Genomic DNA, 57,671 nt, shown 5'->3' on the forward strand with positions numbered 1-57,671 from the left:
CAGAATTTGATCACCCATCAGATCCTCAAGCGGCACATTCGTTTCATAGTCATTATCCGCATGAAGCATGACATACTTCCCTTGAGGCTGTATGTTCAACAAGCTCAGAAAGTCTCGGAAACGTACCCCCTCCCATACCGTGTCCAGCTTGGTCCATCTGGTTACGCAATGAATATCGCAGACGATCTGCGTTTGCGGCAATGCAATTAAGTCCTCGTAGCTGAACTCCTTTTCCTCCGCTACCTCACCAAATACACGCAGGGTCCACTTGGACATATCGTACTCAGGGACTTCACCTTCATGTAAAATAGGGAAACGTTCCGTAACCACTTGTCCAGCCGGAACTCTGCCCCCAAACTGCGTTTCCATTTGAGGAACCTGCATCCGTTTAATTCGATCAGCCTTGGTATCTTTATTCATCTATACAATCTCCTATCGGGGGTTTAAATAATTGAGCTCATCCCTTCAATCCTTAACCATCATATCATAGATCGTCCTACATTCGGAACCCGAGCCATTCTATTGGAATATCTGGCTGTTAACGTTATTTGCATTTTCCAGCAACCTTATCAACAAATGAACCGTCTTAAGAAATAACTGCCAGATCGTCAATAACTATATATGAAATGAAAGGGATGATCACAATGAAGAAAATAATTACTCTAATTTCAGCCGCTTTGCTGCTAAGTACAGTATCAACGGGCTCCGTATTTGCGTTTACGGATTTGGATGCAACTGAGAAGGAACCCATCATGATGCTTAAGGAAAAAGGGATCGTAGACGGAGTGGATAGCACTCATTTTGCCCCTCGCAGACCAATCAGCTATGCCCAAAGTGTGAGCTTACTTGTTAAAGGCCTGAACCTGAATCTCGATACGATGCGATTTATTAAAAAACCGGAGGCTTCCGATTACTTCACGAACGTGCCTAACGATGCCTGGTATGCGGAAGCCTTTATTATTGCCCATTTGAATGGACTTAACATTCCGAAGAATGTGGACCCGAGCGCTACGATTACCCGTGAGCAGTATGCCGATCTGCTCATTCATGCTATGGACAAAAAAGGCACATTTCCTGTTATTTTGATGTATATCGGTTTTGCTGATGAAGATCAGATCGATAAAGCTTATATAAACAGCATGCAGCTTCTGTATTTGCACAAGATTGCCAAAACTGAAGAGAAGCGTATGGCCTACCCTAAACGGGAAATGACCCGCGGCGAAGCCGCAGTCTGGGTGAGTCATACCATCCAGTTTCTTAAAGCTCACTCTGTTAACCTGACGAATCCGCAGCAAGATGAAGTTACCGTAGCTGTGGATTCGATTAACGCAGATTTGAACAAAATAACGCTGTCACGCGGCATCACACCCAATCCGGGCTACGGTATCAAGATAGAGGGCATCCGGTTTCAGACCGATGGTACTGCGCAGATCCAATACAGCCTGACCGAGCCTCAGCCGGGAATGATGTACCCGCAGGTCGTTACGGAGTCGAAGGCAGAAACCTTCTTATCCTCCAAGTACAAACCGATTGCAGTTAATGTAACCGGGGCTGCAGCGGAATCCAGTGTCTCTTCGAGTCCAAATCCATCCATAATTGTGCCTACAGAACAATAGTCACAGCCCTTCACCGATAGCTAATTATAAATGGCAGCGAACCAAATAAAAAAACAAAAAGAAGTCAACTCAGATAACGAGTTGGCTTCTTTTTGTGAAAGCATATCCTGAATAAGCTGCTTTGAAAGCTTCTGATACGAATTATTTCTGCTCTATATAAGATGAACCAAACATCCGGACAGCAGGGAGGCGCTGCGAAAGCAGACCCTTCTTCCAATCGCTGTTGCGGCCAGATTCTTTGTATTCTTGGCCCTATAGGGGTAAGAATCCGTCTGCAAAAGCGAACACTTCGTTTCTCCAGAAAGGACCACTTTCTCCACTTGGACTGTATGTTTCTTTGGTTCATCTAATATAGTTCCTTCTGTCTTAGGACAGTATTCTAATCGGAGAACCGGACAAAAACGCTTTTATATTTTCCACAGTGTCCTGATAAAAGGTTTGGTAATTGGCTTGGGACACATACCCGAGATGTGGTGTGGTTAGTACATTGGTAAGACGACGAATGACATCATCTTTCGGCAAAGGCTCTACCTCGAATACATCCAGACCCGCTCCTGCTATCCGTTTGTTCTGAAGAGCTTCGACAAGAGCTGCTTGATCCACTATCGGTGCGCGCGAAGTATTAATCAGATACGACGTCGGGCGCATTAGCTTGAGCTCCTTGGCTCCAAGCAGCCCTCTCGTCCGTTCGCTTAGCACAAGATGAATCGAGACGATATCACTGTTTTTCAGCAGCTCCTCTTTGGAGGCAGCAAAACCTACCCCTACTTCATCAGCACGCTCTTTGGTTAAATTCTGGCTCCATGCAGTCACATCCATCCCAAAGGCCTGACCAATTCGAGCTACCCGACTGCCCAGTTTGCCAAGACCCAGCAGTCCCAGCTTTTTCCCTTGGAGATCCATTCCAATCGTACTCTGCCAAGCACCATTCGTCTGAATCGCATTGTGCTCCTGCACAATATTGCGGGCAAGCCCCAGAATTAACGCCCAAGTAAGCTCTGTGGTAGGATCGCCGCTGCTAGAAGTGCCGCAAACGACAACACCATGAGACACAGCAGCTGCCAGATCTATGGAAGCATTGCGCATACCTGTCGTGATAAGCAGCTTCAAGCGAGGTAAACGCGCGAATAACGGCGCCTTAAATGGAGTACGTTCACGCATAGCTACAATGATGTCATAATCTTGGATCGCAGCGACCAATTCATCCTCTTGATCAAAATGCTGTTGAAAAACTTGGACTTCTACCTTATCCGAAATCGTCGACCAATCCGCAATATGCATGGCAACATTCTGATAATCATCAAGAATCGCGCATCGAAGTTTCATGATTACCTCCCGAGAGTTAATGAAGAAAATGAGTTACACCTAATTATAAGCTAATCATCAGCCTTCAGCTAGCTTCAAGATATCCTTAACCTCCAAAACGGATCGCTCATAGTCTGTATTCACCGTATGAATCATGGCTATCCCGAGTTCCCTCAACGTGATTAGATGATTGGGGAACAGGCGCTTAAGAGGAGGATACAACCACGACAGCCAGGAATAAGAAGGATGCGCATTCTTGAGGCCCTTGGTCGGATGTATATAGCCTGGTCGGAACATGTAAGCTTTTTTAAACGGCAGCTGCAGCAGATGATTTTCCGTTTTACCTTTCACTCTGGCCCACATACTTCTTCCTTGCTCTGAGCTGTCAGTCCCCGTTCCAGTTACATAGCAAAAGGTCATATCGGGATTCAGTCGGGAAAGCATTTCCGCCACATGCATCGTAAGTTGATACGTCACTCGCTCGTAATCTGCTTCTTTCATTCCAACTGAGGAAACACCCAGACAAAAAAAGCAGGCATTATAGTTTTGTAATTGGGCCTCGACAGGCGTCAGGTCATAAAAATCATGATGCACGATTTCTGTTAGCTTAGGATGAGTTAAGCCACATGGCTTCCGATTTATAACTAATACCTGCTCGACATCCGGATGCAAAAGGCATTCATGAAGTACACCTTCCCCCACCATGCCGGTAACCCCCGTAATAATAACCCGTATTTTCTGTTTCGGTTTATACACTTGAGATGGTTTGTTGTGTAACGTGCTGACGTTCGATGGCATATGACAATCCTGCTTTCTACAGACTTTAATGGATATTGAGATCATGGTCGTTCATCTCTGATAGATCTCGATAAAGGTTTACATATAATATACCAGAATATAAAGGTTGTGTTTCCCACTTACAGGCTTCGAGGAAAAGCTTTTCTTATAGGAGATCCTTAAGTGCTTCATTTAAAGAAGAATCGGCATAATCTGTAGAAATACTAAGCTGCTCCCATCTCTCCGTCTCGGCGAGCTTGCCCTGATCAATCATTTTTGCCAAATATACGGCATCACTGCCCAGCAGAAGCCTAAGTGGCGGATTCTCCTCATTTACGATAGTAATGATCGCCTGAGCTCCTTTGGCCGGATCTCCTTGCTCTGTACCCGTTTTCACGCGAATATATTCCTGTAATTTACCTACGGTGTCCAAATAGTCCTCGCCGGCTTCAACATGGCTCATCGAGGAGCCTGCCCAGTCCGTACGGAAGCCACCCGGTTCGATGAGCGTCACTTTTATCCCAAGTGGAGTCACTTCTTTATACAGAACCTCCGAAAATCCCTCAACTGCCCACTTCGCCGCCTGATAGGCACCAAGCCCCGGAGAGCCTCCGCGTCCGCCGATAGAGGAAATCTGTACGATATGCCCCGATTTTTGCTTTCGCAGAACAGGCAATGCGGCTTTTGTTACGTTAATAACTCCCCATAGGTTAGTATCAATCTGGGCGTGAAAGTCTTCCAGAGAAGTTTCCTCGATCGAAGACATATTGCCATACCCAGCATTGTTAACCAACACATCAAGCCTTCCAAATGCATCAATCGCAGCTTGTATAGCTGCTTCAGCTTGCTCTGGGCTAGTAACATCCAGAGTTACAGCACGAACCTGGTCACCATAACGCTCCACAAGATCGGCTAGCTGCTCGGTCCTCCGGGCTGTTGCTATCAATTGATCTCCATGCGCCAAAACGGCTTCGGCAATACTGCGTCCAAGTCCACGAGAGCTTCCTGTAATCAACCATACTTTCGACATATGAATCATTCCTACTTTCGTTAGGGGATTAGTTTTAAATAAACGATCATTCGTTCTTTTATATATAAAAAAAAGAAATAACTACGCTTGGATGGCGTCCCAACTCATTTGAGTTATTTCTTTGAGTTTTTCCTGATTGAATACCAAGGTACCTTTAAAATGCTCTTTAGCCAATTGTGTGACAGGGTAGTAACAATAAATGAGCAGCAGATGGGCATCCACCTTCTTTAGGATATGCTGCTCCTGACCTCTTTCAACAAAATCAAGAATAGGCTTAAAGTACCCGATGCTCTCATCCAGACATAATCTTTCAATAAAGGGAGAGTTCGTGAACTGCTCCAAAAACAGAAAATAATCTTTATTATCAAGAACGAAGTCCTTCAGGTTGCTCATAAACAACTCAAATCCTGCTTGAATCGGGGTCATTTCGTTAATTCCATCGAGCATTTTCAAGCTCATTTTCTCTTTAACGTTCAGATACAGCTTTTTCAGCATATCCTCCTTATTTTCAAAATATACGTAAATCGTTGATGGTGATACATTCGCTCGTTTGGCGATCTTGGACATCGATATGTCTGAAAAACCAATTTCGTTCAGAAGCTGAATGGTTGCCTGAAAAATCGCTTCGTTTTTATTATCATCTTTATGTCTCATGTCTGTATAATAAACGATCATTCGATTATTGTCAAACGATAAACAGCCCGATCATCGGTTCGTATCCCGACTCCCGTGGCTGTTATTTAACACCTAACTACCTGCGACGGTTTGCTTACATCAATATCCTAGTACCAGCTCGTAAAAACAGAAGATGTGCCATAGGCAAGCGGGACAGCCGCTCCCAGCATCAACAGCGGTCCCCACCAGGTAAACATGGAAATCCCCGCAAATAAGCTGATGAGCAGCAGCGCCGGCAGCACCAGAATCGGGGTCACTGCTTGAAGTGCTTGATGTTTGTTCGCATCCTGTATGTCAAACAGCTTCAGAAATGAAGCATTCAGCTCCTCTTTGCAGAATCGCTTTCTCCAGTAGGCCAACATACAAGCAGCCACGATCCAGATCACAATCTTGAGTGTTCCCGGTAAAAAAAACAAGGCGGCACCCATCACAACCGCGAACTGTATGGTAAATCTCCACTGCGTACCGCTGCGAAAATACGATTTGGCCAAAAAATCGGACAATCCGCTGGCAGCGCCTGCACCACGGAACAATCGTTGTGATCTTCCAAACAATATCGGATACTTGCGGGTCGGTCTGATCCTTCGCTTCACTACCCGGATCAGCATCAGCGATACAATCCTCATTCTTGAATCGCTCTCTCTGGCAATATCAGCAAAAAATGCGCCTTTTTGTGCAAGCCTTACTCGGCTCAGAAACACAAACAGCACCAATAGCACCAGCATCCCGATCCAGCTGTACATAGGCAAATCGCTTACATGCGCGACAATACCCTCATATAAAAAGAATGCTCCTATGAACAATACAATTCGCAATAACCAAAGAACGATCCCGTACAGATGAAGCGCAAGCAGTTGACGGGCCAGTCCAAGAGTAATTTTTAACAGATAGGTCAGAACAAACAGGTTCGCAATTGCCGCAACCGTAAAGGAGAAGTTCTGGTATAACAAAGGAAGCAGCAAAGCAACCAGCAATAAAGTAGTCACACCTTGCAGAACCAAGGAATATCTGAAGCCAAGAACCATCAGATGACGGAACCAGCTTTGATTTTGCCTTAGAAAGAGCTGATCTCCCTCCTCAACAAAATAACGAATCGTTCCTAACCAGGCAAATACATAAAATACCGCAGCAACCATCGGTAACGTAAACAAATCAAACCAAGTTGGAGGCGTGTGCAGCCAAGCCCAATAATGATATCCTGCCACAAGCATCAAAGGAATCACAACATACAACACTACCATCCAGTCCACGGCAAGCCGCAGCGCCTTATATTGATAGCTCCAATCGGACCCTACTCTTCGAACAAAAAGTCGCCAGCTGCTCGTCAATGTGCCGCGCCCCCCCATCATAGCAAGGAGTGAAAGCAATCGAATAAGGGCGCATCCGGCAATCCGGATTGCCGCTGAATATCCTGCAGCGTTCCGTTAGCCACTAGTCTGCCACCCGATAAAAGCACAAATGAAGTACAAATCCGTTCAGCCGTGTCCAGCACATGCGTGCTCATCAGGATGCCAGCTCCGCGCTGTCGTTCGTCATCCAGCATGCCGAGGAAATCCTTGATTGCCTTTGGATCCAATCCAATAAAAGGCTCGTCCACTATGTAGACATCCGGCTTGTTCAGGAAGCCAAGGATGAGCATGATTTTTTGCTGCATGCCTTTGGAGAATTTGCCTGGCAGGTGATGCTTTTCATCCAACAGCCTGAAGCGGCGCAGCAAATCATCCGCTCTTTCCAGAAATACGTCACGATCCAGCTCATATACAGCGGCTGCAAACTCCATATGCTCCCAGAGTGTGAGCTCGTCATATAGTATGGGATGCTCGGGTATATAGGCATAGCTTTTCTTTTCACCCATAAAGGTGATTTCTCCTTTAAAATCCTTGAGCAGGCCCAGGATACTCTTTATCGTCGTACTTTTGCCTGCTCCGTTTGGACCTAACAGACCGACAAGCTCACCTTGCCGCACATCAAATTGAATTTGCTTGATCACGTCGGATTGACCTTCGTAGCCTGCCTGCTCAATATGCACTTTCAACACTGCTAATCGTTCTACGACCACTTGCTTTCACTGTCCCTTCCTGCATCTTCTAAAATTATAATGCACATTTCCAAATAAATCATCTTTTGCAATAGTAATGAAGATAAATTACTTAGAACTTACGGAAGACAACGAAATCTATTACCGAAAAAATTTCGTTTTCAACTCAAAAGTGTCAGACGATTTGCGTGATAACAAGATTTGCTGAAACAGGCGTTGCTCCTCCTGCGAGTGGAGTGATAGTAAGTGCCGTGGTATTGACGGCTGGATTTCGTACCGTAATCAGTGAATTAATGACTGTCACTTGCACAAGAGCCATGCCTACAATCTGAGAAGTACCTGTTGCTCGCCCGACCACCGTATACGCTAGTTCAGTACCATTGAGAGTTAACACGAGCTGGCCGGCTTCGGTCACGCTCACCTGAAACATGACCTGATAAGTGCCGATCGCGGACAAGTTAAAAGTACTGGTTCCAGTCCGGGCAATAGCAGTTCCACTCGTCGGTCCATCTTGTGGAAAACTTACGTCCGCACCAGGAACAACGGTTGCTGCATTATCAGGAGGCATCAATGCTTAAAAATCGGCAATGCTTAATACTTTCAGATCTGTAGCTGCACGGCAGCACGAAAAATGGGAGTCGCTTACATATACTCTCTGAGACATCATGATCACAACCTTTACGTTTTATTCTATATAGTTATAAAATGCAGTTTAAGATTATCGGAGACATGCATTAGTACTTGGATATTGGCATATTTTTCTTCAGAAATGTCGTATCTCTAAACACGCTGAACAACCCTTGATTAAATCAAGGGTTGTTCATTGAAAATTCAATAGTGGATATTATTTGGGCTCCACACTGATCAACCGTTTAAATTCCGCCTTCGTTCTTGGAGGGATAACGCCCTTACGGACAGATTCAGGAAGTGCTTGCCACAGCTCCAGCAGCAGTGGCAGTTCCAGACTAAGCGACTGTATCCGCTCCTCGTGCTGGAACAGCTCATGCGGTGTGCCTTGCATGACGCATTGGCCATGATCCATGACAAGGATCCAATCGGCCCATGAATAGGCCAGATTCATATCATGCGTCGCCATCACGATCGTAATACCGTTATCATGTATGCGATCCAACTCTTCAACCAGCTGCTGCTCAGATAAACGATCCAGATAAGCGGTAGGTTCGTCCAGCAGCAGCAGCTCGGGCTCAAGCACAAGCACTCCGGCAAGAGCCACACGTTTTTTTTGACCCAAACTTAAATGGTGAATGGGTTTATCCGCCAAATGCTCAAGACCCATTACGGTCAGCATATAGCGGGTTCGTCGCGTTATTTCCTGCTCAGCCATTCCGGCATTGCGCAATCCATAGGAAATATCCTCGAACGGTGTGCTCAAAATCAGCTGCTGCTCGGGATCTTGAAAAACAAGGCCGATTTGCTGCCGCAGCTTTTTCAGAGCCTCTGGACGATATGATAGCGGAGAATCATGCCACCTCATTTCTCCTGCCGCAGGTCGGTGTATACCGATCGCTTGCAGGAAAAAAGTTGATTTACCGGAACCATTATGTCCGCATATCGCTGTTTTCTTACGCATGGGTATACACATATTTAGTCCCTGAAGGGCTTCAGTATCCGTACCTGGATAACTATATTTTACATCTCGCGCTTCTAAGATCGATTTCATAACTGTTACCTCCAACGAATCCATAGCTCTAAGCCTAATAAGAGAACAACCCCGATCCGGCTTTCCCATTGGTAACGGGATGCAACGGGATGAGCCGTATAAGGTGCCATCCGTATTTCGTCTGTGAAACCTCTCGCTATCAAACCATGGGACAGTGCTTTATATCTCTGCATGGTCTTGCCAAACAAACGAACGATCAATATTGCCGTATCGTTAAGCCTGCCGCGGAACCCGGACTGACCCCCTCGCGCTTTTTGTGCCGTATACATGTGCTGCGCCGTTTCTGTCAGCACAAATAGAAACCGATACATGATCAGCATAATTTCCAATACCAATGCGGGCATTCGCAGCTTCTTCATCACCTGAAACAGCTCAGACATAGGCGTTGTCAGCATCACAAAGGTAAGACAGGATATACAGGCAAAGACTCTGGCAAATAAATAGCCCGCTTGATGCAAGCCTGCTTCCGATATATACAATGTCCAATTCAATATTGTGAAAAGAACATGATTCGTACTTATCACCGCAATCGAATCTCTAGACTGCATACTGATCTCGACCATAATTGCCGGAAGGCTGGTCACATAAAACAATCCGGGAATCCCTATTAGGAGGATATAGGATTGTAAAGGGATTCGGGCATAGAGTACCGTCCACACGAGCATCCAGCCTGCAAGACAGAGCTGTACAACCGGCTGAGACAAGTATGAACCTATGAACAATACGGCAGCGAAACCGCACTTCCACATGGGAGACACGGATCGCAGCCTGTTCTTATAGGATAACGTATCAATCAGCTTGATCATTGCTTATTCGGCTTTACCGATTTACCCTTGAACCAGCCAATCGCATACCCTATGAAGCCTGCCCCGATGGCAGCCTGAAGAGCAAACAGCATGCTTTCCGTTTCTGGTGGTGGCTCAACAAGTGACGAGAACCACGGCTTGTAGCCAGGGTGAAGCTCAGTGATGATTTTTTCGGCTGCATCGTCCGCACCGCCAAATTCACCATTGACCAGAATCAGCGGGAGAACCGCTAACAGCACTACAGCTGTCAGCATAAGTATATTTTTCGTGCGGCTTGTCACGGCTGTTTCACTCCTTTCATTTTACGCTGCAGAATGGACAGCTCCTCTGAGCTATAAGCCTGCAGCCAGTTCCATATCAATACGGTAAGAAGTCCTTCACTGATAGCCAGCGGAATTTGGGTGATGGCAAACACACCGCCGAATTTAACAAACGAAGCCAGAAATCCGCCATTTTCCGCAGGAAAAGCCACCGCCAATTGAATCGACGTGACCACATAGGTGGACAAATCGGCTAAGGCTGCAGCCGAGAATATAGCCAGCTTTTGCTTGCCGGTTGTTTTCATCAGCCATTTATAAATGACGTATCCTACCATAGGTCCAGCCACCGCCATAGAAAATGCATTCGCACCCAATGTCGTCAAGCCACCGTGTGCCAGCAATAATGCTTGAAACAACAATACGATAGATCCGAGTACACTCATCGGCAGCGGCCCGAACATTACTGCACCCAAGCCTGTCCCCGTTGGATGCGAACTGCTTCCCGTCACCGATGGGATCTTGAGGGCCGACAACACGAAGGTAAAGGCGCCCGCCAGACCGAGCATAATTTTCAGCTCCGGTGTTTCCTTGTTTATTTTGATCAAGGCGCGTAATCCGAGTATGAAGAAGGGGATGAACACCACCCACCAAAACACGGCCCAACCTAACGGAAGGAATCCCTCCATAATGTGCATCGCATAGGCTGATTGAGGCTCGTTAATTAAAAAATACAGGGTAAATGCCACAACCACTAGTAAAGCTCGAAACATCTTTTTTGATTTCATTGTGTGAATCCTCACTTTCTTATAATAAGCAAACATAAAAAAACCAATCCTTTAGAATTGGTCATGGGTACATCACAATATAAAACAGGATCCAGTTGGATCACCGTTTCAACGTCCGTACACCACTCCTTTCCGCGAAGGCTTTCGGGTGAATAAATTAGGTAGGTCTCCTGGCTCTCGGATCTTCATTTTCTTTCGTCTTCCCCGATTCATAACCGAGTGACCTGCATGAAAGAAAACTCCCCGAATACAGTGGCGGGACCGCTCGGGATTTGCACCCGATTCCCTGTTACCCCTTATTTTCTAATGGGCACCTAATTCATGTATGCAATTGATTTGCTGTTAAGTACCCTATATTCGATATCCATTATGATTATCCTGTTCGGTAGCATAAATTTTCTAAAAGATAACACCATTCACCATTCATTCGGCGCACGCTATACAAATAAAGACCGACGGATATTACCGCCGATCTTCAGAATCGCTGTATGGGAGTCACGTACCATTTGGACATGGACGTTATGACGACCTCATTCCGCTTCCTAATTATTGCTCACCCGCAGAAATCGCGGCAAGTCGCTCCTTAATCCGTTCCGTGCAAACACCGCCATGATATGTAATGACCGTCTCAATATCATAATCGAGCAGCTTGCCGACCGAACTTAGCGCCTGTTCCATATCTGGTGTAAACGCTTTGTTAGGTGGCATTAGCACACCGTCATTCGAAGTCAACGCATCGCCAGCTATTAAGGTTTTACTCGGCTTATGATAAAGACTAATATGATCCGGTGTATGACCCGGTGTAAAAATCACCTGTATCCCCCCGCAATAAGGCAGCTCGTCACCGTCCTGAAGAGTAACGTCAACCTTGGAGGGCGGAACAAGGATACCTCTTTTTATAATCGGGGTTTCTCCTAATATATACGGCTTGGTCAGCTCATGTGCAAAAACCTCGATCCGTCCCTCTGAAGCAGAGAGCAAATCTGGCAGACTGCCAATGTGATCCAAGTCCTGATGAGTGATGATGATTTTTGTAAGCTTGTCAAAAGAAACTGCTTCCTGAGCAAGCGTGTTCCGAATCACTTCCAGCTGACCCGGGATTCCTGTATCTACTAGAATTCCATCGTTCTCGTCCCATAGTAATGCAGCATGAACGACAAACATATGTTCACCTGCTTTCATTGCCAACTCCACAGCTTTAATTCCTGATCCTGCTGTCATTTCCTACACCTCCATCATAGAATTTGGTTGAACAGTTTCTCCAAGGGGGTGCGATAATCACTTATACACTGTTTCCTTGGTGATTATTTAATGTTAACCTAAACTAGATACGCAGGCAATGTGTTGTCGTTTACACTAGCAGCATCTATCACTATGATTACGTAATGTTTTCTTTAATTTACGATAAATCCGCCCTTTCTTCGCACGATTGCCGAATATAGTGTAAGATGTAAGAAGATCATCAGATCTGAAAATGGATAGTCTAGGGGATGCAGATATGGCAAAAGATGAAATATTTTTAACACCAGAAGGTCTTCGTAATTTGGAGCTCGAACTTGAGGATTTAAAAACCGTTAAGCGTAAAGAATTAGCCGAGCGTATTAAATTAGCTATCAGCTATGGCGATCTAAAGGAAAACAGTGAATATCATTCTGCGAAAAACGACCAGTCGTTTATGGAAACCAGAATTATTACCATTGAAAGAATGCTTAAGAAAGCCAAAGTAGCTGACAATGTGGACATATCCTCCGTACATGTAGGTTCCATCGTTATTCTGAATGACGTAGAATTCTCAGAAAAAGTAGAGTATAAAATCGTAGGTCCTTCCGAGGCTGATGTTGCAGAAAATAAAATTTCTTACGAAAGTCCTCTTGGAGGTTCTCTCATGGGTAAAAAGGTTGGCGATATCATTAGTGTCAATGCACCTGTGGGCGTCATTCAATACGAGCTGCTGGAAATTAGGGCTAACTAAATACAAGTGAATAGCAATAACCACAAGGGCAGCGTTTCATTAGCTGGCCTTTTCATTTTCACTTAACCTTCTGATAACGGTTATTTTCCCAACTCATTTTTAGTATGCGATAACTTTCAAAAATTCAGCTGCTTACCATTCGTTGTATGCTATAATGACACAGGAAATCATAGCAAAAACGGATTAGGAGGAGCACCCGATGAAGCTGTTTCAAGTGAAATCAAACCCTTGGGGGATTGATCGAATGGCGCTTTTTCTTAAAGATAACTTTATAAGTATAAGCTGTCCGGGAATCGGGGACTTGGAACATCTCAGCGCACCTGAGCAGCAACTGGTCCTGGCATGTGAAACACCCGATTCGAATGTAACCGATCAACTTAACGAAATTAGCTGTTTTGTACAAATGATGCAGGATGGCGATTATGTACTTGTAGCCCATGATCAAGAGGTCTATCTCGGGGATGTAGGCGATTATTACTATGTTGAGCAGCACGACAGTATCAAAGAAGGGATGTGCCATAGAAGAGGCGTTACCTGGTTGAACCGGATACCCCGAAGCGAGTTGAATAAAGAAGTTCAAGCGTTGTTAAATCATAGGGAAGCTATTTCACCCTATGAGCAAGCTATAGGGACAGCCGGGTTAGACAGGTGGCTGCCGAATCATTTGAGAATGGCGGAGAATACTAATGCTAATGTGCCTGTACAAAGGATTAGCGTTGATGAGGATACGCTTGAGCAAGCCCTTGGCGTGTTGAAGGAAGCACTCTGCTGCGACGATCCCGAACGCAGGGAAAGAGCGGCAATTGCTATACTGCAGTATGCAGGAGGACAAAACGGAAGCGGGCAATAATCCTATTTTCATTTATTTCCGAAATTTCTCACCTTAACGCATCAAGCCAGAGATGCTATACTCATACAGGAGAATCTACTGTGCGCTGCCTATTATACATATAAATAGATAGGGCAGACGCGGAAACTTACGGACAGGAAGAGGTACACACCATGAGTTCAGCATTAAATCAAGCTTCAGTGTCACCCAAGAAGGGGCGATTTCCTTTAGCTCTCTTATGTCTGACTGCAGGAGCTTTCGCCATTGGCATGACCGAATTTATCATTATGGGTCTTCTCCCTAATGTCGCCAATGATCTGGGAGTTACCATCCCTCAGGCTGGGCAGCTTATTACAAGCTACGCGCTTGGAGTCGCATTCGGTGCTCCTCTGCTCACAGTCTTTACCCATAAGGTACCCCAAAAGAAATTGCTCATTCTACTCATGTGCATTTTCATTATTGGTAACGCCTTGTCTGTCGTGGCTCCGGCGTACTATCTGCTTATAGCCGCTCGGGTTATGACGGCATTTGCCCATGGTACTTTTTTGGGAGTCGGATCCATTATCGCCGCTCGTCTTGTTCCGCCCGAGAAGCGGGCTGGAGCCGTATCCATGGTGCTAGCCGGGTTGACGATTGCCAATATTATTGGTGTCCCGTTCGGAACCTTTATTGGCCAGCAATTGGGCTGGAGAGCTTCATTCGGCGCCATTACCATTATGGGGATCATCTCCTTGATTGGCATAATCAAATTCATTCCCGTCATACGCCAGGAACATTTACCAAGTCTTGCTAAGGAGTTCCGCAGTCTAATGAATCCCCAGGTACTGCTGGTGCTGTTGACGGGCGCGCTCGGATGTGCAAGCTTGTTTTCCGTATTCACCTATATCACGCCTATGCTGGAAACAATCAGCGGCTTTGCCGAGCATAGTGTAACCTGGATTTTGGTTTTATTCGGTTGTGGAGTAACGATTGGCAATATGCTTGGCGGCAGGCTTGCCGACTGGAAGCTCATGCCTACTTTAATGATTAACTTTGCTGTGCTGGCCGTCATTTTATCGCTATTGACCGTTACGCTATGGAATCCCGTGCTAGCCGTCATTACCATCTTTCTCTGGGGAATCGCGGCGTTCGGTATTATGCCCGGCATCCAGATTCGAATTATGAATCTGGCTCATGAAGCCCCACTGCTGGCTACAACCTCAAGTCATTCTGCCTTGAATTTAGGCAATGCGAGCGGAGCCTATCTAGGTGGCGTGATGATAACGTATATGGGTCTCAATTCCGTACCGTGGCTCGCGGCCGCCCTTGCCGCCCTTGCTTTTATAGGTGTCATCCTCAGCTTCAGTCTGGAAAAGCGGAAACAACAATTGGTTTCGGTTCAATAACAGCCCTCCTGTTCCACAGCGAAGACCCTACGATGCATGCATCGTAGGGTCTTATATGACGTGGGAAGCGATTGTGTCCGTTCAATTGTAAATAAGCGTTGTATTCATTTCACTTCTCGGTTTTCAGTTAACCACAGGATACTCAAGTTTCCAATTGCTAGGGAATTTGACCGGAAAACAATCGAAACCATCTCGATCGTTTCATCCTTTTAAGAGAGCTCATGGTAAATCAACTGCCTTTCGGATTGACATAGAATCATGTTTCTTCCGTTCGAAGTTTGACTTTTTATTACCACTTCCCACTACTTTTCATTACCCTGATTATCTGGATGTGAAACACTTCGAATCCGATATATTAATCTTTACGCCTTTTCCTCATAGCCGGGCTGATTGACGATGTGAGTAACCTCATCCGTTGTAGATTTCAGCAATGCAGTCGCTTCCTCGGACGTGATTTTGCCGTCATTTAAACTCTTGTTGATCGGCGCTTCCACAAGGCTCACGAGTTTACTCGTAAAATTCGCGGATTCGTTCGTTTGCTGCATGGCTACGTCAGCCAGAGACTTCCCATCATGCAGCTCCTCTTGCAAATCACTATTATCGATATCCAATATAGAGGATGCCAGAATAATGATTTGATTCAGCTTTAAGTCAGCCCGTTCAGCTGCGGGAATTGACGTATCAACCGTTCCTGCTACCCATGCATCCTCGATGTCATCATCAGCAAACACTTGCTGAGTGAACGAACTGCCAAATCCTCCAACCAGTAATGCCGCCGCTACTGTTCCTGCCATAACACTTTGCTTCCATCTGCTCATGGCTCTCTCCACCTTGTCTATATAGTGTCAACCGAGAAAGGAATTGCCTATTCCTTATGCATTAAGAATAAAATTCCAACCTGAATAGTAAATGAAATCCAGCTGATTTTCAGCTATATTTTTCCTTAAATTAACATTAAAATTCAATTCGCAAGGGATAACGGTCTAATTTATTGGACGATTTCCAGTCAACAAAAAATGACAGTCGGGAACATGAATCATGTTCTCAACTGTCATTATGTAAATGCGTATAAATGCTAGCGAATAGATGTATATGGATGCTTTAGCTGATCATGCCAGCTGTATATCACCATGCTCATCTATTTGCTATTATGCCCCAGCTACCTCGAGTGTTTCTCCCGGGGCTACAACCTTGCCCTTCAGTCCGCGTGTACCCAATAAGGATACGAATGCTTCGGCATCCTGCCTAATAGCAGGGAATGAATTATAATGTATCGGAACGACCAGCTTCGCGTTATACCATTCTGCAGCCTGTAAAGCATCCTCAGGTCCCATCGTATAGTGGTCGCCAATCGGAACCAAAGCGACATCGATCTGATTACGGTCGCCGATCAGCTTCATATCGCCGAACAATGCGGTATCTCCGGCATGCAGTATCGTTAAGCCTTCCGCATAGATCAAATATCCGCCAGGAGTTCCCCCGTACAAAATCTGTTTATTTTCTTCATCAACGATACCCGATGTATGAAATGCCTGGACCATCTTCGCTTTTGCAAATCCCAGATCGACGGTTCCACCCATGTTCATTCCTATCGTTTTTACACCCTTCCAGGACATGTAGGCTGCCAGCTCCACGTTTGCCACAACAGAACAATCATTGGCTTTTGCAATCGGCTCGGCATCCAATATATGATCGATATGGGAATGCGTCAGAAGAACCGCATCGACCTTAATATCCTCTGGCTTGGCAGTCGCCAACGGATTGCCGCTGAGAAAAGGATCGATAATTAAAGACTTTCCGTTGGTAATGATCTGAATGGCAGAATGTCCATGGTAAATGATTTGCATCGGATCTCGACTCCTCTTGATTTCGATTTGATTGGCTAAATCGGACTTGGATCACGTCATTCGCGCCCTGTATATCATTACCAGTTTGCTTCCACCAATCCATCTTAATTGTGACATAAAAAAGCAGCAATTTGCAACATTGCTTGCAATTCTATCGTTGTCCGTTTCGAATTCCCACCTATTCCTTCCTACTGATCTGATACTGTGCTTTATCCATCCATTCCTGGTTGAAGGTAACGCCCCAACCCGGTCCGTCAGGAATTGCTACCTTTCCGTCCTTAACCTCCAAAAACGTTTCATAAAAGCCCTTTGCCCAACCTGGCTCTTCAATACTGAACTCAACATACGGGCCCCCATTTGGCAGGGCTCCAATCAAATGGAGCGTAAATACGGTAACCATCGACAAATTAGCGGCGTGCGGCGTGCAAGGAATTCCTGCAGCCTCTGCCATTTTGGCAACCTGGAGTGTACGGCTAATTCCACCCGCGTAACAAATATCCGGCTGCACAATATCCACAGCTTTCATGGCGATCATCCGTCTGAATTGTGCTAAATCGGTGTCCTGTTCACCGCCGGACACTGGGATCGTTAAAGCGGCAGCAACCTCCGCGGTCCATTCCAATTCCGGATACGGGCATGGCTCTTCGAAGTGCCCATAGTTATATTGCTCCAGCATGCGACCGACCTCAATAGCCCGTTTCGGTGTGAACCCGCTGTTGGCATCGGCATGGATGATCGTTTTGTCACCCAAAGCTTTCCGAATAGTTGGGATCATGGCTTCAGTGCGTCCCGGCCAGTGATCAACGTCGTTACCGAAGTTTTCCCCGATACGGATTTTGAATGCTTCGTATCCATGCTTGTCCTGAAGCCGCAGAAGCCGCCCCGCCTCTTCCTCGGGAGTAATGCTGCGCTTCATGCTCGATCCATATACCGGAAGCAGCCGCGGCTTGCCTCCCAACAGCTCGCAGACGCTTTTCTCTTCCCGCTTGCCGCGCAAATCCCACAGAGCCGTATCCAGGCCTCCGACCGCCCGGCAAATATAGGAACCTGGAAATTTATGCTCGCCTGTAACGACGCGGTCTACCAAACCATCAATGTCATTGGCATCCGATCCCAGCGCATAGGGAGCGACCTGCCGATGCAGCACCATTGCCGAGATGTCAGCTTGATATGGAGCGAACTGACCGTATCCCTCCAATCCGTCCTCAGTCCGTACACGGACTATCCCGATATGCTGTGTGGAAAAGCTTTCTATGCTTTTGATTTTCAAAGTGTTTGCCTCCCATTTTAGATAATAAATGAATGGTTGATGATGGATGGATGAGTCCATAAACTATGATCTTTGATTGATCATGAATGAAAGATTAGCTTACGAAGTGACGATTTCAATCGCTAAAGGCTCGATAAATTCCTGATACCGCTCCTTCACTTGACCGCTCAGTACATCACCTTCATGCACGTAAATCCGCTGCTGTATGCTTAAACTATCGCCACCCTGCAGAGTCTTCCCTCCGGAGAAATGAAAGTTGGCCGATGTAAAGGCCCCCGAATCCCTCACAAACCATTGTGATGCGTACGCTTCATTATCTGGGTGTACAAACATCGTGATTCCTGCATCGATGAGCGATTTGCTGGGAATGCCGTTGTCCCAGTCCACATTAACCAGCTTGCCGCTGTAATCGACCCATTCCGTCACTGTTCCAAAAATGCCTTTTTCCTTGGTATTTCCGCTAGCAGCCGTTAACAATCCGGTATGGAAGCCGTTAATTTGCTCATTGACCCGAATGAACGGGAAGCCTCCTTCTTTGGTGCTGCCGAAAACCACTTCTCCGTTTACCGCATGAAGCGAAGTATGAATATCCAGATATCTGGACTCCCTAGGTAAATTATAAATGCGGACACTTCGCGTCTCCTGCAGAAGAAGCCCGCCGTCTTCATCCAGCCAATCTACAATCGATGTAATTTGTCCAAAAACAGGACCTCCAAACAGCGCCAAAAACTTGCGGTGGGTTTGCCGTCCTTCTCGGCGGAATTCATGGTACGCCTTATGTCCGTTGACATCATCATGTCCCCACCACAAACCGTGGTGATGCAGATGATCATCCGGCGCATCCTGAATCAACGTATGGCCTTTCGGTCCTATCAGTGGGTAATAGTAAGGCTTAGGTACAAAAGGGGAGTACATATAACGGGTAGCCAGCTTGCCTTCAATGCTCACTACTACCCTTGCATTCTCCTCTTGATGATCGACAAAAACCCCATTGGTGTTCCGCCATGGATTATATATCCGGTCCTCGGCAACAGAGATTTGCCTTGCTTTTTTAGTAAAGACCAATCTTAATTCTGACGTAAGTCTGTCTGCTGACCATTCCTTGATCAAGACATACAGCGCATGCTCCGTGCCAGTACGCTCCGGTGTCGCGGACATGGATTGACTATTTAATTGACACGGAAATTCCAACCCTGAAGCTTCCTCCTGCAACAAAATATCCATTTCCCCAGACCACTCTTTGAGCTGTTGATACGTTGAAGCATCAAGCTCCAAGCGGGTTACTGAGGGGAGCAGCCTATTGGCATTAGGCATCAGCCTGACTTTGAAATCAATCGACATTATGATAATCAGCCTCCGTTTACTTGTATAGGTTACGCTTTGGGCGCACAGCTATGACCTTTGTTTCCCTGATCCATGCTTACTGACTTCCGCTAACAAATGCAATATCTTTTGCAACTTGCGGGCGAAACAGCTCCCAGCTAAATGGGGTGTCCCCCAGATGCATTAATGGCTGCTCCTTATAACGGGATTTAGTGGCATCGATCAGATCTTCCCAATGCTTCGCAGCGTAAGGTTCTTCTAGCCAATGCTGTGCGTTCCTGCGATCATTCTCTTTACCGGTTTTCTCATATAAGGCATAACAGACACCTGCTCTCAGCTTGGCTGCAAAATAAAGACTGAGGTGCGCCCATGCCTCAACGTCAGCTGTTTCTGAATTCAGTCCGGGTGTCGAATCGGCAATTACAGACAGTGCCTGCAGCCCTTGTCGGGCATCCGCCTCCAACGTATCAGCCAATTGCAGTGGTGTGACCAAGCCTTCCATTGATTGGTCGTTCAGCCAACGATCCGCATAATCGCGCAGCGATAAGTACGCAGGATCAAAGGTCTTACTTTCCAGTAGATCCTTCAAGGAAATAAACGCCTCTCCCGAATTGTACTCATCCCGATTAGTCGCAATAAAGCCTTCTGCATATAAAGTGAAATCCCACGTAAACGAGAAAAAGGAACCAAGTGCCATCGGCATTTTACAAACGGATGAAAAGGCTCCAAGCAAGTGCTTGCCTGCCGATTCCCCATAACGTTGACTGATCGCGTTCTGAAATACCGTATCCGGTGTGGAAGGATCGTATAACAATCGGCCCCAAAGCATGTAATACAGCCAATGCTTCTCGAAAGCGTAGGTCCAGCTCATTTGCGGACTGTCCTCCACATGGGAATAATCCTTTGCGGGTATAAAGCATTCCGACCCCACATAATAACCACCTACATAGTCGTGAATATTTTCTGCCAAATGCTCCCTGATAAAATCAGGCTGCGCCCAGCGAAGCGTGAAAAAGTCTTCATTGCGGATCATCCACGTAATTTTGTAGTTGGTCGGCGGTGGGTTCCAGTAGCCCTCCATGCCCTTGGAGCCACCATGTGTCAGCAGCAGCTTCGAGGACGAGTAAGCGTGAGACCAGTTGAACTTGACCTCAACCCAGACCGGCTCAGGCAAAAATCCATTTTGCTCAATCGAGGTTCTTGTTATTAGAGGGTCTACGGAAAACGGCGCACGGTGAATAAATTTCACAGGTCTGCTGGCGTTTTTCATGCCTTCATAATAAACTTCCTCAATCCACGTTTGCCTCGCCTCGGGAGCCATGTCGTCCATTCTTTCTCCGAGAGAGATGCCAAGTCCTGCCAAATCGGGATACTCGTCAATCATCTGGGTAACGCTTTCACGTGTATACTGTTTAATCTGCTCGGTTGAATAAGCATCACCATAATAAAATTGCAGATCATCCACAGCAAGCGGATCATAATGCTCTTTAAACGCTTCTGATACAAAAATATTCCAGTTAATCATATACGTCTCAATGCCGCGCTCCTTGGCCATCCGAAACAATGAGGACCAATACTGCTTCCACTCCGCTAATTCCTCATCGGAAAAAGGAGTTGCCTTCGGATAATGAACCGACCTGATCATATATGGAAATGGGTGAAGGTTCCACAGGGTTAGCACATTGTAGCGGTTCTGTGCCATCATATCGAGAAAGCTTTGCCAAAAGCCGAGATCGCGAACAGTCTCATGCTGTAAATCAAAGCATTCATTCATCCTGTAGCTGGACCAGGGAAGATTAAATTTAAGTGCTCGAAATGCCAATCTGGGATTCGTGATACATTCAGGAATAAGGGATAGTTCAACATGATCACGAAGCTGTTCGGCAAGCTCCAATACGCCATACATCGCACCTGACTCATCACGAGCCAGGACAGCAAGTGCTTGCTTGCCTTGATGCAGGTAACGGCGTATTTCGAAACCTTCCGCAAGCACGGACGCATCCACTGCCAAACCGAGCAGAACAGCTTCTTCCTCCGAGCTGGTGATGGCAATATGTATAGGTCCCGGCTGATTCAGCTCTCCGGTTTCATAGATTTCCCCTACTGCCTGAATTGCTTCCTTTAACTTACCGACAGCAAAGCTTACTTGAGGCGAGGATGTTCGAAACGCTATGGTGATGGCCATTTGATGATATCTCCCTTCAATCATGTTGTGGTTAAACGGCTATATAAGATGAACCAAACATTCGTACAGCAGGGAGGAGCTGCGAAAGCAGACCCTTCTTCCAATCACTATTGCAGCCAGATTCTTTGTATTCTTGGCCCTATAGGGGTAAGAATCCGTCAGCAAAGGTGAACACTTCGTTTCTCCAGAAGGATCCGCTTTCTCCGCTTGGGCTGTATGTTTCTTTGGTTCATCTTATATAGGTTTCAAAAATTTCACAGGAATATTCGGTGGCATAAGCCTGGTCAGGCTGCAGCTCGCGATAAGTACCGTGCTCCAATGAGTGATCAAAATTGGCAAACGCATCATTGGAAGGCTCGATGCCGATCGTATACATATCCTCGACATTGTTGCTCCAGTAGCGGATAAATGGAAAAGCATCCAGCTCCCAGCGGAGTTGAACGCCCACTTTCTTATCCCTACTAATCAGCTTCACCCAAGGCTCCTGAATATGCGTCAGTACCGTAAATATTTGCTCATTAGCAGCCCTTGGAAGCACTTCCTGTATGTTTCTGAGCGTACCATCAGGTAACGTGATCCGATTAATCGGTTCTTCGAATCGGCTCAGCTCGTTTTTGTAAGCACTGTCATATTGCCTTGCATGAAATGCGATACAATCTGGAAATTCAATGTACACGCGTTCATCAAGAAACTGACCACCGAAGGCCGCATGCTGCGTCCATGTATATTGTACCGCTGCTGTTCCCTTATTGTGAATTCGCTGCTGCACATATAGACGCGAATCCCCCTGCTTTACCTTAAATATCTTTTCGACAAGCAGTGGAACGTCAGGTAGTTGTACGTAACAGCGAATACTGGCGCAATCAGCCGTATCTTGTTCAATCTCATAATCCCAAGGGACCGTCGCAGCGATACCGCCTGTGTCCTGAGTAATATCCAGGTCCAAATATCTCGCCCGATGGGGGAGACAGTCCTGCCAGCCGCCCGTAAACAGCTCTGAATAAGATTTCAATCTTTGCTCGGTCAGGTTTCTATGCTCAAACACATCAAGCCCGTTGTTCGTCTTCAAAAGAATGTCCATATCTAACGGCTTATAAATGAACTCAAATATATCGGCCCCCTTACTGATTAGGATACGAATCCGCAGCAATTCGTTTTCCAAGGTGACTGTCTTAATTGTAGAAATAAATGATTCACGAATCGTGCATCGAGAGCTATTGGACAAGTTCAGATCCCTCCTTGTTAACATACCATTTTTGATACAAATGGTCACGTATGTTTAAACATCGACAACTCTCGTGTCGCTGGGAAAATCTCGTCAAGACGTTTCATTGTCGAATCGTCCAGCTCAATTTCGGCGGAACGCAGCGACTGTTCAAGCTCACGGACACTGCTTGGGCCGATCACAGGAGCGGTTATTGCCGGATTGGCCAGCAGCCACGCTAAGGAAATGTTAGCCTCCTGCTCTCCTAGCTCTCTGCATAGAGCTGAGAATAGCTCCATTTGCGAACGATGGGCTTCCAGCAGCATTCGTGCATCATCCGTCAACGGCCGAGTGAGCGTCTTGCTGACATCCGTTGCCAGCAACCCTCTCGCCAGTGGGCTCCATATTGTAATGCCGATACCAAGCTCCTTGGCGGTCGGCAGCGTATCTGTATCCGGAAATCGGTTCAACAGGTTGTACCCATGCTGTTCGGATACGAGTCCCATAAAATGCCGCTCCTTGGCAGCCGCTTGGGCACGTGTCAAGTCTCTTCCGGCAAAATTGGAGGAGCCGATATAATCCACCTTGCCTGACCGGACGAGACCTTCGAAGGCTTCCCACAATTCTTCCCATTGTACATGACGATCCACATGATGCATTTGGTACAGCTCGATGTGATCGGTTTGCAGTCTTTTCAGCGATGCTTCGATATGACGGCGGATTTTGTACAGAGAAAGACCCTGCTCCTTATTGGGGCCGTCCAGCACATCCTGCTCAAAAACACGGCCAACCTTTGTACCCAGCACGACCCGTTCACGGCGATTGCCGCCCTGCGCGAACCAGCGGCCAATAATTTCCTCGGCTCTGCCGCGGTGGCCGATACCGCCATATACGTTAGCGGTATCAAAAAAATTAATGCCAGCATCCAACGCTGCATCCATAATTTTAAAGGCTTCCTGCTCTGGAATACTTCCGTATTCCCCTTCTTTTGTTGGTAATGAACCAAAGGCTGCTGTACCTAGACACAACCGGCTTACCCTTAAGCCCGACTTTCCCAAGTAACCGTATTTCACAGTTCATGCCTCCCTGCTCTTAAGTTTGTTTAAACATGGACAGTTCTCTCGTCGCTGGGAAAATTTCGTCGAGCCGCTTCATTGTTGAAGCATCCAGCTCGATTTCGACGGAGCGTAATAAATCCTCCAGCTCCTCCACCGTGCTTGGGCCGATTATCGGGGCAGCTACAGCTGGGTTGGCCAGCAGCCATGCCAGGGATACGTTGGCCTCCTTCTCACCAAGCTCTCTGCACAGGGCCGAAAACTGTTCCATTTGCGAACGATGGGTTTCCAGCAGCATCAGCGCATCATCCGTCAGTGTGCGTGTAAATGGCTTGCTCACATCCGTCGCCAGTAGTCCTCGCGCCAACGGACTGAAGATTGTAACACCAATGCCCAACTCCTTAGCAGTCGGCAGCGTATCCGTTTCCGGAAACCGGTTCAGCAGGTTGTACCCGTGCTGCTCGGAAATAAGACCCATAAAGTGCCGCTCCTTGGCAACGGATTGGGCACGCGCCAAATCTCTGCCGGCAAAATTGGAGGACCCAATATAGTCGACCTTTCCTGAGCGAACAAGACCTTCAAACGCCTCCCACAATTCTTCCCACTGCACATTCCGATCCACGTGATGCATTTGATACAGCTCGATGTGGTCCGTTTGCAGCCTTTTCAGCGATGCTTCGAAGTGGCGGCGAATTTTGTATAAGGACAAGCCCTGCGCCTTGTTTGGACCATCAAGCACATCCTCCTCGAATACCCGACCAACCTTCGTGCCAAGTACGACCCGTTCACGGCGGTTGCCCCCTTGGGCAAACCAGCGTCCAATAATTTCCTCGGTAATCCCGCGATGACCAATCGTTTCTCCGCGAAGTCTTACCCCGCCATAGACGTTGGCGGTATCGAAGAAATTAATACCAGCGTCCAAAGCGGCATCCATAATTCGGAATGCTTCCGGTTCACTGATACTGCCGTATTCCCCTTCTTTCCCTACCTTACCGCCAAAGGCTGCCGTACCCAAACAAAGCCTGCTTACCCTTAATCCCGACTTTCCCAAATAACCGAATTTCACCGCAATCCCTCCCGAGAAACGTTTCATTTTCATTATATGCCCATGTCCGACTGTACTTGTGCTGATCGATCTCGTTTATATCTGTACCTTGGCTTCAATCGTGCTTTCATCCAGCTCAATACCGAGTCCGGCTTGCTCAGGCAAGGCCAGATACCCGTTCACTGGAATCAGCTTGTTGATATGAAAATGGCTCTGCTGCTGCTGATAGAGCACTAAGTATTCCAAATAAGGACACACCGAAGGCGCAAGCGATGCAATCACATGCAGATTAGACAGCACCGTACAGCCATGAGGGATAAACTTCACATCAAAGGTTTCAGCAAGTATCGCGATTTTACGCAATTCCGTAATGCCACCGGTCCAATCAGGGTCCGGCTGGGCATAAGCTAACAGACCTTGGTCAAAGAACGGCTTAAAGTCTTTACGGGTATACAAATGCTCACCTGCGGCCAGCAATAACGATCCCCGTTCCTTTAACAGCCTATAGCCGTCTACCTGATTGGGGAGCAGCGGCTCCTCCAGCCATAACGGCCTTAATTCGCGCAGCCGGTCCATCATGTCGACCGTATACGGTACGTCCCAGCCCATCCAGCAATCGAGCATGAAATCAGCCTCGCTGCCGATAGCTTCCCGCACCTCCTGCGCCATACGAAGATTGCTCGCCTTCCCTTCCCCACCAGCGGAGGGTCCATGACGAAAAAACCATTTTTGTGCCTTAAACCCGGCTTTCACGAAGGCTTTAGCCTGCTCACCGACCTTGCCTTCTTCAATCGGGTACCCTAGTGCGCTGGCATACACGGGAATTTGCGAGCGTGTGGGGCCGCCAAGCAGACGATAAACGGGCGTATTATAAAATTTACCTCGTAAGTCCCACAGCGCGCAGTCCACTGCACTCGCGGCCATCATGTAATAACCGTTGCGGCCATGCCTGTCGAATCTCATTTGATCCCACAATCGTTCGATGTCCAACGGGTCCTGTCCGAGCAGCAGCGGCTTCAACTTCTTAACAAGAATATCCGCCTGCTCCTCATAAACCATCGGTCCGTATAAACCGTCAAGCCCCTCATCAGTAACAATAGTCACATAAAAGCGGTGCAGCGGTATTCTCTCCACTGATCCATCCGTTGAATGCAACGGGTCACGAAGCGCATACTCTGGATATATATCTATAGGAGCAGCAGAGCGTGCGCGGTGCTCCCACGTCTTGTCCATAAATCCACTTAATTTAAAAACCTGCACGTCGGTAATTTTCATTATACAGCTCCGCGAACCAGCAGCTTGATGCTGTACAAGGAAGAGCTGGCTGTAACAAACAGTGTGTTGCCGAGCGGCGATTCCGGCGGAGTGCCGAAGCATAAATTAGCAGCAACCTCCGAGAATTCCAGTCTGCCCAACCACTCGCCTGACGGGGCAAATATCCACACACCGCCCGGTCCGGTCACATATACGTTGCCATGCTCGTCAACTTTCATTCCGTCTGCGGCACCTGGACCTGCTGTCGTATCCAGCTCGGCAAATATCCGCCCATTGCTCAGACTTCCGTCAGGGTTTACATCAAACACTCTGACATGCTGTTCAGTCGTATCATCAATATATAGAAGTGATTCATCTGGAGAAAACGCAAGACCATTAGGTCTCGGGAAGTCCTCTGCAAGCAAATCCAGTGTGCCAGATTGTGGATCATACCGGAATACCCCGTTCACATCCAGATCCTTCGTATCACCCAGCATCGTACTGTAAGGGTCGGAAAAATAAATCGTTCCGTCCTTTTTAACAATGACATCATTGGTGTTATTGATTCTGCTTCCTTGATAATGGGTGACGAGCGCTGTAATGGATCCATCCTTCTCCGTTCGGGAAATTCTGCGGGTCAGCGTTTCGCAAGATAACAACCGTCCCTCCGCGTCCAAGGTAAGACCAACCGCTCTGTCGCTTTGATCACTATACAGCTTCAGGCCGTTAGCTTCGCTCCAAGTGTAAATGCGATGATTCGGGAAATCCGTAAAATATAATTGATTGGTGTGGGGGCACCAGACAGGACCTTCCGAAAAGGAGAAGCCCGAAGCCAGCTTTTGCGCGGTCTGCTCTGGCGAAATAATGTGATCCAGCTTTTCTGAATATCGAATGATGTTCATCGTGTAAAACCTCCTTCGGTTAGATGTGGGGAATAATACGCTTTGGCCGTAATCGTTCCCTTCGTATGTTTGCCAAGTATGTTTACCTTCTTCACTTCACCTGGAAGCAGGTCGAAGTAGTTATCCTCAAACAGCCAACCAAACACGTTACCCTCATGATTGCCGGAAAGCTCAATGCATCGTGCAAACTGATCCGTAGACAGCACTAACTGCCCACCGTTGATTTCCATTGTGATTTTGGCTTCAGGAAAATGCATATGCCTCTCAATATCTACGAGGTCATTCGTTCTTGCGAGCAGCTCGCCCCGAGCATCAAGTAAATAGGCATATATGATATACTCCCTGGAAAACTGCTTGAATTCATTCAAATTCGTGATCAGGCTGGACGTTCCCGAACGAACCTGTACACTTGTCTCGAATTCTTGTTCAAAAACATTCGTTTTCGGATTGAACAGCTTCACATACAAGGTGCCTTCAACATCCTGGGCACTGTCATTCACAGCCCACAAATAAATAAAGTTTTGCACATCAAAAGATAACAATACAGGCTCGTAAGCTCGCTTGACCGCATAATAAGGCATAAACGGCTCCATATGATAATCGATCATGCTCCCATAAATAACTGGCCAGGAATCGTTCCATCTGCACACGAAGTGCCCTTTGCATATACGTTCCCCATCAGGACTTTCGGATGGCTTTCCTCTCCGGTTATTTTCCAGCACCTTCCTCAAATAATGCGCATGGGCTGCGCCAAATTTATATATCGCCGACGGAAGATCATCAGCATCATAAAACAGCTCAATCGGCGGTATTTTTCTCCATCCAAAAGCTGACGTCCGTTCGGTCCATGTGTCAGGCCAAGGGTATTTCGAGCTTTTTGTAATCTGCCCTGAATAATCCGCTGGCCACGCTCGCTCTTCGCCCATATATCTAATAAAGCTTTTCAACGATGGCGGAGACGTTCTGATTTCTTCTGCGATCATGATCGGATAGTCAGCTCCGGGAACGTACCAAGTATTCGTATAGCTGTGGGTGTCCCCTGCTAACGGATCATTGCAATAAGCGCCCCCGTATGGCGAGTTGATATGGTAGTATCGGTCCGGGTCCAACGTTTCACATACGCTTTTATAATCCTCCAAAAATATTTCGCCCCCTATGTAGGGCACTCCAGGCAGCTCAAATTCCGCTCCCATAAAGCATTCATTGCCTCCGCACCAAAACAGCAGTGAAGGGTGATGCTTGAGGCGCTTCACCTGATATTCCGCTTCCTTCTTACATAGTTGACGATATTGTTGTGTATCGGGATACATGCCATAATCATGAAAAAACTCCTGCCAGATCAAAATGCCCCTTCGGTCAGCTTCCTCATAAAACGCATCGTCATAACGGTCCGCTCCACCCCATACCCGCTGCGAGTTCATATTAGCGTTCTCCAGCAAGTCCAGCAGTTGATTGGATTTTTCGTTATTCCAGCAATGGGTGATTCCCTGCATGGGTGCCGATTGAGCTCCCCATAATTTGATCTGCTTCTGATTAATGACAAAATCAAGCGGCTGCACCATCTTCACATCGCGAAAGCCGATGCGTTTCACATCCTGGTCCTTGACTTCGCCGTTTACAAGAACCGATACGTTAACCTCATATAGCGGCTGCTCGCCGTAGCCCCGTGGCCACCATAGCAGCGGTTGAGGAACCGTCAGCTCACAAGTGTAATTCCAGCTCTCGGCGTCTTCACTTCGAATCGGTTTACTAAGCTGAGCGACGATTTGCTGGTCTGGACTTTTGATCGTAAATTGTAACGTGCTCCCCTCAACGAATCCTTCTCCGCTCACTTTGGCGGTAACAAGGCCTTGCCCATACCCTTCCAGCAGTCGGAAGGAAATATCGTTGTCCACGATTTCCAGCTCATCTATCACCTCTAAAGATACCGTGTCATAAATTCCCATCCGGGTCAGGTAAGGCTTGGCACCCAAATAATCGTTAAAATCCTGGTCGTTTTTCCTGATTAAACGGCTCGGTCGTATTTTGCCAGTCCATTCCTTTGGGTAATCGGCCTGCTTGATATAGGCAAAGGGCGAATGGATGTGTACGACGAGCACATTTTCTTCCTCCAGCTGCCCAGTGACCTCCAGTCTAACAGGCACATACATATCGTTGTGATAAGCCAAATGCTTGCCATTGAGGTAAATATCGACTAACGTATCCAGTCCTTTGAAATGGAGATACGCCTTCTTATCCTGCTGCTGCTTTGGGCAAGAAAAGGTCCGTTTATAAATCCAGTCGTGCTCGGCAACCCACAGACATTCCTGTGTCTTACCCAGCAGCGCAGGGTCCTCGATAAGCCCTTCCTTCAGCAATATTTCATGAACCTGGGCAGGAATATTCGTTTTGATCCAGCCACTTTCCCCTTCAAGCCCTTCTTCACTCTTATTTAAGCTGTCTGCATTGGAATGATCAAATGGAGCGAATTGTTTAATTTTCCACAAATCGTTTAATTCGGTAATGAGCTTCATGTTAACTCTCCCCACTTATCTTCATGATGTAGAGCTCCAAATTCATCCGACTTCTAACCTTTGATGCTTCCTCCAACAAGTCCACGAATCAGATGCTTCGAGCCGAAGCCGAATAAAATCAGGATCGGAATCGTTGACAACGCAAGCGCCAAAATTCTGGCGGCATAATCAGTACGGTATTCACTGCTCAACAAAGAAACAGCAAGCGGTATCGTATACAGGCTTTCCTTATTAATCAGAACCAGTGGTGTCATATAATTGTTCCAAGACCACAGGAAGAACAGCAGGGATAATGTAATCAAGGCAGGGCGAATCACAGGCAGCACGATTCTGGCGAAAATACCAAATTCGCTGCATCCGTCAAGCCTGCCACTCTCAATAATTTCACCTGGAACCGCTGTGGTTATATACTGGGTCATCCAGAATACGCCGAACGCATTGGCTATACCGCCTATAATCAAAGGAACCAAAGTATTCACAAGCCCCAGATAACGCATCTCTACAACAAATCCAACTAATCCTAATTGTGGAGGGATCATCAGCGTACCGATAATAAAGAAATACAAAAGCTTCTTGCCTTTAAACTGGTATTTGGCAAAGGCAAAGCCAGTGAGTGCACTGACCAGAACGGCTGCAGCCGTATTAATTACAGCAACGAACAAACTATTTAAATAAAATCTGAAAAAGTTTTGCGCCAGCACCGATTTTAAATTTTCCAACAAGTATGTGCCCGGCAGCAGCTTAAGTCCCGTATACAAGTCTTCACTGACATAGGTACCCATAATAATCATCGTATAAAACGGTATTAAAGCAAACAGGGATACAATCGTGACAAAGATATAGACCGGTATTTTTCCCATTCGGCTGCTCAAGGCTACGATTCCTCCTTGCGGTTCATAATTTTCATTGAGAAGATCGAAAAAATCGAAATCACGATAAATAGGCTGTAAGCAATAGCAGAACCATAGCCAAATTCAAAATTGTGAAATGCCACATCATAATATCTCATCACTACGGTCAGGACAGCATGATCGGGACCACCAATCGGCTGTGACGCGGATTGAAACAGCAGCTGTGGTTCATCAAACAACCGGAAGCCGTTAATGATGCTTGTGATCACAACGAACAGCATAATCGGTTTTAGCATTGGTATCGTAATATGAATAAAGCTGTCCCACCACCGGGCTCCATCGATTTTGGCTGATTCATACAGCTCTTCGGGAATCGTGGATAAGCCGGACAAAAACAGCACCATTTTATAACCGTAAGCGGTCCAACTCATCATCAGTATTACAACAAGCCGGGCTGCCCATGGAAAGCCCAACCAATAAACAGAGTCAATGCCCATCATGCCAAGCACTGCGTTCACTGAACCATTTTTCCAATCAAACAGGATTTGAAAAATAATCCCGATCGCAACCGGCGTTGTAATATACGGTAAAAAGTTAATCAGTTGAAGCGCATTTCTTGACTTGCGAAAGAAATCCTTTAGAAATACGGCCAGCAGAAGACCAAGTACAATCTCTACCGGTATCGTGATAACAATGATCAGAATCGTGTTATACAGGGATTCATAAAACAAGCTGTCGTTCGTAAAAATCCGGATATAATTGGCCAGACCGACAAACACCATATCCGTAATTCCGTCCCATTTGGTAAAGCTGATCACAAATGAAAATAAGATCGGAAACAGCCCAAACGCGATATACAATAAAAAATAGGGGGTTACCATTAAATAAGGTGTTGCCTTTTTTCCAACCCTTTGCAAGCATCTCACCTTCTACCTTATGATTATGAACCAAAAGGAAGCTTGCGCCTAAACCCAAACTCCCTTTTGGCTTTCTTGCTATTTAAAAAGCGTGGTTGTGTTTATTGAACCTTGAGATCAGGCTGCTTGCTCTTCAGATCATCTTCCATCTTCTTGATCAACTGATCCACAACCAAGTTACCATCCTTGGATGCATTGATCGTTTTCATGGCTACATTAACGGAATCATCAATGTCCTGGTCATACTTGCTTGGCAGTCGTACCGATTTAATTTTGGGAAATACGTCCTGAGCAATAGCCTTCTGAACGTCCTGCCCGGCAAAATGCTCTTCCTTCTTCGAGTAGAAGTCGGTTTTTTGGTAAATCGGCTTGAAAGGAGAGAAATTGCCTTTGTAATCACGCGCTACCTCTGAGCCTTTTTCGGTCAGGAACAGCCATTTAACAAACTCGGCTCCCCCTACTTTGTTTTTGGCTTTTTGCGGTACTCCTTGCAGTGTTCCGCCAAGCGGGAAAGGTCCACCCGGTGGAATCATAAAGCCCCAACGGCCTATACCATTCTTGTCGTTGGCTTTGATCGTGAACTCCACTGACCAGTTGGCGCATGGGTAGAAAATGTGCAAATCATCGGTATAAGAAGCATTGGCAGCAGGGGAGTTCGTATCTAATACATCGATAATGCCTGCTTTTTTCATTTGAACCAGCTTGTCAAGCAACGGCGCAACACCCTGCTTCAAATTAAGTGTAGTTCCTTGAATAAACGGCGTATTGGTTTGACCTTTGAGGAATGCATAAGCATCGCCTAAGCTTGCAAACATAAACACCTTGCCGTTTGACTTTTCCTTGACCTCGATGCCCTTTTTAATAAAGGTATCCCAATCGGTAAAGATTTTTTCCAGTTCCGTGCGATCCTCCGTGCCGAAGTATTGTTTGGCCAAAGCGCGTTTATAGGCCATACCCGCAACAGATGGAGCTTCAGGACCGACATAAACTCCGCTTTCGGTTGTCTCCAGAGGAACCAAATAGTCGAGCACCTGGGATTTATCCAGATTGTATGGAGCTTTGGACAGATCCTCCCAGATGTTCAGGGACAGCAGTTTACCGCGATAGGTCTGCTCCAGCCATGCGACATCAGGCAAATCTGCCCCGGAGGCGAGCGCCGTTTGCAGCTTTTGAGCCATGTCCTTGCTCTCCACCGCTGTCATTACAATATTATACTGAGGATACAGCTTCGTGAACTCCTCATACATCTTGGCACGGGAATCTGTCTTGTCCCACAACCAAATATTAATATCTGTCTTCGCTGTGCTGCCTGCCGCTTCCGGCTTTTTGTCTGTACCGGCAGCACTTTGTTGACCCCCGCCACTGCATCCAGCCAGTCCGAGCATTGCTGTGAGAATAACCAGAGGTAAAGCTTTAAACCATCTCTTGCGCATAAATCATCCTCCTTATTCAATATGTATATCTTCCTTACATGAATAACTATAACTGCTGTACCTCAAGGCTTTATACATGTCAAAATTATTATATGTTATACATTTTTATGATCTACAGCGTACGGGATCCAGTCCGGGATGGAGAAGAAAATCCGCGTACCTTCGTTCTCTACACTTTCAATATGTAAAATTGCCGTTTCTCCATACAATAATTGAAGCCGGTTGTTCACGTTCAGCATCCCGATGTGGTCCAAATCCTCCTGTAGAACCGGTGAGTCCATCTGCGATTGAAGGCGTTCCAACTTCTCAAGGCTCATTCCAACCCCGTTATCCTCCACACTTACCGTAAGCATACCGCTGTGCGCAGTGACGCTGATTCGTATCGAGCCTTTACGCTGGGTAGGAAGAATACCATGAAAAATACTGTTTTCCACTAAAGGGTACAAAATCATTTTGGGTATTTTCTTCTCCCTGCAAGCATCTTCAACCTCCCACACCAGCTCCATTCTATCGATATACCTGTATTGCAGAATCATCATATAATCCTCCATGTAGATCATTTCTTCCTGAATGGAGGCGAGCATTTCCGGTTTATTCTTGATCGTTCGCTGCAGGAATGAAATAAATGCCTTCGTGAGAGCCGCAACATCCGGTGCATTAGCTTTTCGTGCCAAATAAATCACCGAATTTAAAGTATTATAAATAAAATGCGGATTGATTTGGTACATGAACATTTTAAGCTCAAGCTCTCGCTTCTGTTTCTCCATAAGAACCGATTCATCTACAAGATTTTTAATGTCCTTGACCATTTTATTAAACACCTTGGCGACTTCTTCTATTTCATCGCCACTGGTCACTGAAATATGGGTATGCAGCTCTCCCTTGGAAACCTGGCGCATGCCTCTGATCAGCTTCATTAGCGGTTTGGTTACGTTAGCAACCACCGGATAGATCGACAATGACATGATCAATAAACAGATCAACATAATGGATACCAGCACATAATTCGTATATTTCATATTTGCGTTTATTTTATTTTCCGAAATAATCCCGATTAATTCCCATTGTGAGGAGGGTATCGATACATTAATATAATATTGCCCATCCTTCAGCATCGTCTTATTCGTAGAACTGGAATCCCCAACTACTTCCTGCGGAACTGATAAGGCAGCACCCTCTGGGGCAAACACCGTTTCTTTATTCTTATCCAATGTCCATATATGAATCCCAAGCGCAGGATCGGTGAGCATAGGTTTAACCAACACATCATAATTCATGTGAATGAGCAGCTTGCCCAAATATACGTAAGGGTTTTGCTTGTCATAAATATTCATCACATAGGTGACAACCTTCAATTCTGTAGGCCGATTCAAATTATTCGTAACAATATGCGGCTTGGAGGTTCCGTTGTATTGATTGTTGGATCTAAAGTCATCGTACCAATCCTCTGTTATAGAGCTTGAATATACGTCTTTCATTTCCAATACTTTGTTATCGCGATCCACGATGAACATATCGACGATGATATGGTCTCTAAGCAAGCTATATTCCTTCAATACCGTTTCCAATTGTAGATTACTCACAAAATAATCGTAGTCCTGAGTCGTTGACATTTTTTTTAACAGCAGCTGCAGTTGGTCGTTGACGACAATCCCTTTGGCATAATTCACAATATCCTCGGAAAGATAAGAAACCTGCTGAGCTATTTTTTCAACGATCGTTTGATTATCTCTAACTATTTGCTTGCTCAAAATCGGGTTGACGTACAAATAAATCGAAAAGCTGCTCAAGCCGACCGAAAGTAATATGGATATAAAAGCAACCGCAGTAATTTTCACCTTAATATTCATTGATTTAAAAAAATGAGGCATTTGCCGGCCCTCCTCTACGATGAGTACGAAATCTCAAACCTCAAATGGAGAATCCTCAGGATATCGGATTACAAATCACCAGGGTTAAGTCCGGTTACTTTCTTAAATGTTTTAGAAAAATATTGCACGGTTTGATATCCAACCATCGAGCTGACCTCGTATACTTTATATTGGCCCGAAGCCAGCAGCTCCCTTGCCTTTTCAATCCGGTATTGAGTCAGATAGGTGATGAAGGTAACACCTACCTCCTTCTTAAACAATTGGCTCGTATATATCAAGCTGAACCCCATCCGGTCCGCAATTTCGTTTAACGTAATGTCCTTAGAGTAATTGGCATGTATATATTGCAGCAGCTCCCTGATTTTTTTGCTATATTTCGAATTCGATTCTTCTTCCAGCCTTGTGATCATGTGTTTGAACCATTCTGCAATCTGGTACACATTGCCCAGCTGCTGTAATTCAGACAAGGCATCAAAAGATTCGATCATCGGTGTTCCATGCTTGGGAATTGCCTTCAAATTGATCAGACGAATCAGCTCAAAAATGCTGCTTTTAAGCGCTGACGTATCCTCAAGAGCCACGAGAAGGCGGCACAACAGCACATCAATTGCATCATTAACCATCGTATACTGCTCATGATTCAAATACTCCTGAATTTCTTTGAGCTTGAGATCTATGGAAGATTGCAGCTGCTGCCCGTCGGGCTGCTTCCGGGGATGGACGAATATGGAGCTGCCTTTTTTAAATATTCTTAACGCATATAACTCCCTTGCTTTTTTTAGGCTTTCCCGAATTTCTCGGTGGTTTTCAAAAACAGGTCCAATAGCTACCGATATGGTACAAAAGAACGTATTAGTTACTTCGGATTGCAGATGACTCGCAAAATGGCTGCTGTATTCAAACACGGTTCGTTCGCTGCTGCGTTCTGGAATCTTGTAAAAAATAATATATTCATTATCGTGCACATCTACAATTTCAGCTTCAATATCACAAGATGAACGCGCGTACATAAAATCGATAAATTTTTTTCTATCTACGGGGATAGATCTCTGGTGTGCATATTCCTGACTTGGCGGAGAGAGATCAAAGCCTAGCATACATATGCCTGTTCTGCCCTTCCAACGAAATAGATCGTCTCTAACTATCATGCCAGCATCATCTATCATCGACTCCAACCGTTTGAGGAACATACGGAGCTGTTCTCTACGGGCGAGGTAGCCAACACTTTCTTCCTCCTGCAACTGCTGCTTTAATTTGTCCAACTCCTGAATTAATAAGGCGCCGTCCAATTCATGCTTGAGCACATAGGAATGGATACCCAACTGAATGGCCTGTCGTGCAAAATTAAAATCTCCATAGGATGTTAGCAGAATAATCTTTTTGTTTTTGCGAATTTGCAAAATGTTGGTGATCATCTCCAATCCGCCCATGACTGGCATCTTGATATCGGTTATAATAACATCCGGATTGTGCTCCAAAAAAGTGCGTAAACCCTCGCTGCCGTTCCTTGCTTCTGCAATGATTTCAAAGCCAAGCTGCTCCCAATCGATTAAATGCTTGATGTCCTCTCTTACAATATCTTCATCCTCGACAATCATGACCTTCAACATTTTTTCTCCCCCCTTACTGCAACCGTTTGTTTATGAATCATACAATTCCACACTTCAAACTGCATAAATCAATTTGTTGAACTTCATATTTTTTGAAACCGCATACATAATTATCTAACTAATGTGAAAATATATCTAATACTACCATATTTATTTTGAATAATGAAGATTGTGCAGTGCGGGGTTTGGAGCTTAAAGAGGCGATTTCGAACTACCACACTGCTATGATTCAGACTATCAGAAAATATTGGATTATTGTCAGAATGTCATTTGTTTATTCAGCAGCTTAAATATAGCAATACCGAGTCCGATACCGAGAAATGCAAATAACATGGGCATCCATACGGGACCCAACAAAATGCCGAAGATGGTCAAACGCTCCGAATAAATCAATCCCACTGTACCAAAAAATGCTCCAACCACATAAGGCAGATAAGCATAAGGTGAGGTTTCTCCACCATCTTTATAGGCATCCCACATGCCGAACATATAAACGCACGGGTAAAACATCAGCCAATGATAATCTGTATGTTCAATTGAGCTTAAGATCTCGCCGTTAAAGCTAAGAATGATGATTTGATTCAAATGAGCATTCGAATTGATAACAAACTCCAACACAATCAGAACTGCGCCTTTGATATATTTTTTATTTAATATTTGTCCAAAACCGGGAAATGCAATACTCCACAATAGCTTTTCAATTTTATTGGAACTTTTCATAGGCTAGTCGGGAAGGTAGATTCAGGTTGGAGCGGGTCTTCAGCTGTAAGTTGCCACCCCATCTTAAAAGAGGATACAAACATATATGGCATAATACCATTTGCTTCATTTCAATTTCTCCCTTTACCGTTTCGTTCATTTAGTATGGGAACTTTATAACATATTTATGTAACATGACATGCATATTATGAAATTTCAAATAAATCGCACTCCATCAGGCCTGTAGGGTCTGCAGAGTGCGATTTACTTTACAAACTTTTATTTGAAATCCTACACGCCATTATGATTATCCTTATTTAAAAAGAACATCTAGCGAATAGGCACCTGCACCGTTTAAGGCAATTCCAATTACGACGGCAATGAGAACCAGCGGATATTCATAGCCGTTGGCCGCTGCCCAGATACCATTTTTACCGTGAACCTTGAAGGCTCCAATCATCGTAGCCGTAATCAGAACTGCGGCAACAGGAGTCAACCAGCCCAAAGTGAACAGTGCGCCTCCCAGCAATTCCATAAAACCGGCGATAACCGCCATAGTTACTCCCGGTTTAATGCCAACGGATTCCATCCAACCACCCGTTCCTTTAGGACCATAGCCACCAAACCAACCGAACAATTTTTGTGCTCCATGACCCACAAACAACAAACCAACGACCAAACGAATCAATAATAAGCCTAATGCTACCATAATAACCAGCCTCCAATTAGTTTTAATTAAATATTCTTTAATTTAAGATATCTGACGCAATAACGCCATGTTGCTTGCTTTTTGATTAATGCCACTCTTTTTTTTAGAACTTAAGCTATGAATCAATCTCTTGACTCAAAGCAGTATGCGCAGATCCAGGCATGTTTATGGCCATTCATTTCGCCTCCAATTTTATCTCGTTATTAAGTATCTTTAATTAAAGATAAACTAATAACGAATATTTGTCAACAACCATTTTAATATTAATTGCACAAGGCTCACTGACGTCGATTTGTTCATTCCGGTGAACGGAGGCTTGATTTGCTGCTCAGCGCTTATGATTGCTGTCATGCCAACAGCTAAGCTCTTTGCAAATCAAGCCGACTTCATCGTTCCTCGCTTAAATGGAATCTCAGCGCTATCGTTATTTATGGCTGAATACCATAGTTATTATCGGCGTTCCATTTATTCTCCTCTTTCTTTTGCTTCACACCATCCAGCATAACCTTTTTCAAATCATTCAAATACTTCTCCAAGGGAAGTGAGCCTTCCAAATACAGCTGGCCCAGCTTTTGATTATTCTCTGTAACATTTTTGTCGACCTCGCCGCCATAAATGTTCAGCTTCATCGGATCGCCTACGAAGGCGAAGCCTTTTAGATTATCCGGCAGATCTGCGGTCGAGGTAGCCGGGGTCCGGTAAAGCTTTTGAGCATGTAGACCCTGAATCTGGGAAGAGGTTACAAAAGCCATAAAATCAATGGCTGCGTCAAGCTTTTCTGGCTTAATCGATTTGGGAATAGCCATATTGCCAGCGGGTACACCGCCAATCTCCATCAGCTTGCCTACTGCATCAGGATGGTTTTCTTTGGTCAAATACGGCAGCGGGAAAGCGGCCATCTCAAACTTGCGTGCACTGGATTCATACAGCACCTTGCTCTGCCCGGAGGTTCTCATAATCATCGCAACTTCCCCGCGCAGAAACATGTCAGTGGACGTATTAAAATCGATACCATTATAGCCCTTCGGCCAATACTGACTCCAGTTTTTGATAATCGGGAAAACATCCTTGTATGGAGATTGGGTTATATCGACAATCCCTTGATCCACTGCACGGGTATACTCATTAATCTCGATAAAGCCGTTATGACTCACATCCATCTTGTCATATTGTCCGGCAATTAGCTCCTCAGTCAGAATTCGGGTCGTCCAGCTGTAGTTATAATCCCCTGGTTTCGTGTTCGGAAAACCGAATGGTGTTACCCCTGATTTTTTTAGCTTTTCTTGAATATCCAGAAACTCATTCCACGTTGTAGGCACTTTCTGGATACCTGCTTTGGCAAACAGATCCTTATTGTATAAAATACGCACAGAATCAATGCTGGCAGGAACACTTGCGTACGTTTTATTGTCACCTAACAAGCGCTGCAGCACTGATTTAGGGAATACCTCATCCCATGATTTGCCGCCTAGATTAGCATTTTTCTTACTGTAAAAAGGAGTCAGATCCATGAGAAGACCTTTCTTCAAATCCTCCTGGTCCCATATATACCGTGTTGTAAAAAGATCCGGGGCGGTGCCTCCGATCAACTGCGTCGTCACCCACGCCCGATGCTGCTCCACACCTCCGAAATTTTGCAGCTGCAGATTGATCTTCACGTTCGGGTTTTTCTGCGCATACATGTTCACGGTTTCCTCCCAAACTTGCTGTTCGGTCTGATCTCCACTCACCTCTGTCGTAAACATGACATTAAGCTCTGTCTTGGCGCCTGTGCCTGCGGAAGCCCCTGTTGAATTACCCGAGCCTGTTTCACCTGATGATGTGCCGGAGCATCCAGCTGCTACCGTAAATGCCATTCCTAACGTCAAAAGCTTGCATGAAGCTTGTTTCCTTCGTATTGCTGTGATCATGGTTCAACACCCTTCCATTGTCTTCATCATATTTCTTTATACAGCCGTAAAAGCTACCCTTTCATCGCTCCAGAGGTGATTCCGCTTATAAAGGAGCGGGTGGCGAATACAAACAAGACGAGCAGCGGCACTGAAGCGATGACATATCCGGCAAACTGCATTCCCTGTACCTGATCCAACGGTCCTTTGATGTTGCTGAGCGCCAAAATGATCGGGCGAGCGCGATCCCCCGAGGTCACGACCAGTGGCCAAATATAGTTGTTCCAGCCGGTCAGCGCGTTCATGATAGCCACCGTCGCAATGACGGGCTGGGACAGCGGCACTACCATTTGCCAAAAAATTCTCAGATCACCCGCCCCCTCCAGCTCGGCCGCTTCCAATAAGCTTCTGGAAATCCCCTCGAAAAAGGTTCTCATCAGCATGGTCGCCAGCGCGGAAGCCCCAGCCATCGGCCCAAAAATTTGTGCCCAGTGCGTATTAAGCAGACCCAGGTTTTTGAACAATATGAATTGGGGTATCAGCAGCAGAAATCCGGGTACCATCAACAACATGAGGATAAGCGAATACAATATTCCTTTGCCTGGGAAGCTGAATCTGGCGAATGCATAACCCGCAAGTGTCGAATTGATAAGTACACAGACGATAATGCCTGTCGTAATCAGAATCGAATTCACGATGAACGGCCACGTTTGTTTGAAGGCACCTATATAATTATCGATGTGCAGCGGGAATGCAGGAGTCCAGAAGCTGTGAATGATCTGATCCTGAAACTTTACGGAGCTCATCAGCAGCATATAAAAGGGAAACAGTGTTAATGCGACCAGTAACCATAAAGTCAGTTGGTTGGCAGCGGCTCCAAATGAAAATTTACGCATGTTCTCCTCCCTTTAATCCAGCTTTTCCGTTTGTTTCATTACTTTGTTAGCGACAAAAGTAAATACGATGAGAATAAGGAACATCAGCACGCCAATAGCAGAAGCGTATCCCAGCTCGTTATACTCAAAGCCTTTCTTATATAAATAAAGAGCAGGGGTTAACGTCGTAAACCCAGGACCTCCGTTTGTCAGAACCAACACATTTTCAAAGCTTTGATATTGATGAATGAATGCAAGAATGACTACGAGCCTGATCTGATTCTTGATTAATGGCAGCTCGATATACCAAAAGCGCTGCCAGCCGTTCATACCGTCCAGCTTTCCGACCTCAAACAGCTCCGGGGAAATGGTGAGGAGTCCTGCTAAATAAATCAGGAAATAAATACCGCCAATCCATGGGAAATTGACGAATACAATCGATACCAGCGCTGTCGTGCTTTCCCCCAACCAAGCGTGGGTCCATGATTCCAGACCGAGCTGTCTAAGCATTGTATTCAGAACACCGTTGCTCAAGTAAATCCATCGCCACAATAAAAAAATGATAATATAAGGAACAACCATGGGGACGAGGAACAAGACACGATAAGCATGCTGAAGCTTTTTATTGGAATGAAACACGCCTACAGCCGCATACAACGGTAAGGTCAACTGAATGATGACAAAGCAGACCGTTAGCAGCGTGACATTTTTAAGAGAGACATAAAAGGTCGGATCACTAGCAAGCTTGACGAAGTTATCCAAACCTACAAAAGTGTTGATATTCGCCCCGTTCCACTGATAGAGCGACTTGAAGATAGCTGTAAAAAACGGGTAATACTTGAACAAACCCATAGAGAGAAAAATGGGTACCAGAAAGGAGTAGGCGATGATATTTTTTTTCAGCTTCCTCCTCCGTTTCAATGCCAAATCCGTCGTGGTTCGGTTCATAGCTGCACCGGAATGGGACTCTGTCATTGTGCCTTCTCCTTTCTCAGGTAGTGTATTTAAAGACATGACTAAAGCTTGTTATTGTGCAGCAGTTGGTTACGCATCCACTCACTCTGCACCAAACCGTCGCCTTCCGCAGACAGTCGTTCGTAAAGTGTGCGCCTATAGGTCTTGATAAGCTCCGAACAACCCGGATCATGGATGAGATTGTTCAATTCATGAGGATCCTGCTCCAAATCATATAATTCATCGATATCCGTCGTATTCCAAATATATTTCCAGCTATCGGTGCGAAGCATTCTTTGCGTATACAATCCAAATTGCTGACCGTTATAGGTGGAGACTACCTCTTTCCTCCAATCGGGTACAGGCTCCTGATTCAATAGTGGCATCAGTGAGCTGCCATGGAAAAATGTTGGGATAGGCAATTGCAGATCCTCCAACAAGGTAGGTGGCAAATCCAGCATATTATAAACAAACTGCTCACATACACGACCTTGACCCGTCATCCCGGGATATTTGATAATCAGAGGAATCTTGACCACATCGTCATATAAAACATAATGCTTGTCGATCATTCGATGAGAGCCGCACATATCGCCATGATCTGAGGTAAAGATGACGATGGTTCGGTCCGCTGCGTTCGATTGCTCAAGTTCTTGAAGCACCTTTCCTATCGCATCATCTGCTTGACTGATTACACCATAATAGCGGGCCACGATAGGGGCCCATTCCTCCCAGGTAAAGTCCTGAATCTGCCAGCTGTGCAGCTGCTGCTTTTGAATATACGGTTTGTTGGCAAAGGTTTCGTTAAAGCTGCCCCAGATTGGAATATCCTCAGGATGGTACATGTCTGCAAAACGGCCTGAGGGCCTACACGGCAGGTGCGGCTCGGTAAAATTAAGCTGGATATACCAAGGCTGATCCCCTCCTTCCAGCTCTCGAATCGTTGCGCACGCCTGATCTGCAAGCCAGTGGGTCTTGGAATGCTCCACAGGAACGGGATCCCGTTCACCAAAATAACCGGCTTCATATCTGACATTAGGGTAAGCTTGGGCCAACATTTCCTTATATCCATCAAATCCTGTATAGCTGTCATAGCCGTAAGCAAGGGGCGACAGCTCTGGATGCACATCCCATTTACCGAGAAATACATTCGTATAGTCGAGTTTATGAAGCTCCCTCGGCCAAGCATATTCCTCCGGCTCCAGTGCCGAGATGCGCAGTCCATTTTTAAAATTCCAAAGCGCCCCAAAGGTTTCCGGCCTTCGACCGTTTATTAAGGCCTGTCTGGAGGGACAGCAAATCGGTATGGGGGTAAACGCGTTCGAGAACCAAACACCTTCCGAGGCCAACCGGTCAATATGGGGAGTATGAACCGGATAGGCTCCGCTATAGCCGACGCAATCGTAACGCAGCTGATCGAGCATAATAAACAATATGTTCGGGGATTTCATCGTATCTCCGCTCCTTCTCCTTCATTTCCCAGCGTTCCTCTCTACTTGCTATTCGGCACTTCAACCGCATGTCCACCGGACTGTTGGGATAAGATAGCTGCTTCGATAACCTCCTGAGCTGCCAGTGCCTCCAAGCCTGAGCCTTCGATATCTTCAGGGGCAGCCTTCTGTTTAATTTGCTCGATGAATCGTTCGATTCGGTTGCGGAACGTATCGTTGAAGCCCTGCATCCCTCTCATAATCGAATTACGCAGCACGATGGTCTCACTGCTTTTACGTGGAAACAGGGTAATGCTTTCATATACATTTTCGATGACGAATCTGCCTTCGGTTCCGGCAACCTCGCACCATTCGATCGGGTGCAGCATGGACATGTCGTAGCTGCCTGTTAGATGGCCAATGGCTCCATTGGCAAATTCCAGATTGATGCTTGCATTAGACCAGGTGGTACGACCCGGAGCCTTATTCATAAATGCCTGCACCCGTTTGACATCACCGAAAAAATAACGCATGACATCTATCGAATGTGGATGTAGCGCTCTCATATGAAACCATTCCGTAAAATCCGCCGGGTTGTCTATGGACAGTCGCATGTTGATAAATAATGGAGTGCCCAGCTGGTTTTGCTCCATCCATGCTTTGCCTTTCTCTGCGGCTGGTGTAAAGCGATGGTTCAAATTGCAGCCAAAACGCACGCCCTTGGCAGCTGCTGCCTTTACCATGGCCCTTGCTTCTTCAATCCGGTTAGAGATCGGCTTCTCTACCAGCACATCCTTCCCAGCCTCGATGGCAAGCATCACCGGCTCATAATGATGGCTGCCCTTTTCCTCCCCGCCTGTGGCAACGCAAACCATATCGATCTCCTCATGCTCCAGCAAGCTTCTGAGATCAGTATAGGCTTTGACCCCAAAGGCTGACGAAGCCGCCTTTGCCCGATCCTCCATTAAATCACAGACAGCTACAAGCTCCGTATCCGGATGCTGTGCGTAGTAGCGGCAGTGTATATTCCCAATGTTATTGACGCCAACAACAGCTACACGAATCATATGTGTTACCCCTCCCTGAAAAAACTGAATGAGCCGCACCGCAATCGTGCGGCGCGGCAGCTGTTCATTCGTTATTTGCTCTTATTGAGCTCCTTGGCCTGTAGAGCCCGCGCATTACGGGAATCACCGATATATAAAGTATCATAAGCCTGCTGTGAGGATGTAAAAGCAGCGTCACCCTTGCCATGCCAGCCGAGATTGGTAAACATCGGATTTATTCTCCCGGTCTGCTCCTCGCGTTTGCTGATATAAGCTTCCATTCTTGCCGTGAGCAACCCCACGATTTCCGCTTCCTGCTCAGCTACATTATTATTTTCTTGCGGGTCCTCAATCAGATTGTACAGCTCGACCTCCGGCTTAAAGTGGAAATCCGGTTCCAACGCACGGATCAGCTTCCAATGCGGTGTACGCCATCCATGCTTGCGCATCCAGGTGCACTCCGTGATATACAATTCACTTACCCTGCGGCCTGGATCGTCGTTAATGAAGGGGATCAGGCTTTGACCGTCCGGCTCCAGCTGCTCATCAATACCCATTAATTCCAGAATCGTCGGCATGATATCACTGATAACCGTAACATCGGTTACTCTTTTACCAGCGGGTACTTTACCTGGAAACTTGATGATCAGAGGTACAACCAGTGTGCAGTCATACAAGCCATGATGATCAAAGAAGCAATCGTGCTCATATAGGGTTTCTCCATGATCGGATGTAACCACGATTAAGGTATCCTCGGTAAGGCCCAAAGAGTCGACCGTTTGGAGCAGGTTTTGAATGCATGCATCCATATAGGCAACAGCCCCATCGTATTGGGCGTTGACATACGCCTCGTCGGTCACACCCTCCGGTATCCACGATTTGAGAAAATCAGCGAATGGCTTGAAGTTATAGACCGGCTCCATCGACGGATTGGACGGGTCCATCTCATCGCCACCATAGAAAATACGCTCATAGGGCTTCGGCGGCAAATAAGGAGAATGAGGGTCCATATGGCGAAGAAACAGGAAAAAGGGTTTGTCATCCTCAGCCAAGCGGTTCAGCTCAGGAATGGCCACTTCGTTCAAGTTTTCTGCCTTTGGACACCTACCTGTTTCGCTTGGCAGCCACGCTTCATAGTCCAAATAAGTATCAAAACCACGCGACGATGGGTTACCCGTAAATCCTACACATGTCGTATTATAGCCAAGTTCGCCAAGCACCTCTGGCAGCGTTTTGGCACCTACTGCACCTTTATGCCGTAGCGCGACAACATCGGTACCGAAGCAGTCCTTGCCTGTCAGCATACTAGCATAAGCCGGTGTGGTGGGGATGCTCGGGCTAAAATGCTGTTCAAAAAGTACCCCCTCGCCAGCCAGTTTATCCAGATGCGGGGTCGTCAGCTTGCTATAGCCATAAGAGCTCATTCGGTCACGACGCAGACTGTCAATTCCGAACAGAATCAGATTAGGTTTTTTTGTGGAATCGGACATTCCGTTCACTCTCCTATACATATGATGGGTATCATAGAAATGATGTTTGAGCGGCTACTACCGCGCGCCAAGCTGTTTGAGGCATGCGTTCAAATAACCGTAGGTTTCTGCAGCAACTATTGAAACTTGGGCAAGTGTATGCTCCGGCTTTGCTCCTATAACTTCGAGTACAACAGGTCCGTTATAGCTGTTATCAACCATTGCTTTGCAGTAAGCAAACAGGTTAATGTCTCCGCGTCCGCAAGCTTGCAGCTCAATAGGTCCTGGACCTTGCTCGCGGCCTTTGCAATCACGGATATGAACATGCTTGACTTTGCTTATAACAGCTGGCAGCGCTTCCTCCGGATTTTCGTTAGCACGGAAGATGTGGCTGGGGTCCATATCGATACCAAATGCGGCAGACGTAACCTCGGACATTGCTCTAAGCGTTGTAGGCGTGTCGTGTACAGCATTGCCAATATGCGCCTTCACACATAAAGTCACACCGAAGGATGCCGCCTTTTCCGACATTCGCTGTAGCATATCGATCGAGCGCTGCACATCCTCTTCTACCCCAGATTTACCGCCCGGGCCGATATTGATGATCGGAATCCCGATTTCCGCTGCCGCTTCGAAAGCGCTCAGCAGCCTCTGCTCATCCTTGACGCTGCCAAACTCCATCGATAGAAAGTTTAAACCGTTCTCTTGAACAATCGATCTCAGCTCAGCTGCCTGCTCCTTCCAGCGGGTAAGCTCCAAATGCTCGCACATACCTTCAATGGCTGAAATCTCCACCCCATCGTAACCGCTAAGCGCAATGTGACGCACAGCCGTCGCAAAATCAAATTCCTTAAACAGCACCGAATTGACACCAAGCTTTATCATCTTCCATACACTCTCCCTTTTATGGTTATTAAGTCCTTTTAGAAGTTCGGTGAATAAGTCCCGCTGCACGACCAAATATCCTTCCGATCGCTGTTGTTCCCATATTTTCTGAATTTATAAGATAGTTAGCGGTAAAAGTACGGAAACAAAGGCGAACGCTGACGCTTCTCCAGGATCATTTGGCCGCTCCGCTAGTTATTCACCACAACTCAAAGTTCTATGATCTAAGTTCTGTGGTCTGCTCTTGCTCTTGCTCTTGCTCTTGCTCTTGCTCTTGCTCTTGCTCTTGCTCTTTTGGAAGCGGCACCGCAATGCTTCCACAGCACTCTACTCCCTATATTCTGGAAATGCGGTGAATAAAAGAGCGGAGCGACCGTGGTGTTCTGAAGATAGCGGAGCGGTGCCTTTGTTCCCAAATTTTCACCACTAAATCTCTTATACAATGAAAAAATTCGGGAACAACAGCAATCGTAAGAACACTATGGTCGCGCAGCGGAACTGATTCACCGTATTTTTAAATTACATCACCATAGGATCACCATGAAACGCCGGCAGCGGGTGAGGCCTAACCACAGCACCGCCCTGCTCATACGATTCAATCACGGCAAAAGTGTACTCCAGTACAGCCAACGCATCCCTGCCGGAAGCCCGAATGTGCTCTCTCGGCACGCCATTGCTAATATCCTCAAGAAAGGCATGCAGCCTGTTATTAAAGGTCGTATTAAATTCCGTCACGCCAGATTCCGTAACCTCCGGCTGAGGGTGCGCGCCAATAACGGGAACCCCTGGCTGCGCTCTCCAGTAGGACACCTTTTCCACGCAATTTTCAATACAAAAGGTTCCTTTCGTTCCGCCAACCTCCATGCTCCACCAGCCGCCTAATCCATAAGTGGCATCCCCACGTTGACTCAGTAAATAACCGGCAGCTCCGCTCGCAAATTTGACGTGGATGCTGTTAATCGAGACCATAATATCGCTGGCGCTTTTGCGAAAACCGGCCTGATTGGAAAACGTCTGGATGTGTGTAATATCACCGCAAAAATATCGCATAACGCTGAACGGATGGGTGAGAAATGCTTTCATGTGAAAATAAGGCTGGCCTTTGTCCTTCGGAGATTTCGGTGGATTGTACATAGCTTCTCCGCCATTGAAGCCCATTTTGTGCAAGCAGTACACCGTTTCACCGATATCTCCTGAATCGATATATTGCCGTGCTTTCTCCGCCGGTGCCGTAAAATAGTGGTTTAGATTGCTTCCCAAATACACATTTTTCTCGGCAGCGAACCGAACCAGCTCTCTGCCTTCACGGATATCGTTTGCTAATGGCTTTTCAATCAATACATGCTTGCCTGCGGCAATTGCCTGCATAGCGGGCTCAAAATGCCAGCTTCCATTATCGATACCGCCCGTCGTGATATCGATAATTTGCAGATCAGGCTCCTGCTGCAGCATATCCTGCAGACTATAATAGGCAGTGACGCCATATTTCTCTGCTGCTTTGTCTGCTCGTTCCTTAACCACATCACAGACGGCGATTACATTTGCTAGCGGGTCGCTTGAGTAACATTCGGCATGGCGCATGCCAATTCCGTTCATACCTACGATTCCTATTTTCAAAGCCATGATCTGCATCCCATCACTTGCTTCCAAGTTGCATCTAGCGAAGGCAAGCAGGGACTGCACCACCTTTCATTTTGAATTTCGATTACTTCCCATTCAGGACATGTACTTTCTCCAATTCGTCATAACGTTCGCGCTGTGGCTTCTCCATCCATGACTCCCACGTTAATCCAACCGAACTCAGTATGGACTCGATCCGCCGTCGAAATGGCAGCTGGGCCTCGTGGATTTGCCGCATCATTGGATCCGGCTTCCCTTGCAGCTTCAGGGCCACAAAATCATCAAGCTGGTGTTCCATGGCCGCAGCCACTTCAGGATACTTTTCAACCAGATTACATCGTTCCTCTGGATCGGATATGAGATCATAAAGCTCTCTTGCCGGACGCTGAAAGGGACCCGGATCGTAATACAGGATGAATTTATATCGCTCGGTACGAACAGCTCTCGCTGCTTGCCAGGCACATTCGCTCAAATACACCTCGCTCATCGTACCCTCAGCCTCACTGTTAATGGACGACCACAAGCTGTGTCCATCCAACCCGCATGGCGGTCGAAGCGCGGATAGATCAATACCTGCTGGAGCTTTACGCTCAACTGCCTCCAATATCGTAGGAAGTAAATCGGCATGTTGAACGAAGCCCTTCACCCGTTTCCCTTCTGGAATATGTCCCGGCCATCTGATAATCAGCGGAACATGCACCGTTTGCTCATATAGCCCGCAGTGATCCCAATAAATATCATGCTCTGTGAGACTCTCTCCATGGTCACCAAAAAGGATCAGCAGCGTTTCCTCACGGATGCCCAGATTCAGTAAATGTTCGTCCAGCTCTTTGAGCAAATCATCCAAATAACGAATTTCCGCATCATAGAGAGCGTTTACATATTCTGCATCCGTTACAGGACCAAGCTTGTTGTAATGGTGATGCTTGAAAAATGGGTAAGCAGCGTGTGCATACACCGGATTCATACTTGTATTGTCCTTCTGAAATGGATCTTGTTCCTTTCCATAAAAAGCTTCAACATAATCATCCGGCGGCAAGTAAGGTGTATGTGCGTCCCAGTAATGCAGGAATAAGAAAAAATTCTCTTCCTTATGCTCCTGAATCCAAGGCAGTGCCAAATCGTTAATCGTTCGTCCGTCGATCCATCGCTTCTTGCCTGAGCTGTTGATATAGTGCCGATAGCCGCGTGCAAACCATTCCTTCATGTTGTATAAATTATCAACAGCGCCCGTTACAAAACCCGACGATTTCAGCATCGAAGGCAGCCACTCTACATTCTTGGACAGGTATGCCAGATCAGAGCCGTGGGAAATGATTCCAGTCGTCAAACCAATTTTTCCGGTAAAAATGGCGGAATGTGCGACCTCAGTCGGGATATCAGCTGCATACGCACGTTCCATTAGCACGCCTTCCGAAGCAATTTGGTCCATATGCGGACTTGTCTGCTTTCCATACCCGTAACAGCCAAGCCTATCTGCACGCAGCGTATCCAGCGAGATCATGATGACTTTCATTCGCAGTCTCCCTTCAGGTTGTTAGGGGCGGCCCCCAAACCTGCGAGTTCACTTATCTCTTGGGCTGCAGCTACACTGTTGTGCACCAACCCTGTTCCCCATAGGTTATCATCGAGCCATTCAATGATTTGAATTACATTGGAAGCTACCGAATCCCTCTGCGTATCAATCATAAGATCTGCTCGTTCGGGCTCCTCGTAGCTATCGGAAATCCCTGTAAACATCGTAATTTCCTGTCGTCTTGCTTTGGCGTAAAGCCCTTTGACATCTCTTTGCTCACACACCTCCAGCGAACAATTTACGTAAATTTCTACGTATCCAGTAACGTGGGCTCGAAGATACTCTCTCATTTCACGATACGGTGTAATGGCGGAGACGAGCACTGTAATTCCATGGCGGGCGAGCAGATCAGCAACGTAGGCGATACGGCGTATATTTTCCATACGGTCCTCTCTGCTGAATCCAAGACCTTTGCAAATCTTCGAACGAATAACGTCGCCGTCAAACAATTCAACCTGTCTCCCCGCTGCCGTTAATCGCTCATAAACTTGCTGTGCGGTTGTCGTCTTACCGGAGCCTGAAAGGCCCGTGAACCAAAGTACAGGACCGCAGGAGCTGTCCATGTATTCTCCCCCTTTGTCTCAAAGTCCAATGAATCATTTGCGGAGTGGGCGGACCAGATTAGACGCATGATCCGCCCACGCAGCGGAGACTGATTCATCTGACTTCTGAAGCTCTTATTAACTCTATTGTAAAGGGGTTCGGCCATCATATCATTGTCCATTCAGCCATTCGAGTGGTCGATGCGGTCATTATCCCTTTACCGAGCCTGCAGTCATACCCGCAACAATTCTTTTGTTAAAAAAAAGAAACAAAATGAGCGGCGGGAGTGAGATCAGCACGACATCGGCAAACAGCAAATTCCATGAACTCAAGTACATGCTCATAAAATTGTAAAGCGTCAGCTGAACCGTTGCATTGTCAGAGCCAGGCAAGAAATACAAAGGATTCACAAAATCATTGAACACATTTACCGCTTGAATAATAATAATCGTTGAAGAAACAGGCTTGAGTAATGGGAAAATAATATGCGTAAACAGCTTGAAGCCTCCACATCCATCAATGAACGCACTTTCGTCCAAGTCACGCGGGATCGTTGCTGTAAAGGCTTTATACAAGATCGCGCAAAATGGGAAATGCAGCGCAATTTCGACTAGGGTAAGTCCAGGTAAGGTTTTAAATAACCCAATGGAATTAAGCACCCAAATTGTAGGTACTACAGCGGGGGGAATCATCAAACCCGCCAATACCAGGAAGTTAAAGGTGGATGCGGCTTTCCCCTTCTCCCTTCGCTGCAGCACAAAGCCTGCCAAGGAACTGACGAGGACCAAACCTGTAACTGACAACAGCGTAAGCAGTGTACTGTTACCGAAAGCACGAATCAGCATATGATCAGTAGCGGTTAATACAGCTAAATAATTATCAATAATATGAAAGCTTTGGGGCCAGGACATGTTCATCTCAGCAGCTGCTGTCGGAGATTTAAACGAATTGATAATAACAAAATAAAAAGGAATCCAGAAGATTACCGTTGAAAGCAGCAGCAGCACGATACTGATCACCGTTTTTTGCAGCATCCTGTTCATAAATCAACCTCTCTTCTATTCAAGAACATATACAATGGAAAGGCCATTAGCATAATAGCGATGAACAGAATTACATTGCCTGCCGTAGCAAGACCATAAAATCCAGCCTGATACTGCTTATAAATGATCGAAGCAATTAAATCCGTGGAAAATCCGGGGCCGCCTTTGGTCATTGCCCAAATCAAATCAAAGGTACGCAAACCGCCGATGAAGGCCAAAATGATTACAGAGTTCATGGCTGGCCTGCTGAGAGGCAGTGTGATATGCCAAAACCCTCTGATGGCATTGCCTCCATCCATTTTCAAAGCTTCATAATAATGCTGGGGAATCGACATGATGCCCGCTATATAAATAACTGTGGCGATGCCGACACCTTTCCATACATCCACAAAGGCAACCGATAATAAGGCAAGCTTCGTATTTCCGAGCCAATCCGGGCCATTGATCCCTATTGCAGCAAGGCCTGTATTGATAACACCTTGCGTAGGATGCATCATCGTACTGAATGCAATCCCCACCGCAATCGTACTGAGCAGCGTCGGAAAAAACACCATCGAACGAAAATAATCCTTGAACCAGATTTTGGAGGTCAGGAGGGTAGCGAGCAGAAGAGCCAAAACGACTTTTAACCCGCAGGTTACCACGGCAAAGATCAGCGTATTCTTAAAGCCTATTTTCAAAGAAGATTCCTCAAAGAACATCACATAATTATCAAAACCGATAAATTGCCATTTTGTTAGCGTCCATCTCGTCAAGCTGAAAAAGAACGACATGATCGTTGGCAGTAAATAAAAGACAAAATAAATAATACCTGCAGGCAGTAAAAACAAATACGAATACATCCGGTTCTGCACTAATTTCATTGTAGTCTCTCCCTTACACAATCGGCCCTGCAAATTTCTTGCAGGGCCGGTCCATTTAATCAAACAGTATAAAATATCAGGAGTAGTGGCTTACACTTACCAGCCTGGAAGGTTCAGCTGTTGGGCCTGCTTCTTGACGTCCTTGTCATAATCGGCTGCACCGTCCGCAGGAGACTTTTGGCCTGTACCGACTTCAATCAGGATGCTCTCCAAATTAGGTCCTTTAACCGGAGATACGAATTCAAGCGCCGGGGCGGTTTTGCCATTGTCAAAATAAGGCTGCATCTCTTTGATCCCATCAAAGGCATCGTCAGGGACTTTGCTTCCTTTGATAACATAAGGTCCATTAGCTTTGCTCTTGGTCATATAAGCCTTTTGTCCTTCCGATGACATAATGAAGTCCAAAAACTTCTTAGCCGCTTCCACATTTTTGCCCTTCTTATTGATGTAATAGGAGCTTGGCATCCAGACCGTAAAACCGTTAATACTGGCGTTATCGCTTGGGGTTGGGAATACACCTATATCCTTTACCTTATCCGGATAATTTTGTGCCAAGGCATCGATGGCACTGGTCAGCATCGGGTATTGCACACCTGTACCCTCAGCAAGCATTTTCAGTCCATTATCGTACGTTGTCGCAAGGAAATCCTTGTTCATGTATCCCTTATTGAACACTTCACTTGTCATTTCAAAGCCGCGGAGCGCTGCGGGAGTGGTTGCATATTTCATTTTATTAGCTGTGTAATCCGCCACAAAATTAGGTACTTGAGCCTGAATATTATATTGATTGCCGAGCACGAAGAGCTGTGAGGTCCAGGTCGTTTTGTAAGAGCCGATGACTGCCGTTTTGCCAGCAGCCTTGATTTTGTCACTGTTGGCAATAAATTCCGCCCACGTTTTCGGTATGGTGAGTCCAAGCTCGCCATACACTTTTTTATTGTACAAAATACCGCCGACATTCGAAGATCCGCCTGGGACGCCAAAAACCTTGCCATTGGAGGAAACGGTTTCTTTAAAGGAGTCGAGCAGGTTGGCCATAAACGGCTCCTTCGTTAGATCCACGAAGTTTTCTTCCGGATTCAACGCTTTTAATAAAGAGCCCGAATTATAGTAAAGAATATCTGCCATATCACCGGTAGCCAACCGCGTCTTAACCAGATTGTCGCCTTCCGTGCCGTCCGGCTTAATGTCAAATTTAATCTTGATGTTCAGCTTCTTCTCCGCTTCCGCCGCTACGGCTTGAGTAGCCGGATACGGTGTTCCGGTCGATCCGATTAATAGGGTAAGCGTAACCGGTTCAGCAGGTTTAGCTGGAGCCGGTGCAGAAACTGGAGCTGAACCGCCAGCCGGCTGTGTTTGAGGTTGTGAGCTGCTACAGCCTGCAATTATGGTTGTTATCAATGCTGTGTAAGAACAGACGGTTAAAAACCTGAGTTGACTCATTTTTTTGACCTCCTAAAAGTTTTTGAAGAAAACTGGCTTCGTAAGCATCTACTGAGTTTTGGTACAAAACTTTCTTCGTAAGCATCTACTGAGCTTTGGTGCAAAACTTTCTTCGTTAGCTAACTCTACCTTCCTACGCCTTGTTTTTAATTGTACGATCGATGCTTTTTACAGCATACCTACGATTTGTACTCTTTTAGGGGGACAATTTTTCTTTTTTGAAGTCATTTATGTATGTTGATTATTTATAACCGGTTGTCTTTCCAGCATGTCGCTTAGCGTATGTAATTGGAGTTTCACCTACTATTCTTTTGAACAACGCGCTAAAGTGGCGGGGATCCTCGTAACCGACCAGACTACTGATTTCTTGCAGCCGCTCAACCCCGCCAGTCAGCAGCTCCTTAGCTTTGCTTATCCGATAATTCGTTATGTATTCCGAGAATGTATGGCCGGTCTGGCTTTTAAATATACGCGATAAATAACCCAGACTGACATGATGATCGGCTGCAAACTGCTGTAGGGAAATACTTCCCTGAAAATGGTTATGAATGAGCTGAAGTAGAACAGGTACAAGACCTTTTGGATTAAAATCCTTGATTTCCTTTTCGCAATAAATGCTGACGATACTTTCATTCAACCACTCGAACAGCTCCGTATAGCTTACCAACCGATTCAGCAGTCGAACGTCTTCTTGCAGATCATGGACACTCACCATCCCCAATTTGGAGGCGAGCACATTATATTTCAGAGAAAACAGCAGGTCATGAATAAACAATTGAAGCTGACGTCTGGTCACCTGCTTTAAGCGCAGATCTTCCAGAATAAGCTTTAAAGCCGCACTCCCCTTCAACATATCCCCCTTCTTATAATGGAGCTCCATGACTCTAACCTTTTCCCATACGCTTCCAAGCTCGGCATCCTGCATTTTCGATTCGGGCGGGAGCCATGTGGACATGCCAAATGTCATCTGCTTATCCAATCTCTGTCTCAGCTCTGAACATACCCCGTAAAGGCTGTTCTGCTCCGATTTAACAGCAAAACCCATATGAATGGGGAATGGAAGTGAACGTAATTGTTCATATAAGCTGGATAATTTTTCTTTGATATCACTCATTTGCAGGACATTGGGTAACGGAATCAGAACGACCTTGTGCCAGCAATCCAGATCAACACAATATACGCCAACTTCAATAGCGGATTTATTGGCAAACTTCTGCCTTAGATCATTCCAGCTTACAGATGTCGCCTTCCATCCTTTGAAATTCGAACCTTTATCCATCGCGATCAGTACCATGCAATAAGCACATGTATTCATCGAATGCAGTATGTCATAATCTGGTATTTCCTCAGCAAGAAGCATCTGCGTAATCGATCCGTTTATCCATTCCTCTCTGCGTTTGCTCTCCTTCTCGATATGCAGAATCGCTTGATCCACGGCCTTGAACAAGATATCCTTTTTTACCGGCTTCAGGAGATAGTCAATAACCCCGAACTTCATGCCTACACGGGCATATTCGAATTCGTCATGCACGCTGACTATCATACTCATGATGTTCGGGTCCAACTGATTGAGCTTCTCAATCAGCTCCAATCCGTCAATGCCTGGCATATTAATATCTGTCAATACCAAATTTGGCCGAACTTGGTCTAGGACTGTCAGAACGTCATCGCCATTTTCAAAAGCATAGATATGGTGTTCAGGCTCGTAGCTTTTGAACAGCTCTACCATTTCAGCCAGTGCCCAATACTCGTCCTCTACCAAAAAAATATTCATTGCGCGATTTCCCCCTTCACAGGTTGGACCAGACTGAACGGAATCATCAGCGTTACTGTAGTACCAGCATCCGACTTACTGCTTACCTGCAATCCATATGGCTTTCCGTAAAAGAGTTGAATCCGTTGATGGATATTCAACAATCCAATTCCATGGTGGATATCCTGAAATTGTTGAAGTGAGCTCGAGCTTTCCAAAGTGTTGTGCAGCTGTGTCCTTTGCGCTTCATCCATTCCCGCTCCGTTATCGGTCACTGTAATTGTAAGAACAGCCTCATGACACGCTGCCCGTATCGTAATTTGTCCGCCTGTCTTCACTCTTCGAAGGCCGTGATTGACAGCGTTTTCAATAAGTGGTTGAATCGTCAGCTTAAGAATGGAAGCCTGCAGCAAGGCTCCCGAAATATCGCATCGCAGCTCCAGACGACTGCCAAATCGATGCTGCTGAATCTTAATATAATTGTTAATGTGCTCAATCTCTTCCTCGAGCGCCACAGGTCTATGAAGATTTTTCATACTGTACTGAAACAAGCCAGCTAGTGACTCTGAGATCTCAGCTACTTCTTCGATCCCCCGCAAACGGCTGATCGACTTCATAATATTGAGGGTGTTGTATAGAAAATGCGGATTGATTTGAGCGTGCAGCGCCGATAGCTGGGCATTTTTCTCTGCCAGCTTTAATTCGTACACTTCTCGGATCAAGCGGGATATGCTGTCGAGCATATGGTTATACATTCGGCTTAGCTTTCCAATTTCATTGGCCCCTGCATAATCCATTCTTTGATTCAAATCGCCTATTTCGACCCGGGACATTTTGCGTGTCATGTTACTCAGAGGAAGGGTAATTTGATGGGACAGGATATAGGAGACGGTGGCGATCAACAGCATGCTGATGAATCCGATGACGATGACGATATCCTGAATTCGCTTTTGCTTTACGACGATTTCGTCCTTGGGGATGAGAATGACCGTAGACCACCCTGTATAGCCCGATTTTTCGAAAGTATACAGATAGACCTTGTCCTTCCATCTCAATTCCCCTTCCGGAAGAGGCTGTCTGAATATCGCTGAGTCAAAGCGTGTACGGGAATTGCCCATAAGACGGTTCCCATTTTCAAAAACAACCTCACCATCATCATTGACGATCAATACGTGCATCGTGCTGTCATTTTCTTTCTCCTCGGTATTGGTAAGCACCATCTTGAACTCGTTAAGATTAATTTTGATATCCACGAATCCCATGATCGATTGAGTTGGAATTTTCGTAATTTTACGAATAAAAGAAACCACCGTTTCCGGCTTCTCATCCAACGCTTGTTCTCCTGTGGGAGGCAGCAAAATAAACGGTTTGCTGCCCAGCACCTCCGTATAATTATGCAATTGTTCGTTCGATAAGGAAACGACCGGTTCCGGTTTGACATACTTTGTATAATGATAGAAATGTCCGTCCAAGGTGTAAATGGAGATGCTCTGTACGTAGGATTTGGGATAGGAGAAATTAAACAAGATCGGATTCAGCTTATAGCCTATGGTTTCTTTTTCTATGGGGTTGGTTGCTTTATAGAAATCAAACAGATTGCTCTGAATAGCAGGATCGATTGAAATCGACAGCGTGAGTTCTTCAATATTTTGCATATACAAATCAAGCATTTCGGAAAATTGCTTCGCTATGATTTTGGACAAGGAAAAGGTCTGGCTCTTAATATCGCTCGTATTTTTGTAATAAAAAATGCCGCAGGTGATGGCGATTATGACCAAAGCAACAATAGAAAAGGAAATGAACATCTTGGTTTTGAGCATCCGGTCATTCCATCGCCACACAGGGAACCGTCCTTTCCAAGAGCCAGAGGGGAAGCATCTTTATCGATATATAGGGTATCACATCAAATACGCTGCCAATCGCTTCCGTCAGGAAGATTCCCGATATTTCCCCGGAGAGCAGCCGACACGCCGATGAAACAGCCTGCTAAAAAAAGCAGGATCCTCATAACCGACTCTGCCGGCGACAGTAATGACCTTCTCATCCGTTTCCTTCAACAAATGTTTGGCTCTCTCAATACGAATTTGATGAAGCATATCCACGACGGTCATTCCCATCGATTGTTTAAAAATCCGGTTTAATTGTCTGGCGCTGATCGTAAACAGCTCGCACAGAACGGGTATCGATACTTTCTTATCATAATTCCGCTCCAAATAGCCGTATATTCGGCGAATCAGCATGTGCTTGGAATGGTTGCGTACCGGTTCTCTGCTGGATTCCCCTTGTGCTTGCTGGTATGAACGCGATAGCATAATAAGCAGTTCCACCATTTGCAGACGAATCAAGGTTTCGGAACCGGATTGCCTATTATCAAATTCACTCATCATCGTTTCCACCAGACTTAACGCACGAGCTCCATCCGGACCTGACATATT

The 57,671-nt window shown here is 46.1% G+C and carries 51 protein-coding genes and 1 riboswitch (2 of these 52 running past the window's edge); of the genes, 4 read left to right on the forward strand and 47 right to left on the reverse strand.

The features are described 5' to 3' along the window. On the reverse strand, positions 1–420 hold the 5' portion of the coding sequence (locus BM210_RS06100; protein ID WP_091165633.1) for a sulfite oxidase-like oxidoreductase. The gene continues 252 nt to the left of window position 1, outside the view; the window shows 420 of its 672 coding nt (coding positions 1–420); it begins with the start codon at positions 418–420; the stop codon falls past the left edge of the window. 224 nt (positions 421–644) lie between these two features. Between BM210_RS06100 and BM210_RS06105 the strand changes: the two genes are divergently transcribed. Next, positions 645–1,616, forward strand: a complete 972-nt coding sequence (locus BM210_RS06105) for an S-layer homology domain-containing protein (protein ID WP_256223257.1) — start codon at positions 645–647, stop codon at positions 1,614–1,616. 366 nt (positions 1,617–1,982) lie between these two features. Here the strand turns inward: BM210_RS06105 and BM210_RS06110 are convergent, their stop codons facing one another. The 12 genes from BM210_RS06110 to BM210_RS06165 all read right to left on the reverse strand — a co-directional run bounded on the left by BM210_RS06110 (position 1,983) and on the right by BM210_RS06165 (position 12,194). Continuing rightward, on the reverse strand, positions 1,983–2,942 hold the full coding sequence (locus BM210_RS06110; RefSeq protein ID WP_091165637.1) for a D-2-hydroxyacid dehydrogenase family protein: 960 nt from the start codon (positions 2,940–2,942) through the stop codon (positions 1,983–1,985). 57 nt (positions 2,943–2,999) lie between these two features. Beyond that, complete coding sequence (locus BM210_RS06115; RefSeq protein WP_256223259.1) at positions 3,000–3,719, reverse strand: NAD-dependent epimerase/dehydratase family protein; 720 nt, start codon at positions 3,717–3,719, stop codon at positions 3,000–3,002. Between the two features lie 145 nt (positions 3,720–3,864). After that, positions 3,865–4,728: an oxidoreductase gene (locus BM210_RS06120; RefSeq protein WP_091165639.1), complete on the reverse strand. Its 864-nt coding sequence runs from the start codon at positions 4,726–4,728 to the stop codon at positions 3,865–3,867. Between the two features lie 81 nt (positions 4,729–4,809). Continuing rightward, on the reverse strand, positions 4,810–5,382 hold the full coding sequence (locus BM210_RS06125; protein WP_091166152.1) for a TetR/AcrR family transcriptional regulator: 573 nt from the start codon (positions 5,380–5,382) through the stop codon (positions 4,810–4,812). 128 nt (positions 5,383–5,510) lie between these two features. Further along, positions 5,511–6,731 carry an ABC transporter permease gene (locus tag BM210_RS06130; RefSeq protein ID WP_177237657.1) on the reverse strand — a complete coding sequence of 407 codons (1,221 nt, stop codon included), beginning with the start codon at positions 6,729–6,731 and terminating at the stop codon, positions 5,511–5,513. Between the two features lie 17 nt (positions 6,732–6,748). Further along, positions 6,749–7,432, reverse strand: coding sequence for an ABC transporter ATP-binding protein (locus tag BM210_RS06135; RefSeq protein WP_371263430.1), 684 nt, complete (start codon positions 7,430–7,432; stop codon positions 6,749–6,751). Between the two features lie 184 nt (positions 7,433–7,616). Further along, a complete protein-coding gene (locus BM210_RS06140) occupies positions 7,617–8,009 on the reverse strand; it encodes a hypothetical protein (protein WP_091165644.1) in 393 nt (130 codons plus the stop codon). A gap of 276 nt (positions 8,010–8,285) precedes the next feature. Continuing rightward, entirely contained in the window at positions 8,286–9,122 is an 837-nt protein-coding gene (locus tag BM210_RS06145; RefSeq protein WP_091165647.1) for an energy-coupling factor ABC transporter ATP-binding protein, read from the reverse strand. 5 nt (positions 9,123–9,127) lie between these two features. Further along, positions 9,128–9,928: a cobalt ECF transporter T component CbiQ gene (cbiQ, locus tag BM210_RS06150; RefSeq protein ID WP_091165648.1), complete on the reverse strand. Its 801-nt coding sequence runs from the start codon at positions 9,926–9,928 to the stop codon at positions 9,128–9,130. After that, positions 9,925–10,209 carry an energy-coupling factor ABC transporter substrate-binding protein gene (locus BM210_RS06155; RefSeq protein WP_091165650.1) on the reverse strand — a complete coding sequence of 95 codons (285 nt, stop codon included), beginning with the start codon at positions 10,207–10,209 and terminating at the stop codon, positions 9,925–9,927. Before BM210_RS06155 ends, cbiQ begins: the two co-directional genes overlap by 4 nt. Further along, positions 10,206–10,973 (reverse strand): energy-coupling factor ABC transporter permease, encoded by a 768-nt coding sequence (locus tag BM210_RS06160; RefSeq protein WP_091166156.1) that lies wholly within the window; start codon positions 10,971–10,973, stop codon positions 10,206–10,208. The genes BM210_RS06155 and BM210_RS06160 overlap by 4 nt, the downstream gene beginning before the upstream one ends. A gap of 142 nt (positions 10,974–11,115) precedes the next feature. Further along, a riboswitch (cobalamin riboswitch) is annotated at positions 11,116–11,306 on the reverse strand. A gap of 213 nt (positions 11,307–11,519) precedes the next feature. Next, positions 11,520–12,194, reverse strand: a complete 675-nt coding sequence (locus BM210_RS06165; protein ID WP_091165653.1) for an MBL fold metallo-hydrolase — start codon at positions 12,192–12,194, stop codon at positions 11,520–11,522. 277 nt (positions 12,195–12,471) lie between these two features. Between BM210_RS06165 and greA the strand changes: the two genes are divergently transcribed. The 3 genes from greA (at position 12,472) to BM210_RS06180 (ending at position 15,159) form a co-directional block, all read left to right on the forward strand. Then, positions 12,472–12,945: a transcription elongation factor GreA gene (greA, locus tag BM210_RS06170; protein ID WP_091165655.1), complete on the forward strand. Its 474-nt coding sequence runs from the start codon at positions 12,472–12,474 to the stop codon at positions 12,943–12,945. 199 nt (positions 12,946–13,144) lie between these two features. Continuing rightward, positions 13,145–13,795, forward strand: coding sequence for a hypothetical protein (locus BM210_RS06175; protein WP_091165657.1), 651 nt, complete (start codon positions 13,145–13,147; stop codon positions 13,793–13,795). A 152-nt stretch (positions 13,796–13,947) separates the two neighbouring features. Continuing rightward, a complete protein-coding gene (locus tag BM210_RS06180; RefSeq protein WP_091165660.1) occupies positions 13,948–15,159 on the forward strand; it encodes an MFS transporter in 1,212 nt (403 codons plus the stop codon). Between the two features lie 362 nt (positions 15,160–15,521). Here BM210_RS06180 and BM210_RS06185 read toward each other — a convergent pair whose 3' ends face one another. The 34 genes from BM210_RS06185 to BM210_RS06350 form a co-directional block, all read right to left on the reverse strand. Continuing rightward, entirely contained in the window at positions 15,522–15,977 is a 456-nt protein-coding gene (locus BM210_RS06185; protein ID WP_091165662.1) for a hypothetical protein, read from the reverse strand. 330 nt (positions 15,978–16,307) lie between these two features. Continuing rightward, a complete protein-coding gene (locus BM210_RS06190; RefSeq protein WP_091165663.1) occupies positions 16,308–17,006 on the reverse strand; it encodes a metal-dependent hydrolase in 699 nt (232 codons plus the stop codon). 178 nt (positions 17,007–17,184) lie between these two features. Continuing rightward, on the reverse strand, positions 17,185–18,276 hold the full coding sequence (locus BM210_RS06195) for a mandelate racemase/muconate lactonizing enzyme family protein (RefSeq protein WP_091165665.1): 1,092 nt from the start codon (positions 18,274–18,276) through the stop codon (positions 17,185–17,187). Positions 18,277–18,375: 99 nt separating this feature from the next. Then, entirely contained in the window at positions 18,376–19,617 is a 1,242-nt protein-coding gene (locus BM210_RS06200) for a DUF6807 domain-containing protein (RefSeq protein WP_091165667.1), read from the reverse strand. A gap of 79 nt (positions 19,618–19,696) precedes the next feature. After that, the gene (locus BM210_RS06205) at positions 19,697–21,784 is read right to left on the reverse strand and encodes a hypothetical protein (protein ID WP_091165670.1); all 2,088 of its coding nucleotides are present in this window, start codon (positions 21,782–21,784) and stop codon (positions 19,697–19,699) included. 229 nt (positions 21,785–22,013) lie between these two features. Then, positions 22,014–23,009 carry a DUF4432 family protein gene (locus BM210_RS06210; RefSeq protein WP_177237658.1) on the reverse strand — a complete coding sequence of 332 codons (996 nt, stop codon included), beginning with the start codon at positions 23,007–23,009 and terminating at the stop codon, positions 22,014–22,016. Positions 23,010–23,053: 44 nt separating this feature from the next. Continuing rightward, positions 23,054–24,061 carry an aldo/keto reductase gene (locus BM210_RS06215; protein ID WP_091165675.1) on the reverse strand — a complete coding sequence of 336 codons (1,008 nt, stop codon included), beginning with the start codon at positions 24,059–24,061 and terminating at the stop codon, positions 23,054–23,056. Positions 24,062–24,080: 19 nt separating this feature from the next. Next, positions 24,081–25,109 carry an aldo/keto reductase gene (locus BM210_RS06220; RefSeq protein WP_091165678.1) on the reverse strand — a complete coding sequence of 343 codons (1,029 nt, stop codon included), beginning with the start codon at positions 25,107–25,109 and terminating at the stop codon, positions 24,081–24,083. A gap of 75 nt (positions 25,110–25,184) precedes the next feature. Continuing rightward, positions 25,185–26,363 carry an enolase C-terminal domain-like protein gene (locus tag BM210_RS06225; protein ID WP_177237659.1) on the reverse strand — a complete coding sequence of 393 codons (1,179 nt, stop codon included), beginning with the start codon at positions 26,361–26,363 and terminating at the stop codon, positions 25,185–25,187. Beyond that, positions 26,363–27,244: an SMP-30/gluconolactonase/LRE family protein gene (locus tag BM210_RS06230; RefSeq protein WP_091165683.1), complete on the reverse strand. Its 882-nt coding sequence runs from the start codon at positions 27,242–27,244 to the stop codon at positions 26,363–26,365. Before BM210_RS06230 ends, BM210_RS06225 begins: the two co-directional genes overlap by 1 nt. Next, positions 27,241–29,757, reverse strand: coding sequence for a glycoside hydrolase family 2 protein (locus BM210_RS06235; protein ID WP_091165686.1), 2,517 nt, complete (start codon positions 29,755–29,757; stop codon positions 27,241–27,243). The genes BM210_RS06230 and BM210_RS06235 overlap by 4 nt, the downstream gene beginning before the upstream one ends. 53 nt (positions 29,758–29,810) lie before the next feature. After that, on the reverse strand, positions 29,811–30,629 hold the full coding sequence (locus tag BM210_RS06240) for a carbohydrate ABC transporter permease (protein WP_256223261.1): 819 nt from the start codon (positions 30,627–30,629) through the stop codon (positions 29,811–29,813). A 2-nt stretch (positions 30,630–30,631) separates the two neighbouring features. Beyond that, positions 30,632–31,525, reverse strand: coding sequence for a carbohydrate ABC transporter permease (locus BM210_RS06245; protein ID WP_256223262.1), 894 nt, complete (start codon positions 31,523–31,525; stop codon positions 30,632–30,634). Between the two features lie 101 nt (positions 31,526–31,626). Beyond that, positions 31,627–32,958, reverse strand: coding sequence for an ABC transporter substrate-binding protein (locus BM210_RS06250; RefSeq protein ID WP_091165688.1), 1,332 nt, complete (start codon positions 32,956–32,958; stop codon positions 31,627–31,629). Positions 32,959–33,053: 95 nt separating this feature from the next. Continuing rightward, positions 33,054–34,829: a sensor histidine kinase gene (locus BM210_RS06255; RefSeq protein ID WP_091165690.1), complete on the reverse strand. Its 1,776-nt coding sequence runs from the start codon at positions 34,827–34,829 to the stop codon at positions 33,054–33,056. 68 nt (positions 34,830–34,897) lie between these two features. Continuing rightward, a complete protein-coding gene (locus BM210_RS06260) occupies positions 34,898–36,439 on the reverse strand; it encodes a response regulator transcription factor (protein WP_091165692.1) in 1,542 nt (513 codons plus the stop codon). 258 nt (positions 36,440–36,697) lie between these two features. Further along, positions 36,698–37,057: a hypothetical protein gene (locus BM210_RS06265; protein WP_371263431.1), complete on the reverse strand. Its 360-nt coding sequence runs from the start codon at positions 37,055–37,057 to the stop codon at positions 36,698–36,700. Between the two features lie 394 nt (positions 37,058–37,451). Beyond that, complete coding sequence (locus BM210_RS06270; protein WP_091165697.1) at positions 37,452–37,847, reverse strand: DoxX family protein; 396 nt, start codon at positions 37,845–37,847, stop codon at positions 37,452–37,454. Between the two features lie 428 nt (positions 37,848–38,275). Further along, entirely contained in the window at positions 38,276–39,757 is a 1,482-nt protein-coding gene (locus BM210_RS06275) for an ABC transporter substrate-binding protein (RefSeq protein ID WP_143101000.1), read from the reverse strand. A gap of 53 nt (positions 39,758–39,810) precedes the next feature. Then, entirely contained in the window at positions 39,811–40,632 is an 822-nt protein-coding gene (locus BM210_RS06280; RefSeq protein WP_091165700.1) for a carbohydrate ABC transporter permease, read from the reverse strand. Positions 40,633–40,644: 12 nt separating this feature from the next. Continuing rightward, complete coding sequence (locus tag BM210_RS06285) at positions 40,645–41,586, reverse strand: carbohydrate ABC transporter permease (RefSeq protein ID WP_218184894.1); 942 nt, start codon at positions 41,584–41,586, stop codon at positions 40,645–40,647. Between the two features lie 41 nt (positions 41,587–41,627). Continuing rightward, a complete protein-coding gene (locus BM210_RS06290) occupies positions 41,628–43,016 on the reverse strand; it encodes a sulfatase family protein (RefSeq protein WP_091165705.1) in 1,389 nt (462 codons plus the stop codon). A 41-nt stretch (positions 43,017–43,057) separates the two neighbouring features. After that, positions 43,058–44,062 (reverse strand): Gfo/Idh/MocA family protein, encoded by a 1,005-nt coding sequence (locus BM210_RS06295; protein WP_091165707.1) that lies wholly within the window; start codon positions 44,060–44,062, stop codon positions 43,058–43,060. Between the two features lie 71 nt (positions 44,063–44,133). Then, positions 44,134–45,531, reverse strand: coding sequence for a sulfatase family protein (locus tag BM210_RS06300; RefSeq protein ID WP_091165710.1), 1,398 nt, complete (start codon positions 45,529–45,531; stop codon positions 44,134–44,136). A 57-nt stretch (positions 45,532–45,588) separates the two neighbouring features. Beyond that, a complete protein-coding gene (locus tag BM210_RS06305) occupies positions 45,589–46,395 on the reverse strand; it encodes a sugar phosphate isomerase/epimerase family protein (RefSeq protein WP_091165712.1) in 807 nt (268 codons plus the stop codon). A gap of 519 nt (positions 46,396–46,914) precedes the next feature. Further along, a complete protein-coding gene (locus BM210_RS06310; protein ID WP_177237661.1) occupies positions 46,915–48,018 on the reverse strand; it encodes a Gfo/Idh/MocA family protein in 1,104 nt (367 codons plus the stop codon). 82 nt (positions 48,019–48,100) lie between these two features. Continuing rightward, positions 48,101–49,531 (reverse strand): sulfatase family protein, encoded by a 1,431-nt coding sequence (locus BM210_RS06315; protein WP_091165718.1) that lies wholly within the window; start codon positions 49,529–49,531, stop codon positions 48,101–48,103. After that, complete coding sequence (gene cysC, locus BM210_RS06320; protein ID WP_091165721.1) at positions 49,528–50,154, reverse strand: adenylyl-sulfate kinase; 627 nt, start codon at positions 50,152–50,154, stop codon at positions 49,528–49,530. The genes BM210_RS06315 and cysC overlap by 4 nt, the downstream gene beginning before the upstream one ends. A 189-nt stretch (positions 50,155–50,343) precedes the next feature. Continuing rightward, a complete protein-coding gene (locus tag BM210_RS06325; protein ID WP_091165723.1) occupies positions 50,344–51,177 on the reverse strand; it encodes a carbohydrate ABC transporter permease in 834 nt (277 codons plus the stop codon). Further along, positions 51,174–52,040, reverse strand: a complete 867-nt coding sequence (locus BM210_RS06330; RefSeq protein ID WP_091165726.1) for a carbohydrate ABC transporter permease — start codon at positions 52,038–52,040, stop codon at positions 51,174–51,176. Before BM210_RS06330 ends, BM210_RS06325 begins: the two co-directional genes overlap by 4 nt. Positions 52,041–52,136: 96 nt before the next feature. Continuing rightward, complete coding sequence (locus tag BM210_RS06335; protein ID WP_091165729.1) at positions 52,137–53,483, reverse strand: ABC transporter substrate-binding protein; 1,347 nt, start codon at positions 53,481–53,483, stop codon at positions 52,137–52,139. A gap of 241 nt (positions 53,484–53,724) precedes the next feature. Beyond that, a complete protein-coding gene (locus BM210_RS06340; RefSeq protein WP_091165730.1) occupies positions 53,725–55,257 on the reverse strand; it encodes a response regulator transcription factor in 1,533 nt (510 codons plus the stop codon). Continuing rightward, the gene (locus tag BM210_RS06345; protein ID WP_143101002.1) at positions 55,254–57,077 is read right to left on the reverse strand and encodes a sensor histidine kinase; all 1,824 of its coding nucleotides are present in this window, start codon (positions 57,075–57,077) and stop codon (positions 55,254–55,256) included. Before BM210_RS06345 ends, BM210_RS06340 begins: the two co-directional genes overlap by 4 nt. 87 nt (positions 57,078–57,164) lie before the next feature. Further along, positions 57,165–57,671: the 3' portion of an AraC family transcriptional regulator gene (locus BM210_RS06350; RefSeq protein ID WP_091165734.1), read on the reverse strand. The gene runs 387 nt beyond the window's last position; 507 of the gene's 894 nt are visible here — the last part of the coding sequence; its start codon lies beyond the right edge, outside the window; it ends in the stop codon at positions 57,165–57,167.

It is taken from the genome of Paenibacillus sp. 1_12, assembly GCF_900114475.1.
Classification (GTDB): domain Bacteria; phylum Bacillota; class Bacilli; order Paenibacillales; family NBRC-103111; genus Paenibacillus_S.

What these genes read in the sequence shown, in the direction of transcription:
- BM210_RS06105 (WP_256223257.1), top strand. Translation starts at nt 645, where the DNA reads ATGAAGAAAATAATTACTCTAATTTCAGCCGCTTTGCTGCTAAGTACA.
- BM210_RS06110 (WP_091165637.1), bottom strand. Translation starts at nt 2,942, where the DNA reads ATGAAACTTCGATGCGCGATTCTTGATGATTATCAGAATGTTGCCATG.
- BM210_RS06115 (WP_256223259.1), bottom strand. Translation starts at nt 3,719, where the DNA reads ATGCCATCGAACGTCAGCACGTTACACAACAAACCATCTCAAGTGTAT.
- BM210_RS06120 (WP_091165639.1), bottom strand. Translation starts at nt 4,728, where the DNA reads ATGTCGAAAGTATGGTTGATTACAGGAAGCTCTCGTGGACTTGGACGC.
- BM210_RS06125 (WP_091166152.1), bottom strand. Translation starts at nt 5,382, where the DNA reads ATGAGACATAAAGATGATAATAAAAACGAAGCGATTTTTCAGGCAACC.
- BM210_RS06140 (WP_091165644.1), bottom strand. Translation starts at nt 8,009, where the DNA reads ATGCCTCCTGATAATGCAGCAACCGTTGTTCCTGGTGCGGACGTAAGT.
- BM210_RS06145 (WP_091165647.1), bottom strand. Translation starts at nt 9,122, where the DNA reads ATGAAATCGATCTTAGAAGCGCGAGATGTAAAATATAGTTATCCAGGT.
- cbiQ (WP_091165648.1), bottom strand. Translation starts at nt 9,928, where the DNA reads ATGATCAAGCTGATTGATACGTTATCCTATAAGAACAGGCTGCGATCC.
- BM210_RS06160 (WP_091166156.1), bottom strand. Translation starts at nt 10,973, where the DNA reads ATGAAATCAAAAAAGATGTTTCGAGCTTTACTAGTGGTTGTGGCATTT.
- BM210_RS06165 (WP_091165653.1), bottom strand. Translation starts at nt 12,194, where the DNA reads ATGACAGCAGGATCAGGAATTAAAGCTGTGGAGTTGGCAATGAAAGCA.
- greA (WP_091165655.1), top strand. Translation starts at nt 12,472, where the DNA reads ATGGCAAAAGATGAAATATTTTTAACACCAGAAGGTCTTCGTAATTTG.
- BM210_RS06175 (WP_091165657.1), top strand. Translation starts at nt 13,145, where the DNA reads ATGAAGCTGTTTCAAGTGAAATCAAACCCTTGGGGGATTGATCGAATG.
- BM210_RS06180 (WP_091165660.1), top strand. Translation starts at nt 13,948, where the DNA reads ATGAGTTCAGCATTAAATCAAGCTTCAGTGTCACCCAAGAAGGGGCGA.
- BM210_RS06185 (WP_091165662.1), bottom strand. Translation starts at nt 15,977, where the DNA reads ATGAGCAGATGGAAGCAAAGTGTTATGGCAGGAACAGTAGCGGCGGCA.
- BM210_RS06190 (WP_091165663.1), bottom strand. Translation starts at nt 17,006, where the DNA reads ATGCAAATCATTTACCATGGACATTCTGCCATTCAGATCATTACCAAC.
- BM210_RS06200 (WP_091165667.1), bottom strand. Translation starts at nt 19,617, where the DNA reads ATGTCGATTGATTTCAAAGTCAGGCTGATGCCTAATGCCAATAGGCTG.
- BM210_RS06205 (WP_091165670.1), bottom strand. Translation starts at nt 21,784, where the DNA reads ATGGCCATCACCATAGCGTTTCGAACATCCTCGCCTCAAGTAAGCTTT.
- BM210_RS06225 (WP_177237659.1), bottom strand. Translation starts at nt 26,363, where the DNA reads ATGAAAATTACCGACGTGCAGGTTTTTAAATTAAGTGGATTTATGGAC.
- BM210_RS06230 (WP_091165683.1), bottom strand. Translation starts at nt 27,244, where the DNA reads ATGAACATCATTCGATATTCAGAAAAGCTGGATCACATTATTTCGCCA.
- BM210_RS06235 (WP_091165686.1), bottom strand. Translation starts at nt 29,757, where the DNA reads ATGAAGCTCATTACCGAATTAAACGATTTGTGGAAAATTAAACAATTC.
- BM210_RS06250 (WP_091165688.1), bottom strand. Translation starts at nt 32,958, where the DNA reads ATGCGCAAGAGATGGTTTAAAGCTTTACCTCTGGTTATTCTCACAGCA.
- BM210_RS06255 (WP_091165690.1), bottom strand. Translation starts at nt 34,829, where the DNA reads ATGCCTCATTTTTTTAAATCAATGAATATTAAGGTGAAAATTACTGCG.
- BM210_RS06260 (WP_091165692.1), bottom strand. Translation starts at nt 36,439, where the DNA reads ATGTTGAAGGTCATGATTGTCGAGGATGAAGATATTGTAAGAGAGGAC.
- BM210_RS06270 (WP_091165697.1), bottom strand. Translation starts at nt 37,847, where the DNA reads ATGGTAGCATTAGGCTTATTATTGATTCGTTTGGTCGTTGGTTTGTTG.
- BM210_RS06275 (WP_143101000.1), bottom strand. Translation starts at nt 39,757, where the DNA reads ATGATCACAGCAATACGAAGGAAACAAGCTTCATGCAAGCTTTTGACG.
- BM210_RS06280 (WP_091165700.1), bottom strand. Translation starts at nt 40,632, where the DNA reads ATGCGTAAATTTTCATTTGGAGCCGCTGCCAACCAACTGACTTTATGG.
- BM210_RS06285 (WP_218184894.1), bottom strand. Translation starts at nt 41,586, where the DNA reads ATGACAGAGTCCCATTCCGGTGCAGCTATGAACCGAACCACGACGGAT.
- BM210_RS06290 (WP_091165705.1), bottom strand. Translation starts at nt 43,016, where the DNA reads ATGAAATCCCCGAACATATTGTTTATTATGCTCGATCAGCTGCGTTAC.
- BM210_RS06295 (WP_091165707.1), bottom strand. Translation starts at nt 44,062, where the DNA reads ATGATTCGTGTAGCTGTTGTTGGCGTCAATAACATTGGGAATATACAC.
- BM210_RS06300 (WP_091165710.1), bottom strand. Translation starts at nt 45,531, where the DNA reads ATGTCCGATTCCACAAAAAAACCTAATCTGATTCTGTTCGGAATTGAC.
- BM210_RS06305 (WP_091165712.1), bottom strand. Translation starts at nt 46,395, where the DNA reads ATGATAAAGCTTGGTGTCAATTCGGTGCTGTTTAAGGAATTTGATTTT.
- BM210_RS06310 (WP_177237661.1), bottom strand. Translation starts at nt 48,018, where the DNA reads ATGGCTTTGAAAATAGGAATCGTAGGTATGAACGGAATTGGCATGCGC.
- BM210_RS06315 (WP_091165718.1), bottom strand. Translation starts at nt 49,531, where the DNA reads ATGAAAGTCATCATGATCTCGCTGGATACGCTGCGTGCAGATAGGCTT.
- cysC (WP_091165721.1), bottom strand. Translation starts at nt 50,154, where the DNA reads ATGGACAGCTCCTGCGGTCCTGTACTTTGGTTCACGGGCCTTTCAGGC.
- BM210_RS06325 (WP_091165723.1), bottom strand. Translation starts at nt 51,177, where the DNA reads ATGAACAGGATGCTGCAAAAAACGGTGATCAGTATCGTGCTGCTGCTG.
- BM210_RS06330 (WP_091165726.1), bottom strand. Translation starts at nt 52,040, where the DNA reads ATGAAATTAGTGCAGAACCGGATGTATTCGTATTTGTTTTTACTGCCT.
- BM210_RS06335 (WP_091165729.1), bottom strand. Translation starts at nt 53,483, where the DNA reads ATGAGTCAACTCAGGTTTTTAACCGTCTGTTCTTACACAGCATTGATA.
- BM210_RS06340 (WP_091165730.1), bottom strand. Translation starts at nt 55,257, where the DNA reads ATGAATATTTTTTTGGTAGAGGACGAGTATTGGGCACTGGCTGAAATG.